Genomic DNA, 54,859 nt, shown 5'->3' with positions numbered 1-54,859 from the left:
TGCGGCGCACCGCGATTCGCGGCGCGACGCTCGAGGCGGTTGCGGGGAAAGCAGGCATCGACGTGGTCGGCTTGCTGGCGACGGTGGACGCGCACAACGCCGCGATCGCGGACGGCACGCCTGATCCGGTCGGCAAGCCTGCGGAGTTCACCAAACCGCTGCGCACCGGGCCGTTCTGGCTGTTGGATGTCGGCATCACACCGAGCTTGACCAATCCATGCCCCATGCTCACCCTCGGCGGCGTCGTCGTGGACGAGCGCACCGGCGCGGTCAAATCGACTGCCGGAACGGATATTCCGGGACTCTTCGCGGCGGGCCGGACCGCCGTCGGCATCTGCTCGGAGTCCTACGTCAGCGGCCTCTCGCTGGCCGACTGTATCTTCTCCGGCCGCCGGGCAGGCCGCAGCGCGGCAGGTGACGAAGTCCCGGCACTCGATCAAGCAACAGCGGAAGGAAACTAGCGTGCTGTCCGACGCGGTACGAACCGAACTGGCCGACGAACTCGAGCGCGCCGAGCGCGACCGGGTGCCGATCGATCCGCTGGTCGCCCGGTATCCGGACATCGATGTGGTCGATGCCTACGAGATCCAGCTGCGCAACATCCGGCGCAGGCTCCACACCGGTGCGAGGGTGGTCGGCCACAAGGTCGGCCTGTCCTCCAAGGCGATGCAGCAGATGATGGGTGTGGATGAACCCGACTACGGTCACCTGCTCGCGGAAATGGAAGTCTACGAAGACGTTCCGGTCGAGGCAGAGCGCTACCTGTTCCCCAGAGTCGAGGTCGAGGTCGGCTTCGTGCTCGGCGCCGACCTGCCCGGCGCGGACTGCACCGAAGACGACGTGCTCGCCGCCACCGTGGCATTCGCGCCCGCGATCGAGCTGATCGATTCGCGGATCAAGGACTGGAAGATCGGCCTCGCCGACACCATCTCCGACAACGCGTCGTCCGCCGGATACGTGCTCGGCCCGCAGCGGGTCGCGCCGAAAGACATCGACATCAAGAAGATCGACGCGGTGCTCACCCGCAACGGCGAGGTGGTGGCCGAGGGCCGCAGCGACGCCGTGCTCGGTGACCCGGTCATCGCGGTGGCCTGGCTGGCCCGCAAGGTCGCGAGCTTCGGCGTGCGGTTGAAGGCGGGCGACATCGTGCTGCCCGGCTCGTGCACGCGCGCCATCGACGCAAGGCCTGGCGACGCATTCCTCGCCGAGTTCGCTGGACTCGGCTCTGTCCGTTTGCAATTCACGTAGGAGGCTAGTGGTGTCCGAGAACGGGACCGTCACCGCCGCGATCGTCGGGTCCGGCAACATCAGTACCGATCTGCTGTACAAGCTGCTGCGCTCCACCACGGTGGAACCGCGGTGGATGATCGGGATCGACCCCGACAGTGAGGGTTTGAAGCGGGCCCGCGGGCTCGGGCTGGAGACCTCCGCCGAAGGGGTCGATTGGCTGCTCGGCCGATCGGAGCTGCCCGAGCTGATTTTCGAGGCCACGTCCGCGTATGTGCATCGCGCGGCCGCACCGAAGTACGCCGAAGCGGGCATCCGCGCGGTCGATCTCACCCCTGCGGCCGTCGGTCCTGCGGTGGTGCCGCCGGTGAACCTCGGCGCGAATCTCGAAGCGCCGAACGTCAACATGATCACCTGCGGTGGCCAGGCCACCATTCCGATCGTCGCCGCGGTCTCGCGGGTCGTCCCGGTCGCCTACGCGGAGATCGTCGCCTCGGTGTCGTCGGTCTCCGCGGGTCCGGGCACCAGGGCCAACATCGACGAATTCACCAAGACCACTAGCCGTGGTGTGGAAACCATCGGCGGTGCGCAGCGCGGCAAGGCGATCATCATCCTGAACCCGGCGGAACCGCCGATGATCATGCGCGACACCATCTTCTGCGCCATCCCCGAAGACGCGGACACCGACGCCATCACCGATTCCATCCACCGCATGGTCGCCGACATCCAGCAGTACGTGCCCGGCTACCGGCTGCTCAACGATCCGCAGTTCGACCCGCCCTCGGTGATATCCGGTGGGATGGCCAAGGTTTCGGTGTTCGTCGAGGTGGAAGGCGCGGGCGACTTCCTGCCGCCGTATGCGGGCAACCTCGACATCATGACCGCCGCCGCCACCAAGGTCGGCGAGGTCATCGCAGGCCAGATCCTGACGGCACGGGTGTAAGGAGCGAAACCATGTCTTACTCAGCAGATCTCGACATCCGCGTCACCGACACCTCGCTGCGCGACGGATCCCATCACAAGCGCCACCAGTTCACCGCCACCGAGGTGCGCGATATCGTCGCCGCCCTCGACGGCGCGGGAGTTCCGGTCATCGAGGTGACCCACGGCGACGGGCTCGGTGGGTCGTCGTTCAACTACGGCTTCTCCAAAACCCCTGAGCAGGAACTGATCACGATCGCCGCCGAGACGGCGAAGCAGGCCAAGATCGCGGTCTTGATGCTGCCGGGCGTCGGTGTCAAGGAAGACATCAAGATCTCCCAGGACAACGGCGCCTCGATCTGCCGCATCGCCACGCACTGCACCGAGGCGGACGTGTCGATCCAGCACTTCGGGCTGGCGCGCGAACTCGGACTGGAAACCGTCGGCTTCCTGATGATGTCGCACTCGCAGCCGCCGGAGGTGCTGGCCAAGCAGGCCAGGATCATGGCCGACGCGGGCTGCCAGTGTGTCTACGTCGTAGATTCGGCAGGAGCGCTCGTCCTCGACCAGGTCACCGACCGGGTCGCCGCGCTTGTCGCCGAACTCGGCAACGACGCCCAGGTCGGCTTCCACGGCCACGAGAACCTCGACCTCGCTGTTGCCAACTCCGTCTACGCGATCCGTGCCGGGGCCACCCAAATCGACGGCAGCGCACGCCGTTTCGGTGCGGGCGCGGGCAACACCCCCGTCGAAGCCCTCGTCGGAGTCTGCGACAAGCTCGGGATCAGCACCGGCATCGACTTTTTCGCGATCGCCGACGCCGCCGAAGACGTCGTCCGGCCCGCCATGCCGCAGGAATGCCTGCTCGACCGCTCGTCGCTGATGATGGGCTACGCGGGCGTCTACTCCAGCTTCCTCAAGCACGCCGAACGCCAAGCCGAGCGCTACGGCGTCTCGGCCGCCGAAATGCTGGTCCGCGCGGGCAAACGCAAACTGGTCGGCGGCCAGGAAGACCAACTGATCGACATCGCACTCGAACTGCAACGCGAAGCTGCCGTCCCGGCCGGCTGACCCCTCGAACGGCTGATGTCGCGGTCCACCCACCGCGACATCAGCCATCGTTGTATTCGGACCACCCGCCCCCACGGACTGGTCCCACTTCCTACCCTGGCCACCGCCCATCGGCCTTCGCCGCGGCGACAGCAGCAAGACCCGCAGGACGCATACGCCCCGCAACGACAAGCGCTTCCACCTTGCCGACATTGATCCGCGACCACGGACTCCGCGCCCGCCGCGGCGAATACCGCTGCAAATAGTGCCCCGCATCGAGCCCCCGCCGAACGCTGTCGATCCACCCATAGCAGAGGGCGCCATCGAGCGTCTCGGTGATGCTCACCGATTTCTCGCCGGACCCCTTCTTGGCAATCTTCACCCAAACTTCCTCGGCCCGATCATGATTGGCCGCCAGCCAAGCCTCCCACTCACCCGCGTCAGCACACGTAATGACCTCAATGCTGTCGACCTGCCCCATGCCATCTCCTCGAGCGTCGGAATCTCCTGAACCCCATCCTCCGCCCTTAAGCGCTCACCAAATGAGCACTTAAAACCGCAACTGTTCCTCGACTTGCGTCAGCTCATACCGCGACGATCTCGACCATGCTTTCCAGGCCGCGGAAGTCATCGCTGTTGCGGGTGAACAACGCGAGTCCACGCGACGAGGCAACGGCAGCGATCATTAGGTCCAGTCGCCGTGGCCGGGGGTCGCGCTTCGACGCGAGGGTGAGCGCGACCAGCGTTCCGTATCGAGTCGCCGCGTCCTCGTCGAAGGGAATCGGATCGAACTCCACGATGGCGATGCCAAGACGCTCGGACCGCTGCGCGCGGGCGACTGGGTCCTTGGCCATCGCGATGCCTTGATGGAGCTCGGCGAGGGTAATGGTGGTGATCTCGGGCATTTTCGGCAGTGACTCCGGTTCGAGCTCGTACAGGTCGATGTACGTGCAGGTGTCCAGAATTCCGCTGGCTCGCCGCGCGCTCACCACCGTGACCCCCACGTATCGGCGTCGTCGCCGATGCGATCCTCGGTGCCGAAGAATTCCTCTGCTTCCCGGCGCATCTCGGCGTAGTTCAAGCGGGGCAGTTTCCGGTGTCGTTCGACCAGCTCTTCGGCTGTCAGCCGCCGCCGCCGGTTGACCGGCCGTAATTCCGCGACCTCGACGCCATTGCGGGTCACGCGAAATGTCTCGCCTGCTTCGACGGCATCCATGACCGCCGCGGAGTTGTTGCGGAACTCCCGTTGCGTGATCACCTTCATGCCGCCAGTGTAGCCAGCTGTAGCACGGCAGGCTACGTGCACTTCAGGGCCAGGTTACGGCTGCTACTTCGGGCTGTGCAGGCGCTGGTCCATGGCGATTACTGCTTCGGTGATGGGGATGGGGTGGGTGAAGGGGAGTTTGTGGGTGGCGTCGAGGGTGCGGACGGTGATGTCGGGGTGGGTTTGGTGGAGGTGGTGGGCGCCTGCGCGCCAGGTTTCGTTGACGTGGGTGGCGTGGGTGGCGTGGCCGCCGGAGGTGTTGGTGGCGACGAGGAGGGTGGTGGGGCAGGTGAGGGTGGCGTAGGTGTCGAGCAGGTGCTGGCGGCGTTCGTCGACGTCGAGGGTGAGGTCGGCGATCGCATTCGGGGGGAGGTGGTAGCCGTAGGGGGTGGCGCGGATCAACCACATGGCGAACTTGGTGCCGAAGCTGTTGAGGCCGTTGCGCATTGCGGCTTCGTCCTGGACGAGCGGCGCCTGGATCGGGACCGCACCGTCGACCAGGACGAGCGCGCCGACCCGCTTCGGATGCTTGGCGGCGTAGGCGACGGCGAGGTCGGCGCCGAGGGACCAGCCGACGATGATCGGACGCTCGACGAGGACGTTGTCCATGACCGTCTCGGCATCGGACAGGAAATCACCGAAGGTGTAGCTGCCCGCGGACGTCGCTTTCCCGTGCCCGCGGAAGTCGAAGGTGATCGTCTCGAACCGGTCGGTCAGGCCGGCGACGACCTTCTTCCACGACGCCTGGGTCGCGCCGACGCCGTTGAAGAACACGACGGCCTGACCGGCTCCGGACCGGGTGATCGGCAAGGCGACCGACCCGTTGCGCACTGACTTCTTCTCGTTGGCCACCCATCGATCATCCTGGTGGCGCGTCGGCGCCTACAACCAGGTGTCGAGTGTGGTCGTGGTGAGGAAGTGTTCGAGGTCGGCGCGCCAGGGAGCCGGGGTGGTCTTGTCGGGTTCGATGGCGGTGTACTGCCCTCGATAGAAGAGCAGGGGGCGGCCGGTGGCGGTGGATTCGGACAGCGCCTGCACCCGGCCGATGACGATGTAGTGGTCGCCGCCGTCGACGACGCTGTCCACCGTGCATTCGATGGTGGCGAGGGCGTCGTCGAGCAGCGGGAGGTTCAGGTCGGAGGTGCGCCACGGGGTGCCCGCGAACTTGTCGGTTTCGCGGGACCCGAAGCGGGCGCACACGTCGCGCTGCTCCTCGGCAAGCACGTTCACGCAGAAGCGGCCGGACTGTTCGATGGCCGCCCAGGACCGCGACGTCTTGGTGGGGCAGAACAGGATCAGGGGCGGGGCGAGGGAGAGGGCGGCGAACGATTGGCACGCGAAACCCAGTGGCGCGCCTGCCATGTCGAAGGTGGTGATGACGGTGATGCCGGTGCAGAACTGGCCGAGCACGTTCCGGAACTGCCTGGCATCGATCTCCGGGTCGGTCATCGGCTCGCTCGCCCTCTGCTTACCCACCCCGCCGGCTTCGCCGGCTGCCGTCCCCGTGCCACTCACTGCTGGCGCTGCCCGACGGTGAAGTCGTGGCCCCACAGGCTCACTGCGGTGGATTCCCTGGCAATCCAGTCATCGTCGTCGACTTCTAGTCCCTCGCAGCCGAATTCGACGTCGAAGCCGCCCGGCGTCTTCATGTAGAAGGACAGCATCTTGTCGTTGACGTGCCTGCCGAGGGTCGCGGACATGCGCACCTTCTTGCGCAGCGCGCGGTCGAGGCACAGCCCGACGTCGTCGGCTTCTTCCACCTCGAGCATCAAGTGCACGATGCCGCTCGGTGTCGGCATGGGCAGGAACGCCAGCGAGTGGTGCCGCGGATTGCAGCCGAAGAAGCGCAGCCAGGCAGGCTCGCCGTCGGCCGGGCGCCCGACCATCTGCGGTGGCAGCCGCATCGAGTCCCGCAGCCGGAAGCCGAGCACGTCGCGGTAGAACTCGAGCGCAGCTTTGTCGTCTTTGGTGCTGAGCACTACGTGCCCGAGTCCCTGTTCCTCGGTGACGAACCGATGCCCGTACGGGCTCACCACGCGCCGATGTTCCAGTGCCGCACCGTGAAACGCCTCTAGGGTGTTGCCGGACGGATCGTCGAACCGGATCAGCTCGTGCACCCGCCGGTCGGCCAGTTCCGCAGCGGTGCCCTCCTTGTAGGGCACGCCGGCGCCGTCGAGCCGATTCCGGATATCTTGCAGTTCTTCGGCATTGGCGGTCTCCCACCCCGAGATCTGCAGTGCGTCCTTGTCGCCGGGCGAGATGACCAGCCTGGCCGGGAATTCGTCCATCCGCAGATACAGCGCGTCCGGATTTCCCCCTTTGCCTTCGACCATGCCGAGCACTTTGAGCCCGTACTCGCGCCACGCGGCCATATCGGTCGCTTCGATGCGCAAATAGGCGAGTGATCGAATCCCCATCACATCTCCTGTATCTCGCGGGACGGCCGCGCCGTGTCGGCCGTTATGCGATTGTCATTCACCGCGTTTCCTTGGCGCCAGCCAGGAAATCCATGGCCAGTCGGTTGAATTCGTGGAACTTCTCCAACTGTGCCCAGTGTCCGCAGCCGCCGAACACGTGCAACTGTGCCCGCGGAATCACCTTGGTGGCGACCAGTGCGCCGTCGAGCGGGTTGACCCGGTCCTCGCGCCCCCAGATCAGCAGCACCGGCTGCCGCAGTGTGAAGGCGTCGCGCCAGAGCATGCCCTTCTCGAAATCCGCACCGGCGAAGGACTTTCCCATCGCACGGGTGGCGGCCAGCGATTCCGGCGTGCTTGCCGCGGCGAACCGCTCGTCGATCAGCTCGTCGGTGATCAGCGACTGGTCGAAGACCATGATGCGCAGGAACGCCTCCAGGTTTTCCCTGGTCGGCTCGTAGCTGAACTTGCCGAGCAGCTTCACGCCCTCGGTGGGGTCCGGCGCGAACAGGTTGGTGCTCAACCCACCTGGACCCATCAGCACCAGCTTGCCCGCTCGATCCGGGTAGTCGAGCGCGAACCGCACGGCCGCGCCGCCACCGAGCGAGTTGCCGAGCAGGTGCACCCGAGTGGTGATTTCCAGATGATCGAGCAGATCCTTCAGCGCCGAGGCGCTGTGCACGAAGTACTGCGGGTGTTCGGTCGGCTTGTCCGAGCGGCCGTATCCCGGCTGGTCGACGGCGAGCACATGGAAGTGCTCGGCCAGCACCGGAATGTTGCGCGCGAAATTGGACCAGGACGACGCGCCTGGCCCGCCGCCGTGCAGCAGCACGATCGTCGGCCCGTTGCCGACGCCTGCCTCGTGGTAGTGCAGTCGCAGGTCGGGTCGGACCTGTGCGTAGCGCGAGGTCGATTCGGCAGTGAGTGTCACAGTTGAGGTCACGACTCCACCTCGCTGCCGCTCGGTTCCGTCGCGCCGTCTACGGCGCTGTAATTTCGGTTCACTCGCTTGCGCTCGTTCACGACAGGCCCCTACACCATCCCGTCGGTGACCGGCAGCCCGAACTCGTGCGTGCCGTACATGACGTAGGCGCGCTCGGGATCGTTGGCGGCGTGCACCCGGCCCGCGTGTGCGTCGCGCCAGAAGCGTTGCAGCGGAGTGCCGTTCGACAACGCCGTGGCGCCGGAGCTCTCGAAGAGCTTGTCGATGGCCGCGATCGAACGCCCGGTGGCCCGCACCTGGTCGCGCCGCGCGGCCACGCGCAGGTCGAAGGGAACGTCCTTGCCCGCCACCAGCAGTGCGTATTCGTCGGCGACGTTGCCGGACAGCTGCCGCCATGCCGCGTCGATATCGCTGGACGCTTCCGCGATGCGCACCTTGGCGAACGGGTCGTCCTTCGCTTTTTCGCCCGCGTACGCGGCGCGGATCCGCTTGCCCTGATGCTCGACGTGCGCCGCGTACGCGCCGTAGGCCATGCCGACGATCGGCGCGGAGATGGTGGTGGGATGGATAGTGCCCCAAGGCATCTTGTACACCGGATCGGTGTTCTGCTCCAGGCCGGGCGATTTCATCTCGCTCATCGTGCGGAAGCTGAGGAACCGGTGCGTCGGCACGAAAATGTCTTTCACCACAACGGTATTGGATCCGGTGCCGCGCAAGCCGACCACGTTCCAGACGTCGTCGATGCGGTAGTCGTCGCGCGGGATCAGGAAGCTGCCGAAGTCGACGGGCTTGCCGTCCTTGATCACCGGTCCGCCGAGCACCGCCCAGGTGGCGTGGTCGCAGCCCGAGGACCAGGCCCATGCGCCGTTGACGAGGTAGCCGCCGTCGACGACCTGACCGGCGCCCATCGGCGCGTACGACGAGGAGATCCGCACCTCGGTGTCCTCGCCCCAGACGTCCTGCTGCGCCTGCTGATCGAACAGCGCCAGGTGCCAATTGTGTACGCCGACAATGCCTGCCACCCAGCCGGTGGACCCGCATGCGCTCGCGATCTTGCGCACCGTGTCGTAGAAGGTCACCGGGTCGGCCGCGTGACCGCCCCACTGCTTGGGCTGCAGCAACCGGAAGAAGCCGGTCTCCTGCAACGCCTTCATGGATTCGTCGGGGATGCGCCGCAGGTCCTCGGCCTCCTGCGCGCGCTCGCGCAGTGTCGGCAACAGCGCGTCGACCCGTTCGGTCACTTCTTGCGTCATCTCGGGACCTGCTCCTGCCTGGTCGATTGATAACCGGTACTCATTTGCCTCTGAGACTAGAACAGGTTCTTATTTATGTCGAGAACCGGGTCTGATCCCTGGTCATTGATGGACATGTGCAGGAAGTGGCGGGAATCGCTGGCATGGAACGCCACATTTTTGTAACGTGTTCTAGTACAGAAGGAGGAGGATTCGCGATGGCGGTTACCCCACAGGGGGGCGGTAAGGTCCGAGAGCTCGACGTCGGGACCACACCCACCCGGTATGCACGGGGATGGCATTGCCTCGGTCTGGCCAAGACGTTCCGCGACGGCAAGCCGCACGCGGTCCAGGTGTTCGGCACCAAGCTCGTCGTCTGGGTCGACAGCGACAATGAGCTGCGCGTGCTCGACGCCTACTGCAGGCACATGGGCGGCGACCTCAGCATGGGCGAGATCAAGGACGGCGACATCGCCTGCCCGTTCCACGACTGGCGCTGGTCCGGCACCACCGGCAAGTGCTCCGCGATTCCCTACGGCCGTCGGGTGCCGCCGCTGGCACGGACCCGCAAGTGGACCACCCTCGAACGCAACGGTCAGCTGTTCGTCTGGCACGACGTCGAGGGCAGCCAGCCACCGCCCGAGATCACCATCCCGTACATCAAGGGCCCCTACGCGGACACCGAAGGCAACGCCTCCGAGCAGCTCGACAGCGGCTGGACCGAGTGGACATGGAACTCGATGCTGATCGAGGGCGCCAACTGCCGCGAGATCATCGACAACGTGGTCGACATGGCGCACTTCTTCTACATCCACTTCGCGTTCCCCACCTACTTCAAGAACGTCTTCGAGGGCCACATCGCCACCCAGTTCCTGGAGACCAAGGGCAGGCCGGACATCGGCATGGCGTCCAAGTACGGCGGCGACACCCTGCTGCATTCGGAGGCGTCGTATTACGGTCCCTCCTACATGATCAACCCGTTGGTCAACTTCTACAGCGGCTTCGAGGTCAAGAGCGTCCTGATCAACTGCCACTACCCGGTGACCCAGGATTCGTTCGTCCTGCAGTGGGGCGTCACGCTGGAGAAGCCGCAGGGCGTCGACGGCGAGATGGCGGACCGGCTTGCCGCGAAGATGACCGAGGGCATCAGCGTCGGATTCCTGCAGGATGTGGAGATCTGGAAGCACAAGTCCAAGGTCGAGAATCCGCTGCTGTGTGAGGAAGACGGCCCGGTCTACCAGCTGCGCCGCTGGTACGACCAGTTCTACGTCGACCTGGCCGACGTCACCGACAAGATGACGCAGCGCTTCGAATTCGAGGTGGACACCACCAAGGCGAACGAGGCATGGGAGGCCGAGGTCGCCGAAAACCTGCGCCGCAAGCGGGAATCCGAGGCCGACGCGGCGGAGGCAGGCGTCTGATGGCCACCTGGGCGAAAGCACCCGACTTCGCCGATCAGCCCGCACGGCAGGCCGAGGTGCGCGCCCAGACGGTCGTCGACAAGCAGCGCTATCTCGAGCAGGGCCTGACACCGCTGCGGTGTCAGGCCTGCCAGAGCCAGGTCCTGGTGCGCAAGAGCAGTTCGCATCAGACGTCGGTCGAGTGGGTCGACAACCCGGCGGCGCACTGTCCGGTGTTCGCCGAGTTGAGCCGGAAGGGCAGTGCTCCTGGCCGCCCCGACACCTGCGGACAGCTGGAGAAGACCATCAAGTGGGCCGTCGACGAGGGCGTGCTCGAGGTCCCGGACTAGCCCGCGCGCACCAACTCGCCCAGAATGGCCGGAAGCCGACTTCGGCCATGAGTCGAGGGAAGGATGCTGTCGTGGTGGTGCGACATCTCGATTGCGCGACAATGTGCCCGTTCGGTGGGCGAGCGCTTATCGGCAGCGGTGGGCTGCTGAAGGGGGAGCTGGTCGCGCACTGCCTGCTCATCGAAACCGGCGACGGTCTGGTGCTGGTCGACTCCGGCATCGGCACCGGCGATATCGCGGAGCCGAGCAGGCTGGGGATCAGTTCGACGCTGCTGGTTCGGCCCGCGCTGCGCCTCGAACAGACTGCGCTGCACCAGATCCGGGCGCTCGGTTACCAGCCGTCGGATGTCCGGCACCTCGTGCTCACCCATCTCGATTTCGACCATGCCGGTGGCATCGGCGACTTTCCGGACGCCACGGTGCATGTGCTGGCCGACGAACTCGCGGCGGTGAGCAACCGCGGCACGCTGCTCCAGAAGGCGCGGTTCCGGCCGCAGCAGTGGGCGCACGGCCCGAAATGGCAGACGCACCAACCGGGTAGCGAATCCTGGTTCGATTTCACCGCGATCCCGCTGTTCGACGACATCGTGCTGGTCCCGTTGATCGGGCACACCGAAGGGCACACCGGTGTCGCCGTGCGACAGGACGACGGCTGGCTATTGCATTGCGGCGACGCCTATTTGCATCGCAGCGAGCTGCGTGGCGGTCGGCTGCCCGTCGGGTTGGCGGTGCATCAACGCCTCACCGACACCATCCGCCGGACCAGGGTGCACAACCTCGAGCGGCTGCGCGCCTTGCGCGCCGATCACGGTGCTCAGGTGCGTCTGTTCTGCGCGCACGACGAGCAGGAGTTCGCCGAGCTGCATACCGCGAATACGCAGTAAATCAACGTCATTCGCCGGAGGCCGCGCTGCCTCGACGACTAAACTGAGTCCGCGGGGCGTGGATTATGCCGACCGGCAGAAGTCAAGGCGGACTCTCGAGATCCCCTCGCGAAAAGTAGACGACGTGCCGTGTGTAGCGGTGTGTGGGCAGACGGCCGCTCGATCTTCGTTGAACTCATGCAGCAAGGGCGATCACTCATGTCTGTCAATCCCGAAGTTTCAGCGATCCGGCCATTCACCGTAGCGTTCCCCGATGCGGAACTCGAGGCGCTTCGTGCGCGCATCGCGGCCACCCGGTGGCCCGACAAGGAGACCGTCGACGATCTGACGCAAGGCGTCCAGCTCGCCACGATCAAGGAACTCGCGAGATATTGGCTCGCGGAGTACGACTGGCGCAAGTGCGAGGCCACACTGAACGCACTGCCGCAATTCCTGACCGAGATCGATGGTCTCGACATTCATTTCATTCATGTTCGTTCGAAGCACGAAGCGGCCATGCCGGTCATTCTCACGCACGGCTGGCCCGGCTCGATCCTCGAAATGCTGAAGGTGATCGAACCGCTGGCCGATCCCATGGCGCACGGCGGGAAGGCAACGGACGCTTTCCATCTGGTGATCCCGTCGATGCCGGGACATGGGTTCTCCGGGAAGCCGACCGCGGTCGGCTGGGGCCCCGGTCGCATCGCAGGCGCCTGGGCCGAGCTGATGAATCGGCTCGGGTACCGCGAGTACGTGGCGCAGGGCGGCGACTGGGGTGCGGTGATCACGGATCTGATGGCCGTGCAGGCACCGCCGGAACTGATCGGCATCCACACCAACATGCCCGGCGCGGTGCCGCAGGACATCGACGCGGCGCTGCTGTCGGGTAATCCGCTGCCCGAGGACCTTTCGGACGAGGAACGGCGCGCATGTGCGCAGCTGGCCTTCTCCTACAAGCACATTTACTACGCCCTGCTGATGGGGTCGCGGCCACAGACGCTCACCGGGTTCGCGGATTCGCCGGTCGGTATGGCGGCCTTCATGGCCGATCACGACGTGCCGAGCATGGCCCTCATCTCGGAGGCCTTTGCCGGCAAAGCGGTCGGTCTGACCCGAGACGACGTGCTCGACAACATGACGCTCTACTGGCTGACGAACACGGCGGTTTCCGCGTCCCGGCTGTATTGGGAAAACAAGTTCGCGTTTCTCGCGACCAAGGGGGTAACCATCCCGGCGGCCGTGAGCGCCTTCCCCGACGAGCTGTATCAAGCCCCGCGGAGTTGGGTGGAACGGGCCTATCCCAAACTCATTCATTACAACAAGCTCGACAAGGGTGGGCACTTCGCCGCCTGGGAACAGCCGGAACTGTTCGTCGAGGAGGTACGCGCAGGATTCCGATCGCTGCGGTAGCCCTTGATCAGAGTTCCTCGATGCGCCAGGTGATGTCGAATGGCGCCAGCGCGTCGAGGAATTCGGCTGCGTCGAATGCCTCGGCGGCCGCGAGCGCGCCCGGTTTCACGGTGCCGTTCGCCAGCCGGACGGCCACCTCGATCGCCATCAATGCCGAATCCCGGTACGAGTGAACGCCACTCACCACGCCGCGCACGCGGCGACCGTCGGTGCCGAAGGCGTCGACGACCAGGTCGTAACGTAGGTCGGCACTGGGGGATTCGGGAAGCGAGTCGATGACGTCCGCGGTGAAGCCGCTGAGAGTGTCGAGGATGGACCTGGCGAGCACACCCTCGACGTAGGAGACGTTCGAGTGGCGCGGGATCGTCAGCACCGGCGGCTGCGGGAATTTCGCGACCGTGGTCGGCACGGTCTGGCCGGGAAAGGTCAGCTCGGCGTGGCGAGCCGTTGCGCCGGTACGGAATTCGCCGTCCGCGTAGTGCCAGCCGCCGCTGCGGAACCAGTCGAGGCTGGCGAACACCGTCTTCGCGCTGCCCTTGGAACCGTTGCCGTTGCTCTTGCTCAGGTGGCTGATGACCACTTCGGCCGGGCCGTCGACCCGTCGGGTCGTCAGATAGCCGAGCAGGTCGCCTGGCAGATTGCTGTCGGTGATGCCGGAGACGAGCGTGACACCGGCCGCCTCCGCGTGCGGGCCGAACTCGTCGAATACGCGCTTCAGGAAAAGCTGCTCGCCTGCCATGTCGGTGTAGTGCGCGCCCGCCTCGATCGCGGCGGCGAGCACTGCGGGGCCGTGGTCCACATACGCGGGGAGGCTGCTGATCACCACGTCGGCGCCGGCGAAGGCGGCGACGAGCGCGGCGTGGTCGGCGAGATCGGCGACCCGGATCGTCGCGTCGGGCAGTCCGGCGGTGTCGGCGGCGGTGCGCATCCGATCTGCGTTGCGGCCCACCAGGATCGGTGCGATGCCGCGGCGCCGGAGCTCGGTGAGCAGGTAGCCGCCGGTGACACCGGTTGCGCCGTAGATCGCGATCGCCGGGGTGGTCTCGGTGGAGTTCGTCGTTGTCATGGTTATAAAGTTATGGCCGGATGGTGAGCAAATGAATGGCTGAATTGCTCGCAACTATGTCTGAAACACTCAAGTGGGAGCGGTAGGGTTGATGACATGGATGTCCTCAGTGAAACCATCGCGGCGATCCGCACCGGGAATCCGACCTCGGGGATGTTCGTGCGGCACGCGCCTTGGGGCCGCGACTACCCCGTGGTGCCCGGCGCGGGTTTCCATGTGGTGCTGCAGGGTTCGTGCTTCGCGGTGCGGTCCGGCGCGGAACCGATCGCACTCGGTGCAGGCGATGTCCTGTTCATGCCGCGCGGCGCCGACCATCATCTGGTGGATCGACTCGACAGCCCGGTCACCGAACGAGCGCAACCTGGCGAGCCGCGCGAGATTCCGGGAACCGGCGCGCGGACCGCACTGCTGTGCGGCGCCTACGAACTCGGCAGGCAGCGCAGTCACCCGCTGCTGGACGAGCTACCCGAATTCATCCATCTCCCAGCACATCCCGGCCGCCACCCAGCGCTGCGCGCCGCGGTCGACCTGCTCGCCGCCGAGGTCGCCGCGCCGAACCAGGGCAGCGACGCCGCGCTCCCCGCGATCCTGGACATCCTGCTGCTCTTCATGCTTCGCGCCTGGTTCGACGAGCAAGCCGCGCGCGCCGAGCCGGTCGGCGGCTGGGCAGGCGCCTTCGCCGACCCCGCGGTGGCCGCGGCCCTGCGTGCCGTCCACGAGGCGCCCGAACGCACCTGGACCGTCCCGCACATGAGCGACATAGCGGGCGTCTCTCGCGCCACCCTCGCCCGCCGGTTCGCCGCCACCGTCGGCGAACCGCCCCTCGCCTACGTCACCCGCTGGCGCATGCTCACCGCCGCCCGCCTCCTGCGCGAATCCAACGCCTCGTTGGACAGCATCGCCCGAAAGGTCGGCTACACCTCGGAGTTCGCCTTCGCCAAAGCCTTCAAACGCGAATACGGCACGGCCCCAGGTCAATACCGCCGCGCCGAGGACAAACCGCCCCTGGTCGCGGTCTAATCGCGTATCGCCGGGGATGCGGTGGTCAGCGGTCGGTATACGTCGACCGGGGAAGCGAAGCGCCCCCGGTCGAACAGCAGCTGCGGATCAATCCATCGTGAAGTCGGCGAAGTCGAAGCCGGGGGAGACGAAGCAGCTGACGAGCACGTACTCGTCGCCTGCGGGGCGCGCGGCTTGGCTGACGCCGCCGGGCACCACCGCCTGCAGCACCTGACCGTGCTCGACATCGGGGCCGAGCACGATTTCTTCGCCGCCGATGTTCAGCACCAGCGGACCACCCCGATGCCAGAGCCACAGCTCGTCGGAGCGCACCGTGTGCGGCGCGGACTGTTCGCCCGGCATCAGCAGGAAATGGATCGCCGTCCCGCTCGACCGGCTGCCTTCGTACCCTTCCGGGGTGAATTCCACGGCACTGCGCCAGGTTTCACGGAACCAGCCGCCTTCCGGATGCGGGGACAGGTCGAGGGCGGCGGCGAGCGCGGGTCGGTTGTCGATCATGATTCGACTATGCCCGATCCGAGGGCGCGGCCGCCGGACGCGCGGGCGAAATTCAGGAGACCGGAACCGAACCGCCGGGTTACCCTCGCTGCACATGGTGGGTGTAGCTCAGCTGGCAGAGCGCCTGGTTGTGGTCCAGGAGGTCGCGGGTTCAAGTCCGGTCACTCACCCCAATAATGCGACATCGACCGTTGGCGGGTAGGTATCCAGGCATGGAAACGGCAGCTGCGCGCGGGGTGATCGAGGCGCACCGGGAGTTGCTCGGTCGGCTGCTGCCCGGCGCGACGTCGGCTGAGCTCACCGTGCACGAGGGCCAGTTCCATTACGTGGTGCTCGGATCGGCGCGGGTGGTGCGGCTGGCGCGCACCGAGGCAGCGGCGGCGCGACTACCTGCCTGTGCCGGTGTGCTGCGGGCACTGGCCGACATCGCCCTCGGCGTCGCGGTTCCGGAACCGCTCGCCGTCGCCGGGCCTGGTGAGCGGGTGCCGTATCTCGTCTTGACGCGGATCCACGGCGCGCCACTGGACTACGCCGTGACGCAGCGGCAGACGATCGCGGAAGCCGTTGCCCGGCAATGCCATGCGCTGCTCGTCAGGCTGTCGGTGGCAGGCCGCAACGACGCACTACGCGCGTTACTTCCGTCGACCACTGCCTGTCGCTGGCGCGAATTCGCTGACGGTGTTCGCGCCGAGCTGTATCCACTGATGGACACCGCAGGGCGGGAACGAGCCGAACGTGAGCTGGCCGCACTCGACTCGCTGCCACACCTGACCCGCACGATCGTCCACGGCGACCTCGGCGGCGCAAACCTCCTGTGGGACAACACAACCGGCCGACCCCAACTGCGCGGCGTTGTCGACTGGGACGATGCCGCCCTCGGCGACCCCGCCGAGGACTATGCCGCGCTCGGCGCAGGCTACGGCACACCGGTGCTGCGTGCCCTGCTCGAACTGGCGCACCCGGCCGACGGCGACCTCGCCGACCGAATCGCCGTCATCCAAGGAACTTTCGCACTCCAGCAGGCGCTGGCGGCCCACCGGGACGGCGACCAAGCCGAGCTGGCGGACGGCCTCGCCGGCTACCGGCTCAGCTGAACGGACTGTGCGGCCGCTCCAGCAGCTCGCCGTCGAGATAGATATCGACCTTCTCGTTGTAGAAGCAGACCAGCCCGGCGACCTTCTGGCTCTCCGGCAGCGGTGTCCGGTAGCCCCACACGTAGTCCTGGTAGTCCTTGTCGCCGACGCGGATGGTCCAGTAGTCGGCGGTGCCCTTGTACGGGCAGCTGGTGTGGGTGTCCGTCGGCCGCAGCAGATCCATCCGCACGTCGGTCATCGGCAGGTAATACCGTGCGGGCAGCCCGGTTTCGAACAGAATGTGCGGCGAGTGCGAGTCGGCGACGGTGACGCCGTCGATCTCGACGCGCACATGCCGCGAGCTGCCGAGGATGTCCACCCTGGTGTACGGATCGCGCGGATGGACGTACACCGGCTCGTCCTCCTCGAACCATTCGTCCATCTTGTTCCAGTCGAGCCGCACCAGATCGTTCAGCTCGGTCAACGGTGAATCGTGATAGCACAGTGCCGCGCCCGCCGCGGTGGCGCCATCGATGACCACGTCGTATTCGAGCGCGTCGCCACGGCTCGGGGACCGACGGCTGTTCCCGGTCGGCTCCAGTTTCGCGTGCAGATCCGCGACCGGCAGGTAGTACGTCGGATAGTGCGGACTTTCCCATACCAGCACCGGCCGCGTCGTATCGGCCACGAGCTGCCCGCCGAGATAGACCCGCACGCGCTTGTGACCGGCCTCGATCTTTACCCGCCCTCGCTGTACTTCGCCCATACCTCTCGACGGTACTCCCGGCAGGGCCGTCGCCTCACTCGCCGACGGTGACCGCTTCGGGCTCGGTCACGCTGTGCGGCTGTCGCGTAGCCGTTTTCAGCGCATCCAGCAGTTCGTTGAGATCGGTGTCGAGTTGGGCGAGCCGCGCGGTGTCGAAGCTGTCCAGCCGGGTGGTGAGTGCGGCGGCGAAGGCCTTGCGGGCCTGGGTGAGCCGGTTGCGTCCGGCCTGGGTCAGTTCGACGACGACGGCCCTGGAATCCTCGGTGTCCTTGCGTCTGGTCGCGAAGCCGTCCGCGACCAGCCTGCCGATCAGCGTCGTTGCGGCGGGCTGGGAGCAGCGGTCGATCCTGGCGAACTCGCTCACCCGCACGGCGCCGTGTTCGTCGAGCACCGCGAGTGCCCGCAGGACGGCGCGCGGCAGGTCGTCGCGACTGATCACCCCGGCCAGCCGGGTGAGCCTGCCCGCGGTGACGAGAAGATCGACGATGAGGTCATCTGCTGTGGTTACCTGAGCGTGCTGCACCGGTATATTATTACATAAGCTAACTATCAATGTGACGAATCCGGCCACGGCCGGAGACCCAGCGAGCGGGCTCGCTGGGTCTCGAGATAGTACTCAGGCGGTCTGCGGCAGCGGACGACGCGGCGTGCCGAAGAGCTGGGCAGTGCCATGGGCTCGTTTGAAGTACAGGTGCGCGTCGTGCTCCCACGTGATGGCGATGCCGCCGTGTAACTGGACCGTCTCGGCGACGATCGCGGTGAACGCCTCCGAGCAGTGCACGCGGGCGGCCCAGACGTCCTCGGCGACACTCGGGCTCTGCTCGGCGACCGCGAGCGTGGCCGCTGCCGAGGCGGACTTGGCCGATTCCAGCAGCACGTACATGTCGGCCATCCGGTGCTTGAGCGCCTGGAAGCTACCGATCGCCCGGCCGAACTGCACCCGGGACTTGCTGTACTCGACGGTCATCTCCAGACACCGCTCGGCGGCGCCGACCTGCTCGGCAGCCACTGCGGCCCAAGCGATCTCGCGCAACCGTGCCAGGGCAGGCGCGGCATCGGCAGTGCCGAGGCGCTTGGCGGCGACCGACTCGAACGCGACGGTGGTCAGCTTGCGGGTCGGGTCCATGGTCGGCGCTGCGGTCCGCGTCACCCCGGACGCGGCCGAGTCGACCTCGAAGAAGCCGCCGGGGGTGACCACGATCAGCATGTCCGCGCCGATGCCGTCGAGCACGTAATGTGCTGTGCCGGTGAGTGTTCCGTCGGATTCGGCGACTCCTGGCCGGTCCCAGCCGCTTTCGCCTGCCCAGCACACCGCGAGGGTGCGAGTGCCCTCGGCGACCTCGGGCAGCAACCTGGCGCACGCCTGCGCATCGCCGGACAGCAGCACCGCCTGCGCGCCGAGCACGGCCGACCCGAGCATCGGAACCCCGGCCAGCGTGCGGCCGAGTTCGCCGACCACCAGCAAGGATTCGACCAGGCTCGCCCCGAACCCGCCGTACTCCTCCGGCACAGCCAGCGCCGCCACCCCGATCTGTTCGCACAACAGCCGCCACAGCGCCGGGTCATAGCCCAGATCCGTCTGCGCCGCAGCACGCACGGCGGCAGGCCCGGCGTGCTTGGTGAGCAGCCCGCGCACCGAGGCGGCGAACTCCTGATGCTCAGTGCTCATGACTGCGCCTCGCTTGCGCTCGGCTCCGTCATGCGCACGGCGCGCTGGCACATGATTCGCTCACTTCGTTCGCTCATGACTGCGCCTCGCTGAGCGCGTCGGCGATCCTGGACCGATGCAGATCGGCTGTGCCCCAGGCGGATCGGAGCGCGGTGACCTTGGTCAGCCACAGCGACAAGTCGTATTCGGCGGTGTAGCCGATCGCGCCGTGCACCTGCAGCGCGGCCCTGGCCGCACGGTAGGCCGCGTTGCCGCAGGCGATCACGGCGGCGGACACATCGCGAGCGCGAGTGGCGGTGCCGAGGGTGAGCGCAGCACGGTAGAGCAGCGGCTCGGCCAGCTCCAGCCCGATCAGCACATCGGCGAGTTTCTGTTTGACGGCCTGGAACTCGCCGATCGGCTTGCCGAACTGCTTGCGCTGCTTGGCATATCCGGTGGTGGCGTCGAGCAGGGCCCGCCCTGCGCCGAGCAGCTGGGCGGCGCACGCCAGTGCGCCGGTGTCGAACGCGAGGGCAACGGCGTCGCGCACCGCATCGCCCTCGGCCACCGCCGCGTCGGCGGTCACGTCGAACAGGCGGCGGGCCGGATCGATCGACCGGACTATTCCGGCCTGCTGCCCGGCGGACAGCTTTGCGCCCTCCGCGAGCAGGATCACCTCCGCGGCATCGGCATCCACCGCGACGCCGTGCCGATCGGGCGTGGCGAAGGCGATGGTGCCGAGCGCGGCGCCCTCGGCGAAGCCGGGCAGCCAGCGTGCGGCCGGTGCCTGATCCGGAAGTGCTTGCAGCAGTGCGGGTAGCACGGCCGCGGTCTCGATCAGCGGGCCTGGCACCGCGGCGCGGCCGAGCTCGACGAACGCGACGACCAGATCGATCGGTTCGGCGCCGACGCCACCGTGTTGTTCGTCGATCGCCAGGCCGAGCACGCCCGCACCCGCCAACTGCTGGATCAGCGCGCGCCCCGGCCGCGGATCGCCGACCGCCCAACTGCGCACGGCCGATGGCGTGCGGCCCGCGTCGAGCAGCTTGCGCACGCTGGTGCCGAAGTCGAGTTGTTCGGGACTGAGCGCGAATCTCATCGGCTGCTTCCTCTCGGTAGTCCGAGCAGCCGCTCGGCGATGATATTGCGCTGAATCTCGTTGGTGCCCGCATAGATCGGCCCGGACAGCGAGAACAGATAGCCGTCGGTCCACGGTCCGGTTCGCTCGGCGTCGGCGCCGAGCACGTCGAGCGCGGTCTCGTGCATCGCGATATCGAGCTCGGACCAGAACACCTTGGTGATCGACGATTCCGCGCCGAGCTTGCCGCCTTCGTTGAGCCTGGTCACCGTGCCGAAGGTGTGCAGCCGGTACGCCTCGCTGCCGATCCAGGCGTCCACCACCGCATCGCGCTGCGCGGTGTTGGTCCGGTCCCCGGTGTCGAGCCAGAGATCGATCAGCCGCTGCGCCGTCGCGCTGAACCGGCCGGGGCTGCGCAGCGAGAGACCACGTTCGTTGCTCGACGTGCTCATCGCCACCCGCCAGCCCTCGCCCGGCGCGCCGATCACGTCGCGATCGGGCACGAACACCTCGTCGAGGAAGATCTCGGCGAATCCTGGCTCACCGTCCAGCTGCGGAATGGGCCGCACCGAGACGCCGTCCGCGGTGAGCGGGAACATGACGTAGGTCAGCCCCTTGTGCCGCTCGGCCTCGGGGTCGCTGCGGAACAGGCCGAAGGCCCAATCCGCGTAGGACGCACGCGAACTCCAGGTCTTCTGCCCGCTCAGCAGCCAGCCGCCGGTGGTGCGCCGTGCCGTCGAGCGAATGCCTGCGAGGTCGCTGCCCGCTTCCGGCTCCGACCAGGCCTGGGCCCAGATGTCGTCGCCGCGCGCCATTCTCGGCATGATTCTGGCCAGCTGTTCGGGCGTGCCGTGTTCGAACAGTGTTGGTGCAAGGAGGAATATCCCGTTCTGGCTCACCCGGCCAGGGGCGCCCGCGGCGTAGTACTCCTGCTCGAACAGCACCCACTCCAGCAGCGAGGCGTCCCGGCCGCCGTACTCCCGCGGCCAGGCAACCACGGACAGGCCGGCGTCGGCGAGGGTGCGTTCCCAGGCGCGGTGCGCCTCGAAGCCCGCCTTGGTGTCCATCGAGGCCAGCGGCTGCTCGGGCTTGTTCGCCGCGAGGAACTCGCGGACCTCCGCCTGGAATTCCTGTGTCGCCGTGTCGAAGTCGAGATCCACCTACGAAGCCCCGTTCTGTGCCGCGTCGCCGGTCGCTGTCGCCTTCATCGTTTTGGCGTTCATGCCGCCCAGCGAGTCGGCGCCGACTTCGGCGTTGTGCGCATGCGCGAAATGATGCAGCCCGAACACCGAGTCCATGCCTGCGCGCATGCCCATCAGGTCCTCGGCCTGGTTCACCGCCTTCTTCGTCAGCGCCAAACCGAATTGCGGCATCGCGCCGATCTTTTCGGCGAGTGCCAGCGTCTCGGCTTCCAGGTCGGCACGCGGTACCACCCGGTTGACCATGCCCCATTCCTTGGCCTGTGCCGCGCCGAATCGGTCACCGGTGAACAGGAATTCCTTGGCGGCGCGCGGACCCATCACCCACGGGTGCGCGAAGTATTCGACACCAGGAATGCCCATGCGCACCACAGGATCGGAGAAGAACGCGTCGTCCGAGGCGATGATCAGATCGCACACCCAGGCCAGCATCAACCCGCCCGCGATGCAGGCACCCTGCACCATGGCGATGGTCGGCTTGGGAATCTCGCGCCAGCGCCTGCACATGCCGAGATACACCTCGAGCTCGCGGGCGAAGCGCTGATCGCCGCCGACCTTGTCCACATGGTCCCACCACAGCGCCGCCTTGTTCGGATAGCGGATGTGGTGATCGCGGCCGGGGGTGCCGATGTCGTGCCCGGCGCTGAAGTGTTTGCCGTTGCCCGCCAACACGATCACGCCGACCTCGGGGTCCTCGACGGCACGTTCGAAGGCAGCGTCGAGCGCGTAGGTCATCACCGAGTTCTGCGCGTTGCGGTAGTCGGGCCGGTTCAGGGTGACGATCGCCGTGCGGCCGCGCACCTCGTACGTGACGACCTCACCCTCGTCCGGGATCGGTTCCGACATCACGAATTCTCCTCACGTAGTTGACGCTTGAGCACTTTCCCGGCGGCGCTGTAGGGCAGCTGATCGCGGAATTCGATGAACCGGGGCACCTTGAAGTTGGCGAGCACCGTGGTGGCGTGCGCGAGCACCTGGTCCTCGGTGAGCTGTGTGCCGGGCTTGCGGACCACGAAAGCCTTGCCCACCTCGCCCATTCGGGCATCCGCCACCCCGACGACCGCGGATTCGGCGACGCCGTCCAGCCGGGCCAGCGCCTGTTCCACCTCGGCCGGGTACACGTTGAAGCCGCCGGAGATGTACATGTCCTTGAGCCGGTCGGTGATCTTCAGATAGCCGCGCTCGTCGAGCGTGCCGACGTCGCCGGTGTGCAGCCAGCCGTCGGAATCGATGGTGGCCGCGGTACTTTCGGGATCGTCGAGGTAGCCGAGCATCACGTTGGGGCCGCGCAGCAGCACCTCGCCGTTGGCGGCGAGCCGCAGTTCGAAGTCGGCGATCGGGCGGCCGCAGGTGTTCGCGATGGTCTCCGCGTCGTCGTCGGCGCGGCACATGGTGCCGAACCCTGCGGCCTCGGACAGGCCGTAACCGGTGATGACAACGTCGAACTTCAGCTCGGATCGCATCCGTTCGACGAGTACCACCGGCACCGTCGCGGCGCCGGTGACCGCAACGCGCAAGCTGCTGAGGTCGAACGCGTCGCGGTCGGTGAAGTCGAGGATCGTCTGATAGATGGTCGGCGGGCCGGGCAGCACGGTGATCTTCTCCTCGCTCACCGCGCGCATGGTGGCAGGCACGTCGAAGGTCGCCTGCGGCACCAGGGTCGCGCCGGTGACCAGGCAGGCGAGGATGCCCGCCTTGTACCCGAAGTTGTGGAAGAACGGGCTCACCACCAGGTACCGATCGCTGCTGTTCAGCGTGGTGCACTCCGCCCAGGCACGCACCACCGCGAGCGCTTGCCGGTGCGCGACCAGGGTGCCCTTGCTGCGCCCGGTGGTGCCGGAGGTGAACAGGATGTCGGCGACGTCGTCGGGCCCGACGTCGGCAGCGCGCTGCCGAGCCGCGGCGAGCGTGACCGGCTCGGCGACGGTGGCCAGCTCGGACCAGTCCAGCGCGGCGATATCGGTGTTCTCGCCACCTTCGACGGGGATGACGACGATGGTGTCGATGGCGAGATCGGGTGCGGCCTCGTGCAATTCGACGAGCCGGTCCCTGCCGAGGAAGCTGCCAGCGATGAATAGTGCCTTCGCGTCGACTCTTCGCAGCACGTCGGCGGCCTCGTCGGCGACGTAGCGAGTGTTCAGCGGCACCAGCGCGGCACCCGCGTAGTGCGCGGCCAGCGCGGCGACCACCCAGTGATGGGTGTTCGGCGCCCACATCGCGACCCGATCGCCCGCCTGCACGCCGCGCGCGATCAGCGCCCTTGCCACCTCCTCGACCGCGGCGAGCAGCTGCGTCCAGTCCAGCCGGACCTCACCGTCGGCCAGCGCGGGGGCGGCGCCGAAGGTGCGCGCGGCATGCTGCAGTGCCTGCGGTGTCGTTTGAGCAGGGGTTGTCACGGTTGTCCTTACCTTCCGCGGCGGGCACTTAGGCAAGCGCCCTACAAAGCAAGTGCTTGGTAGGTTATCCTACCGGCGTGGGTGCGATCCAGACCTCAGAATCCGACACGGCCGCGCAGGGCGGGCGGTTTTCCGCGACGCAGGACGCGCAATTCGCGGCCGAGGTGCGCGAGTGGCTCGCCGAGAACCTGAACGGAGAGTTCCGCGAGCTGCGCGGGCTCGGCGGGCCAGGCCGGGAGCACGAGGCGTTCGATGAGCGCCTCGCGTGGGACCGGCACCTGGCCGCCGCGGGGTGGACCTGCCTCGGCTGGCCAACGGAGCACGGCGGCCGCGCGGCGAGCGTGCGACAGCAGGTGATCTTCCACGAGGAGTACGCGAAAGCGAATGCGCCCGCCCGGGTTTCGCACGTCGGCGAGGAACTGCTCGGCCCGACACTGCTCGCCTTCGGCACCGCCGCGCAGCAGGATCGCTTCCTACCAGGCATCCGCACGGTGAGTGAGCTGTGGTGCCAAGGCTATTCGGAGCCGGGCGCGGGCTCGGACCTGGCCGCCATCACTACTGCGGCGCAGCTCGACGGCGACGAATGGTCGATCAACGGCCAGAAGATCTGGACCTCGCTTGCCCATGTCGCCGACTGGTGCTTCGTGGTCGCGCGGACCGAGCGCGGTTCTGTTCGGCACAAAGGACTTTCCTACCTGCTGGTTCCGCTGCGGCAGCCCGGCATCGACGTGCGCCCGATCATCCAGCTGACCGGGACATCGGAATTCAACGAGGTCTTCTTCGACAATGCGCGCACGGCAGCGGATCTGGTGGTCGGCGCGCCTGGCGACGGTTGGCGCATCGCCATGGGCACACTGACCTTCGAGCGCGGCATCTCCACGCTCGGCCAGCAGATCAGGTTCGCCAGGGAGCTCGCCGACATCGAGGCGCTGGCCCGCCGCACCGGCGCCGCCGACGACCCGCTGATCGCGGATCGGATCGACCGGGCCTGGGTCGGGCTTCGGGTGTTGCGCGCCCACGCCATGCGCACCATGGAGGGCGTCGGCGTCGGCGTCGACGACGGCGGACAGGCCTCGGTCGCGAAACTGTTGTGGGCCAACTGGCATCGCGGCCTCGGCGAACTCGCCATGGCCGTGCTCGGTCCGGCGGGCCTGGTGGCCGACGAGCACGATCTCACCGAATGGCAGCGGCTGTACCTGTTCACCCGCGCCGACACCATCTACGGAGGTTCGAACGAAGTGCAGCGCAACATCATTGCCGAGCGGGTGCTCGGACTGCCGCGGGAGGCCCGCCCATGACCGGCCTTTCCGTTGCGCCGCAACCGGTTCCCGGGCACGGCCTGCTGACCGGGCGCGTCGCCGTCGTCACCGCCGCCGCTGGCACCGGGATCGGCTCCGCAACGGCGCGCAGGCTGCTCGCCGAGGGTGCCGACGTGGTCGTTTCCGATTGGCACGAGCGGCGTTTGGCCGAGACGGCGGCCGAGCTGACCGCCGAGTTCCCGGCGCGCAAGGTCGCCGCGATCGCCTGCGACGTGCAGAGCACCGAACAGGTGAACGCGCTCGTGCACGGCGCCGCCGAGGCGCGCGGCCGGATCGACATCATGGTCAACAATGCCGGACTCGGCGGCGAGACACCGGTGGTCGACATGACTGACGAGCAGTGGGACCGCGTTCTCGACATCACCCTGAACGGCACCTTCCGCTGCACCCGTGCCGCACTCGGCTACTTCCGCACGGCGGGCCACGGCGGCGTGATCGTCAACAACGCCAGCGTGCTCGGCTGGCGCGCGCAGCACGGTCAGGCCCATTACGCCGCGGCCAAGGCCGGCGTGATGGCGCTGACCCGGTGCAGTGCCATCGAGGCCGCCGCACTCGGCGTGCGGATCAACGCGGTCGCGCCGAGCATCGCCAGGCATGCCTTCCTGGACAAGGTCAGCTCGACCGAACTGCTCGATCAGCTGTCGGAGCGCGAAGCGTTCGGCCGGGCCGCCGAGCCGTGGGAAGTGGCCGCCACCATCGCGATGCTGGCGAGCGACTACACCTCGTATCTCACCGGCGAGGTCGTCTCGGTCAGTAGCCAGCGCGCCTGAGCGTCCCGCTGAAGGTCTGTTCGGACGGTCGCGACAGACCGGACGAGTGGCTGCGCACGCCTGAGTGCGAACGCCTTACGGCGTCCAGCGCACTGCGGGCAAATGGGCGGCTGATCAGGTAGAAAAGGCGGCGCCAGATGCCGTCGGGGTGTGCCATGCTGGGTGAATCGGATCCCGCACTCTCCAAAGGGGCGATGGCTATGGGCCTGGATAGCCCAGCTGCCCGCGAACAACTGGAACTCGACTTGGTGTGTGAAGTGGTGCTTGCCCGGCGCCGCTCGGACAGTATGGTGCTGGCCGCGCTCACGCTCGGCGCGGAGCTGATGGACCACGATTCCGAATGTGCGACCGCGATGCGGGCCGCGCAGATTCTCGAGCAGTTCGCGATCGACGAGGGTGCGGTCGTGCGCGATCCACGCGGCGCGTTGCGCGCCGATCTGGCGCGAGATCGCGAGCGCGCCAAACGACTCGGGCTCGGCCCCGACTATCGGGAGATCCAGGAGACCGATCAGGACCGGCGCAGGCATCGGCAGACCGCGGTGCTGTGCGAGGTGCGCGCGGATCTGCTCGATGTGGTGGCGAAGTGCCGCAAGTTTCGGTTCGACCGGGTCGCCTTCGACGAGGAGATCGCGCAGGGGCTCTGCGCCGCCACCGACAAGCTGGTGACCGGCGCCGACATGGAGACCTATCGGGCATGGCAGCGCGGCATGGTGCTCAAGTTGATCGAGGAGCCCGTGCCGCACGGCCCGCCGCGGGTGATGGCCACCGTGGACGCCGGGCCGGGTCGCGGGCAGCTCACCGTCGAATGGGACAGCTGCGAAAGACGACTCGCGCTGGTCGCGCGCATGGCGCGGGCAGGCATCTCGCCCGTGGTCATCTGCGACCGGCTCCTAGCCGATCTATCCGTATCCTCCCCGCTGCGTTATTCGGTGCGCTGAACCTGCTGGTGTCCGACACTCGTGCTCGCCACTCTGTACCAAGCAAACGCTTGGTTGTATTATGGCGGTTGTGACCGCACCCGACGCATCGAAATCAGCACGGCGCAATGAACTGCTCACGCTCGCGGCGCAGCTGTTCGCCGAGCGTGGACTGCGCGCCACCACCGTGCGCGACATCGCCGACGCGGCCGGGATTCTATCGGGCAGTCTCTACCACCACTTCGATTCCAAGGAGTCGATGGTCGACGAGATCCTGCGCGGCTTCCTCGACGACCTGTTCGGGCACTACCGCGAGATCGTCGCCGCCGGGCTCAGCTCGCGAGACACGTTGGAAGCCTTGGTACTCGCGTCCTACCAATCGTTCGACCGGCATCACGCCGCGGTGGCGATCTACCAGGCCGAGGCCAAGCGGCTGCGCACCGCCGAGCGGTTCACCTACATCGCCGAATACAACCGCGAGTTCCGCGAGCTCTGGCACCGGGTGCTGACCAACGGCGTGCAGGACGGCAGCTTCCGGCCCGAGATCGATGTCGAACTGGCCTACCGATTCCTGCGCGACACCGTGTGGGTCGCGGTGCGGTGGTATCAGCCAGGCGGCCCCATCACCGTCGACAACCTCGCCAAGCAGTACCTGACCATCGTGTTGGACGGGCTCACGGCGACCTAATCCGCGCGACGCGGCCCGTCGCGCTGTTCGCAAGCACACCACGTAGGAGTTCTCAGATGTCAGCACCAGCCGCCCGCCGCCCCTACGCCCCGCTGCGGGACGCCTACGTGATCGACGCCGTGCGCACCCCGGTCGGCAAGCGCGGCGGCGCGCTGGCCGCCGTGCACCCGGCCGATCTCGGCGCGGCCGCGCTGCGAGGTCTGTTGGACCGCAACCCGATCGACCCTGGCGCCGTCGACGACGTGATCGTCGGCTGCGTCGACAACGTCGGCCCGCAGGCCGGAAACGTCGGCCGCACCGCATGGTTGGCGGCCGGATACCCGGAGGAAGTCCCCGGCGTCACCGTCGACCGGCAATGCGGATCCAGCCAGCAGGCCATCAATTTCGGCGCGCAAGCCATCATGAGCGGCACCGCCGAGGTGATCGTCGCGGGCGGGCTGCAGAACATGAGCGCCATCCCGATCTCCGCGGCCATGTACGCGGGCAAGGAATACGGATTCGAGACGCCCTTCGCCGGCTCCGAAGGATGGGACCACCGCTACGGCAGCGCCGAGGTCACCCAGTTCCACGCCGCGCAGCTGATCGCCGAAAAGTGGGGCATCAGCCGAGAAGACATGGAGCACTGGGCATTGCGCAGCCACGAGCGGGCGCGCGATGCCATCAAGAACGGCCGCTTCGACAACGAGATCGTTCCGGTCGGCGACTTCTGGATCGACCAGGGACCACGCGAGACCAGCCTGGCGAAGATGGCCTCGCTGCCGCCGCTCGCCGAGGGCAGCCCGCTCACAGCCGCGGTGGCGAGCCAGATTTCCGACGGCGCCAGCGCGACACTGCTCGCCTCCGACTGGGCGGTACAGGAATACGGTCTGCGGCCGCGGGCCCGCATCCACCATGTCAGCGCGCGCGGCGCCGACCCGATCTTCATGCTCACCGCGCCCATCCCGGCCACCAAGTGGGCGCTCGAAAAGACCGGCCTCACCATCGACGACATCGACCTGATCGAAATCAACGAGGCCTTCGCGCCGGTGGTGCTCGCCTGGTTGCAGGAGACCGGCGCCGACCCGGACCGGGTCAACGTCAACGGCGGCGCCATCGCGCTCGGCCATCCCCTCGGGGCAACCGGCGCAAAGCTTTTCGCCACCCTGCTCAATGAGCTGGAGCGGATCAACGGCCGTTACGGACTGCTCACCATTTGTGAAGGCGGCGGCACCGCCAACGCGACCATCATCGAGCGGCTCGACCGCTGATCGGTGCTACCACTGCGAGCCGATGGACCGGTCGTGGTCGCGGTCCTCGCGGAAGAAGCGCTGGGTGCGGGCTAGGAGACGGTTGATCTCGGCGGTCATCGTCGCGGCGTCGAGCGGTCTGGCGACGATCGGATCGCCGGTCTTGACGAAGTAGCGGCCGTCTTCGTAGTCCATCCACCAGAAGCCGCGGCCGAAGGCGGGACGGGCGTCCACGGCCGACCCGGCGAAGACGGTGATCTCGCCGAGGCCGAGCCTGCGGCGCTTGAAGATCCGGTCCAGCTGCTGGGCCATGCTCACCTCGTAAGGTCGGCGGACGTGGCGTTCGCGGTCGGCGGCGACCTCTTCGCGGCGGACCTCGATCGGCGGATGGGTGCCGGGCGGCGTGCGCGGCAGGGCGGCGACCGCCCGCTTGGCGACCTGTGTTGCGGGACACCAGCTTACGATCACGTCCGCGCCATTGTCCGCGGCGTGGCCGGGAAGTTGGACGAGGGTCGCGCCGAGCCCGCCGCGTATTCCGGCGTGGAATCGGAAGACGTTCGACGGGGTTTCGCCGAAACCCTTCGATTCGATGCGGGCCTCCGGCTCCAGGAGCACGTCGAGTGCGCGCTCCAAATCCTCGGCATACCGGTTCATCAGCGCGTCGGCGGCGGCTTCGCGCTGCTGCTTGAGATCGCTGAAATCGACTGCCTCAGCGCGGTATTGCAGCGGGTACGGTAGTCGGTCACGGCCGTAGGCCGACCAGAGCAGCTCGAACTCGAGACCGGTGAAGCGCCAGTCAGCCATGCGTCAGTCGCTACCGAGGACCGGTGGCACCGCCTTCGGCAACGCATCCAGGCCGGTGACCTCGTTGCCGTTCGCCTGGGTGATCAGGTAGTCCTTCGTGCCGGACTTCTCCTGCTCGTCGTCCTTGCCCTTGCCTGTCATGCCCGGAGCCATGCCGGTTCCGGCTGCGCCGGGGCGGGCGGGTGTGCCGTCGGTACGGGTGACCGCGGCGGCTGGGGCGGCCGCGGGTTGGGGTGATCCCGGGATGCTGCGGCCTGGGTTTGGTGTGCCCGGGGTTCCCGAAGTTCCTGGTGTGCCAGGGATATTCGGGCGGCCGGGTGTTCCGGGGGAAGTGCGGAGGGGGCGCGACGGAGTAGGGGTTGCGGTGGTGAGATTCGAGTTGCCGGTGTTGGCGGTGCTTGGGCTGCCGGTGTTGGTGGTGTTCGGGGACGTGGTCGTCGGGATGTTCGACGGTGTCCCGGACTCCGTGCCCGCGGTGGTTGTGGAGGGAGATCCTGACGTCGACGGATCGGTTCCTGAGGCTTGTGTCGGATCGGTGGTCTGCTGGTCGGATGCCTTGGATTCCTGCTCCGTCGAGCCAGGTTCGCCGGTGGAGTTCTCCTGTGCCCCGGGAGAATTCGTGGTGCCTGGCGAATTCGTCTGGCCGGGTGCGGAGTTGGGCTTCGGCGAGTCCTCGACGATGCTCGGGGCGGCAGGCAACACCGGCACACCCTGATCGGTCTGGTTAGCGACCTGACCGTAGACCGTGCGCAAAATGCGCCGCGCCTCCTGCGTCGCTTCCTCTTCGGAATAGTCACCGGCTTTCATCGCACCGCTTTGCGGCAGCGTCTTGCCCATCAGATCCGGGCGCTGGGTCGCCTGCGGCATCAATGCCTGCGTCTGATTCAGCCCGGTATGCAGTTCCGACAGTTTGAAACTCACCAATCCCGTTGCGCTGGCCAGCGCTTTGGACTTCTCGCTGTAGTCGTTGACCGCCTTGGTCGCCGCCGCACCGGACTTGCCGGTCCACGCGCCGGAGATCGTGCGGGCGAACTCCCTGTTGAACGCCTCGGTGGCGCCGGTGAGATTCATGCTGATGTTCAGCCATGCTTGTGATGCTGCGTGCGCGACGCCGGGACGCATGGAATTCACGGCGTCGACCATCTGTGTCAGTGTCATCGAGTCGTAGTTGTCCGGGCCCGGAATCCTCGGCGGTTCGAACTCGCCGTCGAAGGTCTCATCGATCCGGCGGGTGAAGTCGTAGATGTTCTGCCGCTCGCGATTCCACTGCTCTTGGGCCGCGATGATGCGGGCACGGTAGTCGTCGTATGTCATTGCGGCACATCCAATCCGGTGAATTGGTCGGCCCTGGATTGATCTTGTTCTTGGAAGTTCGAAATTGCCTTGGCGACAACTTGTTTCGCAATTTTGACGGCGTCGATGTGCTGCTTCAGCACCGCGTCTATTGCTTGATCACTTCCGGTGGCTTTCAGCGAGAATTTCTCTTGCAGTGCAAAACTGGACGGGAAAGTCCCGAAGCCGGAGAGGTCTTTGACGTCGTCGACCGTCACCAGGATGCCGCCAAGTCGGTCTAGGTAGTCGTCGCATGCCTTGTCCAGACCACTGCCGACTTCCGGGTCCAGAGAAATTTCGCCGGCATCGGCTTGATCGAGAACCTTTTGCCATTCCGCGGGATCGACGCCAAACTTCATGCTTCCCCTCCGTCAGCTGCCAGGTAGATATTTGGCCAGGTCGTCGACGTGGTGCCGCACCTGAACGCACGGGTCTCCCTGCTTACCGATCTCATACCGGGTAATCACCTTGAACATGGCCGAGCCCTGAGGCAGTTCCACACCGATGTAGCACTTCAGTCGGTCACCGTCGCCGACGTCGAAGAACTGCACCGCGCGGCGCGAACCAACGGTCGCAGGTGTGAACGCCTCGTAGTCGGTCCGATGCTGAATGTCTTGGAGTGTGGGAGTCCCAGAGAAGACCGTCAGCTCGTACCACCGGGCAGTGGCACGCCATCCACAAACTTTCCAGCCATCGAATTTCACGCCCCCGGCGTCTTTCCGCTTGGTCGCGGGATCCAACCCGGTAGCCGAAACGGCCGAATCCGGAAGTCCACACGGATCCCACAGTCCAGCGTCAGCGTCTGCCGATTTCGACGGGGCAGTCGTGACAGCCGTGGTCCCGCTCGCAGTCGGCTTTCCCTCGGTGGGATCTCCACACCCCGCCGAAACCACCATCACACCGACCGCGACGACTAGACCACGCAGCACATTCCCCCTGCTAGTCATCCGTTCCTCACCGTCGCCGTTGTGCGCAATACAGACAGGTCCGGGCCGATTTCCGTGCCCCCTTGCAACTCCGATTGACGGTACGTTCCAGTTCACAACGTTGCAAGCACGCCAAGTGGGGAGCCGCCATGCCCTGGCGGCTCCCCACGGCGACGAGGTGAACGCCGTCAATCGGTCATCCGGCGGCCGGTTCCAGGATCTCGACCGGCTCCGGTTCCAGCTCCGTCGGCTTGCGATCCGGCCGAATGGTGAGGATCAGCACGGCCGCCCCGGTCAGCGCGATCAGCATGGTCCATACGGTGCCGACGTGCATCGCGTGGATGAACGCGTTGTCGGCGGCGTGCGCGAGGTCAGGCCGATTGATCGTGCCTGCCACATGCCTGGCCAGTTCGGCGGAGGCGCGCGCCTGATCCTGCGCCGGGCTCGGAATATCGGACAGCGATCCTTCGATCCCGCGCCGGTAGGCGATCGACATGATGGTGCCGCCGACCGCGATCCCGAGCACACTGCCGGTTTGGCGCACGGTGTTGGTGACGGCCGATCCGGCGCCGGCGCGCTCCAGCGGAAGGGTGTTCATCAGCGCTGCCGTGACCGGGCTGATGACCATGCCGATCGAGAGCCCCTGCACCAGCAGCACGACTTCGTTCCAGATGATCGGGGTGTGCAGGTCGAAGAGCCCGAAGCTGCCCATCGCGAGCCCGGCCACGACCAGTGCCGTTCCGGCGACGGGGCGCAGCGACCAGCGGCGGACCAGCCGCACGCCGAGCGGCCCGCCGATCATCACGCCGATCGCGGCCGCGGAACTCGCCAGGCCTGCCTCGAGCGCCGAAAAGCCGCGTGCCCCTTGCAAATAGAACGCACCGTAGAAGCCGACGGCGGTCATCGCGAAGAACAGCAGGCCGAGTGCGGCGTTACCGCCGCCGAAGGTGCGCTCGGCAAGGAGCCGTGGATCGAAACTCGGCTGCCGGATCCGCAATTCGACGAGCACGAAGGCGGCGAGCAGGATCAGCCCCGCGGTGATCGGTGCCCACACATCGAGTCGGCTCCACGAGGCCACCTGCCCGGCCCGGATCAGCCCGTAGGCCAGCGCCGCGAGCCCGCTGATCGACAGCAGTAGCCCGGCCGGGTCCAGTGGGCGCGGTGTCGGGCTGCGGAAGTTCGGGACCAGTGCGGCGATCCCGATCAGGCCGAGGACGACCACCGGCACGTTGACGAGGAACACCGAGCCCCACCAGAAGTGCTGGAGCAGCACCCCGGCCAGCAGCGGCCCGGCCGCCAATCCGACGCCGGCGGAGGCGGAGAAGAGCCCGATCGCGTTGGCCCGGGCAGGCCCGGTGAACGTCCAGGTGAGGATGGCCATGGTGGCGGGCATGATCAGCGCGCTGCCCGCACCCATCACGGCCCGTGCGGCGATCAATTGGCTTGCGTCGCTTGCGTATGCGGCCCAGACGGAGGCAGCGCCGAAGATCGCCATGCCTGCGATGAGCACGGTCCGGTGGCCGAAGCGGTCGCCCAGTGCGCCCGCGGTGAACATCAAGGTGGCGAAGACCAGCGTGTATGAGCCGGTGGCCCATTGCAATTGGGCCGGATCGGCGCCGAGTCCGCGGACCGGGTCGGCGAGGGTTTCGAACGTGGTGCTGAGGATGGTGTTGTCCAGCCAGATCAGCAGGGAGGACACCAGGAGTACGGCGAGGATCAACTGTTGCCGGGATTTAGGCAAGGTCGGAGGCGTGGTCATGAAAACCTTCGATACGATCGACAAGAACCTGACGACCGAAGTCTGAACGATCGTCAGGAACCTGTCAATCTCTGAGGAGGCTTCTGCCGTGGGCGGCAACCGGAACAAGCCTGGATCGCTGACCTTCATGGTCCGCAAGGTGTGGCTCGACATGCGCGCGGCAATCGGCGCCGAGCTCAAGGAATTCGGGCTGTCGACCTCGCAATACGCCACCCTGATGATGACGCAGGCGCATCCGGGCATGTCGGTCGCCGACATCGCCCGCGAGGTGTCGAGCACCCGTCAGGCCGCCAACGAAATGCTCGGCGGCCTCGAGGCCGAGGGTCTGATCGAACGCCGCCCCAACCCCACCGACCGCCGCGTCCACCAGATCCACATCACCGAGGCGGGCCGAGCCCGCTTCACGGAAGCCCGCAAAGCGGTGGTCCGCCGCGAAGCCGAGCTCGAATCCGCCTTCACCCCCGAGCAACGCGAGACCGTCCGCGACTGGATGGAAGGCATGTCGGAGGCCTGCCGCTTCGGCTGACCCCGGTGGCGGTATCTACTTCTCGGGCTCCAGAAGCACGGCGGTGCCGTAGGCGGCTACCTCGCTCATGGTCTGGGCGATCTCGTTGCAGTCGAAGCGCATGGCGAGGATGCCGTTGGCGCCGAAGGACATGGCGTGCTGGCACATCCGCATGATCGCTTCGTGGCGGGAGTGGTAGAGGAGCTGGGTGTACTCGGTGATCTCACCGCCGCCGAGCGAGCGAAAGCCTGCGGCGATGTTCGAGCCGAGGCCGCGGCTGCGCACGGTCAGGCCTGCGACCTCGCCGAACACCCGGACGACCCGGTGGCCAGGCACGTCGTTCATCGTCGAGACGAGGATCGGGAACTGCGGTCCCGGCTGCTGCTGCGGTGGCTGCTGGTACCCGGGCTGCGGTGGCGGGGCGTATCCGGGCTGCTGCTGCGGAAAGTTCTGCTGCTGCGGTTGCGGCGGCATCGGCTGGTTCATGAGCGGGATCGTACGGCCACGGCCGCACCGCGGCGAGTCACCGGGCTTGCCACCCGCGAATGCCCCGCTTCCCTGGTCGGGGCATTCGCGTCGGCCAGGTCAGAGCGTCTTGTGCAGTTCTTCGATCCGGGTGACCGCGTCGGCGACGATCCGGTCGATGAGCTCCCGGCAGGTGGGCAGGTCCTCGATGATGCCGGTGACCTGTCCCGCGGCGAGCACGCCCGCCTGGGTGTTGCCCTCGACCAGGCCCGCGCGCAGCAGCATCGGCGTATTGGCGGCCATGACGACCTGAGACCAAGTGAGGTCCTTGGTCTTTCGCATCGCCAGTCCATCGCGGACCAGGGTGGACCACTTCATGCCGGTCATGCTCTTGAACTTGGCGGCGTTGGCCACCGCGGCGGCGAGGCCGCGGGTGCGGCCCGAATGTTCCAGGCGCTGCACCAGTTCGGTGTTCAGCACACGATGTGGCATGCCGTCGACCTTCGTCGAGACCACGGTGTCCTGCAGCTGCCTGCGCAGGTACTCCTGCTTGACCGCCTCGGGCACGGTGCTCTCCTGGGTGAGCAGGAAACGGGTGCCCATCGCGACACCTGCCGCGCCGTAGGCCAATGCGGCGGCCAGGCCGCGGCCGTCGAAGAAGCCGCCCGCCGCGACCACCGGGATATCCACCGCGTCCAGCACCGACGGCAGCAGCAGCGTGGTGGCCACCGGGCCGGTGTGCCCGCCGCCTTCACCGCCCTGCACGATGACGGCGTCGGCGCCCCACGACGCCACCTTCACCGCGTGCTTGGCGGCGCCGATCGACGGAATCACCACCACGCCTGCGTCTTTGAGCTTGGCGATGAGGTCCTGCTTCGGTGCGAGCGCGAACGACGCGACGGCCACCTTTTCCCGGATCAGCAGATCGATGCGTTCGGGTGCGTCCGAGGCGTCGGCGCGGATGTTCACGCCGAACGGTTTCGCGGTGTGCGCCTTGGTCTTCGCGATCGCGGCCGCGAGCTCGGGGTAGGTCATGGTTGCGGAGGCGAGGATGCCGAGCCCGCCCGCCTCTGCGGTGGCGGAGACGAGGCTAGGGCCTGCCACCCAGCCCATGCCGGTCTGCACGACGGGATGCTCGATGCCGACCAGGTCGGTCAGCGCGGTCCGCAGCCTGCCGGTCATGACGGCACCTCGGTGTCGCGAATCGTCTTGGGGTCGAGCACATCCCGGATCAGCCGCAGCTCCTCGGCGGTCGGCAGCCTTGTCTCGCCCGCGTCGGCGAGACCATGGATCTCGAACGACGTGTTCGCCGCGACCTCGGCGGCGCTGACGCCGGGATGCAGGCTGCGCGCCCGCATCGTGTGGTCGGGGCCCTCGAAATCGAAGACGCCCAGATTGCTTACCACCCGGTGCAGGTGATGGAAGCGGAATGCCGGGTTGGCCGGATCGAGCTTGTCGTAGCCGACACCGGACACGATGTCGACGCGGTCGGTGAACACCCGAGCGGTGTGCCGCGAAACCCAGTAGCTGGTGGCGTGATTGATCGTATTACCCGGTGCTCCGCGCACTCCGAACATCTGCCTGGTCGGCTGCTGTAGCGCGCCGAACGCGGACAGGTTCTGATTGCCGTATCGATCGATCTGGTTGGCGCCCATCACCACATGCCGTCGGCCGGAGGCGACTACGTCGAACACCTTGCGGAACGGAATCCAGCCTTCGATCGGAGCCTTGCCGCCCAGCGGGGGAGTGTCGGCGAAAAACAATGCCTCACCGTCGGAGAGCAGCAGGTCGGGCTCGGTGGTCAGCTTCGCGAGTCGCGCCCCGATGATCGACATCGGCGACATCGGGCTCGCCATGATTTCCCCTGCACCACTGAAGATCTCCGCGCAGGCAACCGCGCAGACTTCGGCGCGGGTGATTGTCTCCGTGCTCATCGAGAACCCTCCTGTGCAAATTCGCGGACGGCCGCCTGGTACTCGTCTTCGGAGACAGCCAGATACTTCTCGACGAACTGCTGCCACGCCTCGGGCGTCTTCGCCGACTGCACATAGTGCTTCTGGAACTTCTCGTCTCGTCCGTAGCTGTCCCCGGCCAGCGTGAAATGCGCACCGCCGGGTGCCTCGACCACACCGTCCACCATCATCCGATTGAGCAGCAGCGACTGCAGCGGAACGGCTTTCACCAGCTCGTCGGTCTCGACGACCCGCTCCACCGACACATACCTGCGCTCGGCGGCCAGGCAGTACAGATCATCGAAGTACGGGTCGACGCCTGTATAGGCGGCATTGCCGTGTCGGTCGCCGATGTTCAGATGCACCAGCGCCGCATCGAGATTCAGCGCAGGCATCGCGATCAACGTCTCGGCGTGCCCCGCGTTATCCGGATACGGCGAAGTGACCGTGCGCAATTCGCCGTCCCAGAAGTTCGGCACATCGGACCCGAGCCCGGCGCGGATCGGCAGGAACGGCAGCCGGGCCGCGGCCGCCTCCAGTCCGCACTTGAGCATGCCCTCGTCCATTTCGCGCGCCACCAGCGCGCCGGAGGTGCGGGCGTGCGCGAACCACGGATCGTAGAAGGGCGCCGAATCCAGCGACACGAACCCGTAGTACGCCTTGCGCACCTTCCCGGCCGAGCACAACAGCCCGAGGTCGGGCCCGCCGTAGCTGACCACGGTCAGGTCAGTGATCGGTGACCGCAGGATGGCCCGCACCAGCGCCATCGGCTTGCGCCGTGACCCCCAGCCGCCGATGCCGATGGTCATTCCACTGCGCAACTCGCCGACGACCTCGTCGAGCGACATTCGCTTGTCTCGCATGACTTTCTGATCCCTGTCTGCTTGGCGGCGTTCCGGATTACTTGTCGGCCTTGCGCGCCGCCAGGTCGTCGTCGAACCGGGCGCGGATCTCGTCGGCGACACCGGCGAGGTTGAGTTCGAAGGTGAAGCCCTGCTCGTACCGGTAGCTGCGGTGCACGTCCTGCGGGTCGATGCCGTTGAGCGCCCGCTTCGCCGCCCGGATCACCCTGCCGTCCTTGGCCGCGATGTTCTTGGCGACTTCCATTGCCGCGGCATCGAGTTCGGCGCGTGGCACCACCTGGTACACCGACCCGTAGTGCTGCAGCTGCTGCGCGGTGATGGTGCTCGCGGTGTAGAACAGCGCCCGCATCAGGTGCTGCGGCACCAGCCGGGACAGGTGCGTCGCGGCGCCGAGCGCGCCACGATCGACCTCGGGCAGCCCGAAAGTGGCGTCGTCCGAGGCGATCACCACGTCGGCGTTGCCGACCAGCCCGATGCCGCCGCCGAGGCAGAAGCCGTGCACCACCGCGATGACCGGCACCGGGCAGTCGTAGACCGCCGCAAATGCCTCGAAGCAGCCATGATTCGCGTCGATCAGCGCCTGATGGCCCGGCTTGCTCTGGATTTCCTTGATGTCGACGCCCGCGTTGAATCCGCGATTCTCGGCGCGCAGCACCACGACTCGCGTTTCCCGGTCGCGCCCTGCCTCCCTGATCGCGTCGGCGATATCGAACCAGCCGTCGGTCGGTATCGCATTGACCGGCGGGTAGTCGACCGTGACCACGGTGATGCCGGTTGATTCGGAGTGACGGTTGATCCCCATCGCATGTCCCATCGTGTTTGGCCCGGCTTGTTCCTCGACGCAGCGCCCGATGGTGGTGAGCCCGGTGGCGAATACACCCAGCGCATTGGCAAAGCAAGCAGTTGCTTGGTAGGTTAGCACGGTGGCACTCGAAATCGACCTGGCCGACCGCATCGTTCTGGTGACCGGCGGCGTCCGCGGCGTCGGCGCGGGTGTGAGCAGGGTTTTTCTGGCGGCAGGCGCGACGGTGATCGCCTGTGCGAGGCGGCCCGCCGAGGCGCCGATCGAGGCCGACGGCCGTGCCATCGACTTCCTGTCCTGTGATATTCGCGACGCCGATTCCGTAGGTGTGTTGATCGATACAGTCCGCGAGCGCTACGGGCGCCTCGATTGCCTGGTCAACAACGCGGGCGGGGCCCCGTTCGCGCTGGCCGCCGACGCGAGCAAGAACTTCCACGCCAAGATCGTCGAGCTGAACCTGCTTGCGCCACTGCTGGTTTCCCAGGCCGCCAACGAGGTGATGCAGCAGCAGCCGGACGGCGGCTCGATCGTGAACATCTCCAGCGTCAGCGGCCACCGGCCGTCGCCGGGCACCGCCGCCTACGGCGCGGCCAAAGCGGGCATCGACAGCCTGACCGCGTCGCTCGCCGTCGAGTGGGCGCCCAAGGTGCGGCTCAACTCCCTGATCGTCGGCCCGGTCGACACCGAGCAGAGCCGGCTGCACTACGGCGACCAGGACGGCGTCGACGCGGTCGGCCGGACCATCCCGCTCGGCCGGATGGCGACGCCCGACGACGTCGGCCGCTGTGCGGCCTTCCTTGCCTCCCCGCTGGCCGCCTACGTCAGCGGCGCCGCCCTGCTGGTGCACGGCGGTGGTGAGCGCCCCGCCTTCCTGGCCGCGTCCACTGCGGCCGTCGGTCGGCAGTCCTGAAGACACAGAGATAAGAGGACAGATGGATACCGAGCAGATCTGCGCAGGCCGCACCGTCATCGTCACCGGCGCGGGCCGTGGCATCGGTCGTGCGCACGCGCTGGCCTTCGCCGCGGCGGGGGCCAGCGTGGTGGTCAACGACCTCGGCTCGGCGCTCGACGGCGCCGCGACCGGCGAGACGCCCGCCGAGCAGGTGGTCGCGGAGATCGTGGCGCTCGGCGGCAGCGCCGTGGCGAACGGCGACGACATCGCGGACTGGGACGGCGCCCGGCGGCTGGTCCGGCAGGCCGTCGACACCTTCGGCGGGCTGCACGTGCTGGTCAACAATGCCGGCTTCGTCCGCGATCGGATGCTGGTCAACCTCGGCGAGGACGAATGGGATGCGGTGATCCGCGTCCACCTCAAGGGACATTTCGTGACCATGCGGCACGCCATCGAGTACTGGCGCGGGGAAGCCAAGGCAGGCCGCCCTGTCGACGGCCGCATCATCAACACCAGCTCGGGCGCGGGGCTGCAAGGCAGCGTCGGTCAGGGCAATTACGGTGCCGCGAAGGCCGGTATTGCGGGACTTACGCTGACGGCCGCCGCAGAGTTCGCTCGCTACGGTGTCACAGTAAACGCGATCGCCCCCGCCGCACGCACCAGGATGACCGAGGGCGTCTTCGCGGAGACGATGGCCAAGCCGGACGAGGGCTTCGACGCGATGGCTCCGGAGAACGTCTCGCCGCTCGTCGTCTGGCTCGGCAGCCCACAATCGGCGGGCGTGACCGGACGCATGTTCGAGGTGGAGGGCGGCAGGGTGGCGCTGGCCGACGGATGGCGGCACGGCGTCGCGGTCGATCGGGGCGCGCGGTGGGCACCCGAGGAGCTCGGCCCGGTGGTTGCTGGCCTGATAGCCAAGGCGATGCTGCCGGAGGCAGTATACGGGGCCTGATCGGGCATCCGCCCTTCTTCCTCCGGGCGTAACAGTAGGGGTTTATCATGGGCCCCGATCCGTTAAAAGTCCCGTGTGAGAGTCGCGACCGGGCAAGATCTGCGCTTTATCACTGAGGGGAAGGCTCGGCGCATGACCATAGGTCGCACACTCCGTGTAGTGGCAGTAGCTGGGATTGTGGCCGGCTTTGCGCTGCTGGGGCCGGTCGCGGCCGAGGCACAGCCGTCGGGCAAGTGCCCGCAGTGCGCCGCTGACCCCGCTCCGCCGCCCTACGACACCGGGGGTTGGCAATCGCTGTCCGTTCCTGGACAGCCGTCCCAAGTGAGCGCGGTACCCACCAATCCCGCTATCGGCTCCGGCTCGGCCGCTGGCTCCGCCGCCGGTTCGGCGGCGGCAGGTGGCTCGGCGGCGGCCGGTTCGGCAGGTGCTGCCGCAAGCTCGGCCGGACTCGCCGCGGTCCTCGCCACCGGCTCCACTGGTCTCGGTGTGACTCTTGGCACAGGTTCGGCCGGACTCGGTGTGATCCTCGGCACCGGGTCGGCCGCGCTCGGCGCGACAGGTTCCGCCGGGGCAGCGGCCCTCGCCGCGACAGGTTCCGCCGGTGTCGGCGCATTGGCCGCGACCGGTTCTGCGGGCGCCGCTGCGCTCGGCGCCACCGGTTCTGCGGCCGCCGGCGCGCTGGCGACTGGCTCCGCCGCCGTCGGTTCCGCCGGAATCGGTATCGGCACAACAGGTTCGGCCGCACTCGGTTCCGCAGGCGTTGGCTCGGCCGGCGTCGGTTCTGCCGCAACCGGTTCTGCCGCAGTGGGTTCCGCCGCGGTCGGCTCGGCGGCCGTCGGTTCCGCGACCCCGCTGCTGCTCCTACTGATCCCTATCCCGCCACCGCCGGTGGTTCCCGTGCCGCCGCCCGTCGTTGTCCCGCCGGTACCGGTTCCCGCCGTGCCCGCGATCCCGGCGCTGCCGGTGGTCGCACCGCCGGTTCCCGCCGCGGCGCCTGCCCCGCCGCCCGCGCCACCTGCGCCGCCGCCGGTGCTTGCCGCACCCGCCGCGCCGAACCCGGCCGTGCGTCCGACGAGCGCGAGCGACCTGCTCCCCGAACCGAAACTGCTGTCCGTCATCGGCGGCCTGCTCGCGCTCGGACTTGCCGGAATCGGTTCCGGCGTAGTCAGTTTCCAGGGCGCCGCGGCCGCACAGGCCAGAGTCGACGCCGCCCGTGCCATGTTCTTCCCGAGGCCGTGAGGGGTAGGTCATGACTGAGCGACGGATGCCGGAACCGAGCGCCAGCGAGGTGCAGGCATGAGTGAGAGCAAGACGCAGAGCACGTCACGGTCCTACCGCCGGGTCGCGGCCGCGGTCGACGCCGTGTGTGCGGTCGCCGCCGACTCCGACGCCACCACCTTGGACGAGGTGGTGCTGGCGATCGCGAGCGAGCGGCACCGCGAAATCGAAATCGCCAGTGCGCAATTGGGGCCAGGCGTGTGCGGCCAGCGCAGGCTCTACCCGGATCGGGACGTGATCGTGCTCGCGCAGCGGCTGCCGAGCCGGGAGCACACGCTGGCACATGAGTTGGGGCACATCGTGTTCGACCACGAGGGCGCGCCGGCGCCCGAGGTGACGCTTGAGGCCAGCGACGATCTGATCGCCTACATGCTGAGCCAGCGGGCGCACCAGCAGATCCTCGACGATGGCGCGGACGAGCTCGCCGAGTGGGAGGCCGAGACCTTCGCCGCCATGCTGATGACCCGACTCCGCGTGTTCAACAGCCGAGGCGCAGGCGTCTCGGTCCTTCGATTCGATGAGGCGCTGGGATGACCTTGTGGTTGACCGCTCTTCTGGTATGGATGGCTGCCGGGGCGCGGGTGGGACGCGTGCTGGTGAAACCCGCGACGACGGCCCGGGTGGCCATTGTCGTAGCGGTCGCCGCCGTTGCGCTCGCCGCGACCGTCGCGGTTCCCGAGATCGCGGTGGCCGTCGACAACCTGCTGCCGCACGGCGTGCACGCGGGCTGGCTCTCCGACGGCGTGGTGGTCTCGGCCTGGATCGCGTTCGTCACCGCCACCTCGGTGGTGGCGTCGGCGGCCTGGCCGGTGGTCTCCCGGCGGAACCTGCGCCAGGTGGCCCTGGTGATCTACAGCGTCGGTCTCGCGGCGGTCGCCGCGACCATCGCGTGGTCGTTCACCTTCGGCTGGGAGGTTGTCACCGTCGGCGCGGTGTTCGTGGTGATCACCGGCCTGCGCAACCTCGACTGGACCACCCTCGGTCGCGGCATCGCGATCTACACCGCGGGCACCGCGGTGGTCGCGGTCCTCGCGTTCCTGCAGGTGCGGCGCGAGTTCACCGACGCGACCAGGGTGCCGCCGGGCAATCCGACGTGGGCTTGGCCGGCCTGGGAGGTGGCCAGCCTGCTCATCGCGTTCGGTGCGGTGTGGATCGTGGTGGAGCTGTGGGTGCGGGCGCGGGTGCTGCTGCGCCAGATTCGGCCGTTGCACCGCATGATGGTCGGTCGCTTCCCCGAGGTGGTCGCGCACGATCAGACCGGCAGCTCGACGCAGCTGAGGGCGTCCGACCAAGTGGCGCAAATCATGGACGCGCTCTATCTCCAGTCCGGCGGGGGCGTGGTGCTCGCCGCGGTCGGGCCGCCGCCGCGGTCGATCACCGACCGCGCGGACACGGTGGCGCAGTGGGCGAGAAACCCGTTGGGTGATGTGGCGCTGGATGCTCGGTGGATTGCTCCGCCGGAGGGGATTAGTCCGCGCGGTTGGGTTCAGGCCATCGCTCGGGCCTATGACACGACAACCGCAGAGCCGGTCCGGAATTGATCAACGGGCCGGTCGGTGATCAACAACACCGGGCTGTGATCAACTCGACGGAAAACTCGTAGGGCGCTTCAGTATTCAATCAGTTCGACGCAGCACGAAAATCCGGTTCGGCGCGAAGGCCGGACTCCGTGCTGCGTCGAATACGCTTATCCTGGTGGATGTTCCACTAGTCGTCGCAACCCGCTCGGTGCGAGCCCCCATTTTTCCGGGCACGGCTGTAGAGCCGCCGTGCCGATCTCCCGCCTGGCGTGCGCATAACACAGCACAGTGCGACCCTGCGGGGCCGCACTGTGCTTCCGTGCACCTGAGCCTATTCGGTGCCATCCGGAGGAATTTCGGGCAAGCCTTCACTTGCCCGCAACTTCTCCGCCATGGAGGTGAGTAGGTTCTGAGATTCTTCGGACAGGTCGAACGCTCTACTCGACAGCCGTCGCAGTCCGTAGCCCTGCAGCTGGGACAGCAACTCCAGATCGTGGTCGATCTTGGCGGCATAGATGTCGTTGAAGAAGTAGTCCGGCTTGACCTTGAAGAACTTCGCCAGGGCGGCCACCGTCTCATCGGACGGGTTCGTCCGTTGTCCCGACCGCAACTGCGACAGGTACGGTTTCGAGATCGGATGTCCGGAGGCCGTCAACGCAGCCGCAACCTCCGCGTTGGTGTGCGGCTTACGCCCCGGGGGATGCACGGTTTCGAACAGCTTGTTCAGCCGCGCCGCGAAATCAGCCATTGTGAGCCGCCCAATTCCCTTCGCTGTACTAACAGTCGTTATCTCGGATACGTATCATTGATATTAGCGGCTCAGTAACTGAAAACCTACGCCTGATTCCGGATTTCCTTGAAGCTTCTAGGTGCCGGTCGGGCGAAGGTACTGGGACCGTCGCGTTTGCGGGTCACCCCAACGGCTCTCGAGAAGCCGAGGTACGGCCCAGTTCTGGCCCGTCCTGGAGGTCTTGCCCGCGCCACCTATGATAGCGGAAAGATAGCTGACAAGTCATCTAGTTCATCGACCTCGGCAATGTGTGGCGTACGACACGTTTTTGGGCCTGGGGGATGAACGTTCAACAAGCCGGTTTCGGGCGGTTGAACGCTCTATAGCCGTTCGATGATGGTCCCTGTCGCCATTGCGCCACCGGCACACATCAGCACCATCGCGGTGCTGCGGCCCGTTCGCTCCAGTTCGTGCAAAGCCGTTGTGATGAGCCGGGATCCAGTCGAGCCCACTGGATGGCCGAGCGCGATCGCGCCGCCGTTGACGTTGACCCGATCCATGTCCGGCTGATGCACCGAAGCCCACGACAGCGCCACCGACGCGAAGGCTTCGTTGATCTCGAACAGGTCGATGTCTCCGATGGTCATCCCCGATCGCTCCAACAGGCGGCTGCAGGCCTGCACCGGGCCGTCGAGATGGAACTCGGGCTCACCGCCGACCAGGGCCTGGGTCACGATCCGTGCCCTCGGCCGCAGGCCCGCGCGCTGCGCGGCGGCCTCGTCCATCAGCAGCACGGCGGCGGCGCCGTCGGAAATCTGCGAGGAGCTGCCCGCGGTGTGGATGCCGCCCTCTAGCACCGGCTTCAGCTTGGCGAGACCTTCGACGGTGGTCTCCCGCAGGCCCTGATCCCGTGATACATCAAGCTTTTCGCCGGTCAAGGCGCCTGCTTTGTCGACGGCAGGCGCGGTGACCGTGAGCACCTCGCGATCGAAGCGTCCCTCGGCCCAGGCCTGCCCGGCCAGGCGCTGCGAGCGCGCGCCGAACTCGTCGACGTCGGCGCGAGTGATGCCGCGGCGCTTGGCAATCCGTTCGGCCGCCTCGAACTGGTTCGGCAGGTCGATGTTCCAGGACGCAGGCCTGCGCGGCCCGGCGTTCTCGCCGACGTTGGCGCCGAGGGGAACCCGGCTCATCGCCTCGATGCCGCAGGCCATGCCGATGTCGATGGCGCCGGTCGCGATCAGCCCGGCGATGAGATGGTTCGCCTGCTGCGCGGAGCCGCACTGCGCGTCGATGGTGGTCGCGCCGACCTGCCACGGCAGTCCGGCGTGCAGCCACGCGACGCGGGTCACGTTGTTGGACTGCTCACCCGCCTGGGTGACGCAGCCGCCGATGACCTGTTCGACCAGTGCTGGATCCAGGTGCGCCCGTTCGAGCAGTCCGCGCTGGGCCACGCCGAGCAGTTCGGCGGCGTGCAGGCCGGCGAGCCAGCCGCCGCGCTTGCCGATGGGGGTGCGAGCGGCCTCGACGATGACGGGTGTGCCCATGTCCAACCTTTCATCTGGGACAGAAAACTGAAACGAGTTCATGAGGGTGATCGAAGGCGGTTCTGTCCGGTTTCTTTCCTCATACTGCCGCCTATGCTTCAATGATTATAGAACGTGTTTCAGTTTGTCGAAGGAGACATCTGGTGGTAGATCCTCGGAATATCCGGCCGAATCTGCCGGACGGATTCGACGTCACGGACCCGGACATCTATGCCGAGCGTGTTCCGGTCGAAGAGTTCGCCGAGCTACGTCGCACCGCCCCGATCTGGTGGAACCCGCAGCCGCCCGAGGTCAGTGGCTTCCATGACGAAGGCTTCTGGGTCGTCAGCAAGCACGCCGATGTCAAAGAGGTGTCCCGGCGCAGCGAGGTGTTCTCCACCTACGAGAACACCGCCATCCCGCGCTTCAACGACGACATCACCCGCGAGCAGATCGAACTGCAGCGGTTCGTCCTGATCAACAAGGACGCCCCCGAGCACACGAAACTGCGCAAGATCATTTCCCGTGGCTTCACCCCGCGTGCGATCAACGGTCTGCGCGCCGAACTTTCGGCACGCGCCGAGCAGATCGTCAAAGCCGCCGCCGAGTCGGGGACCGGCGACTTCGTCGCTCAGGTCGCCTGTGAACTGCCGCTGCAGGCCATCGCCGAGCTGATCGGTGTCCCGCAGGAAGATCGGATGAAGGTCTTCACCTGGTCCAACGACATGACCGGCTACGACGACCCGGACAACGACGCCGATCCGGTCATGGCCTCGGCCGAAATCCTCGGCTACGCATACCAAATGGCCGCCGCGCGCAAGGAGAATCCGGCCAACGACCTCGTCACCACGCTGATCGAGGCCGACGTCGACGGCGACAAGCTCAGCGAGGAAGAGTTCGGCTTCTTCGTGATCATGCTGGCCGTCGCGGGCAACGAGACGACCCGCAACGCCATCACGCACGGCATGAACGCCTTCATGGAGCACCCGGAGCAGTGGGAGCTCTTCAAGAAGGAGCGCCCGGCCACCGCCGCCGACGAGATCATCCGCTGGGCCACCCCGGTCACCTCGTTCCAGCGGACCGCGCTGGAGGACACCGAGCTCGGCGGCGTGCCGATCAAGAAGGGCGAGCGGCTGGTCATGCTGTACCGGTCGGCCAACTTCGACGAGGACGTGTTCGAGCACCCGGAGCAGTTCGACATCATGCGAAAGGACAACCAGCACTTGTCCTTCGGCGGCACCGGCGCGCACTTCTGTGTCGGCGCGAACCTGGCCAGGCTCGAGGTCGATCTGATCTTCAATGCGATCGCCGATCACCTGCCCGACATCAGCAAGGTCGGCGACCCGAAGCGGCTGCGTTCCGGCTGGCTCAACGGCATCAAGGAATTTCCGGTCGACTACAAGACCGTCGCGGGCTGAGCACGCGACAAGGGCCCTCGCTCCGGTAGTCCCAGCCGGATCGAGGGCCCTTCGCCTGCAGGTCTGTTCAGCCGATCTTCTTCGCGGTGGCCATCGCGCGGTCCACTTCCCAGAAGGCGCGCAGCGCGGCGATCTTGCCGGAATCGTCGACCCGGTAAGTGAATACGCCGTCGGCGTCGATCTGATGACCGCCGAGCGTGCTGCGGATGGTGCCGGTGAAGGCGATCTCGTTGCCGCATGCGAACGAGTCGGTGAACAGGAATTCGATCAACTCGGTCTGTGCTATCGCCTTGTCCCAGAAGGCGGCGATCGCCGCCTTGCCGCGATGGCCCTTACCTTCCGGGTCGAAACCTGAAGGGCCGATGGGATCTTCGACGATGCCGTCCTCGGCGAACAACGCGACCCACGCGTCCTTGTCCCTGGCCCGGACCGCGGCCTGCGAGGCGAGCCCTGCCGTCCTGGCCGGATGATCGGTGGTCGTGGTCACTTCGATACCTCCGCGACAATGGGATCGTCGATGTGCGCCGCGGCGAATCGGCGCAGCGAGTCCTGTTTGGCGGCAAGCTCGCCGTCGAAGCCGATGCCTTCGGCGAGCCAAGGAATGACGATCGCGTCTGTCACGCCCGCGTCGGCCAGGTCCTGGTAACCCGCGCGTCCGAACCGGTCGACGCACACCGCCTGGATCTCGAACGGGTCGGTGCCACGGCCGAATTCGGCGCGCAGCGCGTCGAGCTTGCCGATGGTGCGGCACAGCTCGTCGTAGGTCATCATCGCCGAGGCCCAGCCGTCGCCGACCCGGGCGGCCCGGCGCAGCGCCACCTCGGTGTGGCCGCCGATGTAGAACGGCACCTGCTCGGTCGGCGCCGGGCTGACCTGCAACGGATCGAAGTCGAAGAACTCGCCGTGGTATTCGACCATGCCGCCGTCGAGCACCAGCTTGATGACCTCGATCATCTCGTCGACCCGGGCGCCGCGCCTGGCGTAAGGCACCCCGCACCACTCGAATTCCTCCGGTGCCCAGCCGATTCCGACGCCGAACCCGAAGCGGTTCCCCGACATCGCGGCGACCGACCCGACCTGCCTGGCCAGCAGCAACGGATTGCGCGACCCGAGCTTGAGCACGTTGGTGTAGAATCGAATCCGACTGGTCGCCACCGCCATCGCCGTGGCCCCGATCAGCGGATCGACCCACGGCGTCTCCGGGCCCCAAAACCGGCTGCCGTCAGCGGTGTACGGATACTTCGCCGCCGCGGACTGCATGTAGAACAACGAATCGGGCAGTGCGATCGACGAGAACCCGCACTCTTCTGCGGTCTTCGCCAACTCGGTCAGCTGATCCAGCGGGCTGAGCGCGATCCCCAGCGTGAACTTCAGTGGACTCATGACGGCGCCTCAGCTCGGCTTCGTCGAGCCGACAACCCACAGGGAGAAGTACTGGGAGCCGCCACCATAGGCGTGTCCGAGTGCCTTCTGCGCGCCGTCGACCTGGTACGCGCCCGCCCGGCCCATCACCTGCTTGGCCGCCTCGGCGAACCGAATGAGCCCGGACGCCCCGATCGGATTCGAGGACAACACCCCGCCTGACGGGTTGACCGGCAGAATGCCGCCGATCTCGGTCTCACCCTTGTCGGTCAGCTTCCAGCCGTCACCCTGCGGCACGAAGCCGAGGTTCTCCAGCCACATCGGCTCGAACCAGGAAAACGGCACGTAGATCTCGGCGACGTCGATCTCGGTGAGCGGGTCGGAGATTCCGGCCGCCTGCCACAGCGCGGCGGCCGCGTCGCGCCCGGCCTGCGGATTGACCTGGTCGCGTCCGGCGAAGGTGGTCGGCTCGGTCCGCATCGCGGTGCCGTGCACCCACGCGACCTTCTTGCCGGTCGCCTCGACCGCGGCGGCCGCGTCTTCGTCGCCGAGCACGATGGCGCACGCGCCGTCGGAGGAGGGGCAGGTTTCGTCGAAACGGATAGGGTCCCAAAGCATCTGGGAGGCCAGCACCGATTCCAGCGTGATGTCGGGCTGCTTCAGGTGCGCGTGCGGGTTCTTCGCGCCGTTGCGGCGATCCTTGACCGCGACCATCGCGCCGATGTGGCTCGGTGCGTTCGAGCGTCGGATGTAGGAGCGCACGTGCGGTGCGAAGTAACCGCCGGCGCCCGCGCCGACCGGCATGGTGAAGGGAACCGGAATCGACAACGCCCACATGGCATTCGACTCCGACTGCTTTTCCCAGGCGATCGCGAGCACGCGCTTGTGTACCCCGGCCTGCACCAGGTTGGCCGCGACCACGCCGGTCGAGCCGCCGACGGAACCGGCGGTGTGCACGCGCAAGAGCGGTTTTCCGCTGGCGCCCAACGCATCTGCCATATACAGCTCGGGCATCATGACGCCCTCGAACAGGTCGGGCGCCTTGCCGACCACGACCGCGTCGATATCGGCGATGGTGAGGCCTGCGTCGTCGAGCGCACGATCGATCGCCTCGCGACACATGCCCGCCATCGATACGTCGGCACGTTTCGTCACGTGATGGGTTTGTCCGGTGCCGAGCACCGCGGCCGGGACACTCATCGGGTCGCCTCCGATTCCAAGACGGTCACAAGGTTCTGCTGCAGCGCAGGGCCGCTGGTGGCATGGGCCAGTGCGCGATTCGCGTCGCCGGCAATGATCGCCGTCGCCGCGAAGCCGATGCGTTCGAGGCCAGCGGCGAACATCGGATTGGCCGCGAGCGCGCCGCCCGACGGGTTGACCCTGGTGCCGTTCGTCAGGCCGATCGCCTCCGCGAGGATCAGCTGCTGATGGCTGAACGGCGCGTGCAGTTCGGCGATGTCGAATCCGCTCGCATCGCCGCCGGTAATCGCCTGTGCGGCAGCGGAAGTGGAGGGGGAGACGGTGAGATCGCGGGCGCCGAGCACCGGGGTGTCCACCCGATGGGCCATGCCGGTGATCCACGCGGGACGCTCGCAGAGTTCGCGGGCGCGATCGCCCACCGCGAGCACCACCGCGGCGGCACCGTCGGTGATCGGTGCGACATCGTGCGCGCGTAGTGGATCAGCGACATAGGGTGTGCCGAGCAGACTTTCGACGTCGCCGTCGGCACCCGCGGCCACCGCCGCCATATCGCGTTCGGTCCAGCGGCCCGCGTCGAGCCCGGCCCTGGCCTGCAGACCGGCGATGGACAGCGCGTCCGGCCACAGCGGGGTCACCAGGTACGGATCGAGCTGCATGGTGAGGACCTGGCGCAGCGTGCCCGCCGACGATTTACCGAAGCCGTAGACCAGCGCGGTCTTCGCCTGTCCCGAGCGGAGCTTCACCCACGCCTCGTACAGCGCCCATGCGGCGTCCATCTCCACGTGCGATTCGTTGATCGGCGGCACCGCGCCGATCGCGTCGATCGCGCTGATGAACGAAAAAGCGCGTCCGGCAAGATAATCCGAGGATCCGGAGCACCAGAAGTCGATATCGGACTTGGTGATGCCCAACTGGCTGTACAGCTGCTGGAAGCAGGGCACCAGCATCTCCACACCGTTGGTGGTGCCGAAGGTTTCCGGCACGTGCGGTGCGTGGGCGAATCCCACGACCGCGATGTCGGTGGCGTTGTCAGTCAACGGTCGCCTCTCTCAGAGGTGGTGCTTGTAGGTCTCGTAGTCGGCATCCGGTTCGCCGGACGGGCGGAAGTGGTCGACGTTCTCCAGGCCGAAGCCCCACTCCTCGCGCGGCTTCCACACCGCTTCCACTCGCATGCCCATCCGGACTTCGCTTGCCTCGCAACCGAGTACGAGATGCAGCACCGGAATGTCCGCGCCGTCGAGCAGCACGTAGGCGGCCACGTACGGTGGCTTGATCCGCTGGCCGAGGAACGGCACGTTCACGATGCAGAATGTGGTGACCGTGCCGCGGTCGGGCAGTTCGACGACCTCGTCGGTCGGCCTGCCGTCGGTCGGGTTGGCGCCGCGCGGCGGGAAATAGACCTTGCCTGCGGCGTCGGTGCGGCCGCCGAGCAGCTTGCCCTCGGCCAGTCCGCGCAGGTAAACGGTCTCCTGCGGGGACGCGGTGTGCTTGTATGCGAGGTCGACCGGCGTGGTGATCATGGTGACCGGTTCATCGGTGCTCGCAGCGGATGCTGTTGGCGTGGAAGGCTTTTCGCCTGGTTCGAAGCAGGCGATGTCGTGGATGCTTCCGGTGGTCTCCGCGGCCCACCGGACGACCACCCGCATGCCGGTCTGGATGTCTTCGGGCCCAGCGACATCGACGGCATGCAGCAGTGCGGTGTCCGCGCCGTCCAGTTTGATCAGCGCCCAGGCGAACGGTCGATCGAAAGGCTGGCCGGCCAGCGGCTCGCGCACCCAGGTCCACGATTGGACGGTGCCGGTCTCGGCGACATCGACGAACTCGGTCAGCGCGGCGGACGTCACCGGGTCGTACTCCGGCGGCGGCACCAGCACCCGCCCGTCGGACCCGCGCACGCCAACGAGCTTCCTGGCGCGCAGGTTGGTCAGAAAGTGCCCGATCGTCGGCCCCACGGACCGCGTGTAGTCGAATCGCACCCGCAGAGGCGCGCTGAGTACATCAGGTGCGGTGTTCAAATCCGACCCTCTCTCATCCGCGATTACGCCGGATGCGGTATTCCCCTGAGTCACAATGTCGAGTAGAACAGGTTCTTATTCTGCTGGCAAGGTGCGGCATCGGTGACAGGCTGGGAGAGCGCCGCAAAATCAGGCACGGATGGTTGGAAAGAGGTCACGCATGAAGTTCGGATTGCAACTCGGGTACTGGATGGCGCAGCCCCCGCACAATGCGGGTGAGTTGGTGGTCGCGGCCGAGGCGGCCGGGTTCGACGCCGTGTTCGCCGCGGAGTCCTGGGGCTCGGACGCGTTCGGCCCACTGACCTGGTGGGGGTCGTCGACAGAGCGAGTACGGCTCGGCACCTCCGTCGTGCAGATGTCGGCCCGCACGCCCGCCGCGACCGCCATGCACGCGCTCACGCTTGATCACCTCAGCGGCGGCAGGGCCATCCTCGGCCTGGGAGTTTCCGGGCCGCAGGTGGTCGAGGGCTGGTACGGCCAGCCGTTCGCCAAGCCGTTGCAGCGGACCCGCGAATACGTGGGGATCATCCGGCGCATCCTCGAACGCGAGGCGCCGGTCACCAACGACGGGCCGAGCTACCCGCTGCCCTATCAGGGGCCGGGCTCGACCGGACTCGGCAAGCCGCTCAAGCCGATCGTGCACCCACTACGTGCGGATTTGCCGATCTGGCTGGGCGCGGAGGGCCCGAAGAACGTGGCGCTCACCGCGGAGATCGCCGACGGCTGGCTCGCCATCTACTACGCGCCACGCCTGGCGAACATGTACAACGATTGGCTCGACGAGGGCTTCGCCAGGGCAGGTGCGCGCCGGTCGCGCGAGGACTTCGAGATTGCCGCGAGTTGCCAGGTGGTGATCACCGACGATCCGAAGAGCGAACTCGAGAAAATGCGCTGGATCATGTCGCTCTACATCGGCGGCATGGGTGCCCCGGAGCAGAACTTCCACGCCCAGGTCTACCGGCGCATGGGTTACGAGCGTGAGGTCGACGAGATCAGCAGGCTGTTCCTGTCCGGCAAGAAGGCCGAGGCCGCCGCGGTGGTGCCGGATGAGCTGATTTTGGATACGGCAATCATCGGCGACGAGGAACATGTCCGTAAGCAACTCGGCGTCTGGTCGGCGGCAGGCGTCACGATGTTGCTCGTGTCCGTTCCCGATGTCGCACAATTACATCGCCTCGCGCCCCTTGTCGATATGTAGAACACGTTCTAGATTCAAAGCTATGACGGCGCAGGAGTCAGTGCAAATTCTCGGTCTGTGGAACATCGCCGAAGCCGAACCCGATCGGATCGCCATGGTCGATCCGGCGGGCCGGGAGGTGTCGTATCGCGAATTGGCCACGTTGGCCAACCGCTACGCCACCGGCCTGCGCGGTCTCGGCCTGGAAACCGGCGACGTGCTGGTCAGCATGGTGCACAACTGCGTGGAGGCGATCGCCGCCTACTTCGCGGCGTACCAGGCCGGGCTCTACATCGTCGCGGTCAACTGGCACCTCACCGGCCCCGAGGTCGCCTACATCCTGCAGGACAGCGAGGCGAAGGCCTTCCTGGCCAGCGACCGCTTCGCCGCCACCGCGACCGCAGCCGCCGACGAGGCGAAACTGCCTGCGGCGGCGCGCTTTTCGGTCGGCGAGATCGACGGCTTCAAATCGGTCGCCTGGCTCGGCGCCGCCGACACCGGACGCCCCTCCGACCGCAGCACCGGCGCCCCGATGCTCTACACCTCCGGAACCACCGGTCGCCCCAAGGGTGTTCGCCGCCCGCTCACCGGCGCGAACCCGGATGTCGTTCCGCTGCACACGATGGCGTTCTTCGGCCTGTTCGACCTGGCGCCGTACGACAATCACGTGCACATCTGCGGCTCACCGCTGTATCACACCGCGGTGCTGAACTACGCCACCATCTCGATTCAGCTGGCGCACAAGCTTATTCTGATGGACCGCTGGGATGCCGAGGACATGCTCCGGCTGATCGACAAGTACCGCGTGACGCACAGCCACATGGTCCCCACTCAGTTCCATCGCCTGCTCGCACTGCCCGAGGAAGTGCGCGCCAAATACGACATGTCCTCCCTGCGCAGCATGATTCACGGCGCCGCACCCTGCCCGCCGGAAACCAAGCGCAGGATGCTCGAATGGTGGGGACCGACCGTCACCGAGTACTACGCCGCCACCGAGGGCGGCGGCACCGTCATCAACGGCACCGAATGGCTGCAGAAGCCCGGCTCTGTCGGCAAGGCCTGGCCCTGGTCGGTGATCAAAGTCCTCAGCGAGGAAGACGGCTCCGAGCTGCCCGCAGGCGAAGCCGGCCTGGTCTACATGCAAATGGGTGGTTCCAGTTTCGAATACCACCACGACAAGGCCAAGACCGAGGACGCGCGCGTCGGCAACCTCTTCACCGTCGGCGACATCGGCCACCTGGACGAGGACGGCTACCTCTACCTGCATGACCGCCGCTCCGACCTGATCCTCTCCGGCGGGGTCAACATCTACCCGGCCGAAATCGAAAATGTCCTGGTCACCCACCCGAAGGTGGCCGACGTCGCCGTCTTCGGCATCCCCCACCCCGATTGGGGCGCCGAGGTGAAGGCCGTAGTCCAGCCCGCCCCCGGCATCGAAGGCACCGACGCCCTCACCACCGAGCTCCTGGCCTTCGCCGCAACCCAATTGGCGAAGTACAAGATGCCCAAGTCGGTCGACTACCTCCCCGAACTCCCACGCGACCCCAACGGCAAGCTCTACAAGCGCAAACTCCGCGACCGCTACGTCCCCTCCCAATAGCTCCAAGATCAACGGAACAAGATCATGGGGACCTGGTGGCGGCATTTCGCGACCCCCGCCACCAGTTCCCCCTCGATCGCTGGCACGCGGCGCCGCGTGCTACTTCAAGATCAAAGACCCAAATCCGCACCCCCTCTGTGGATCCGCACTGCTTCTAGCAGCCCAGAACGAGTGCGGATCCACAGAAGGGGTGCGGACTCATAGGTTCAAGGTCGAGAAGTGGACCCTTTCCTCGACGGTGTCCCATTGGCGCTGGCCACGATTCGCGAACGGGACATGGTCGAGGCGACACGCCGGTCTCGCCTCCACCATGTCCCGCTCGCCGCGGGCGTAGCCACCGAGCGGGACATGGTTGCGGTTAGCGGGTTGCCATTCGGCCATCTCGCCCGCACGCCCCGTCCGCACTTGCCACCCACAGCCGCGCTTCGACAGCGGCACGGCTGTTCGTTTGGTTGTTAGACGACCTCCGGAGCCGGGAAGTGATCTCGAGAATGTTGACGGGAGTCAAATGGTGCCTGTCGTGACGCATGCTGCAACCATGCGACTACCGCCAACGGGACGCGGCAACCATTTGACTACCGCCAACGAGACGCAGCAACCATTCGACCCCCGTTGATGGAGGTCGGCCAACCAGGGGACTCCCGCCGAATGCAGTGCCCGGCAGTCCATGTTGTGCAAAGACGTGGGCCCGACGATCTGGCGGCGTCCAGCCCAGCTCATGCTAGCTACGTCCCGCCCTGAGCGCCGTAGCACCCGAAACCAGCGCCGATCCCGAAAGCCACTGCTGACCTTCAGGTTTGCCCCAGACAATCCCTCCAGCCAGGCCAATCCGCACAGCTTGCAGCAGCCCAGAACGAGTGCAGATCCACAGGACGAGTACGGATTCCGAGAAGGGCTACGGATACTCGGGCTTGCCGCCAGGCAAGCCCGAGTGACGCCCGCCCGATCAGTGACGCCCGCCCGATCAGTGACGCCCGCCCGATCAGTGACGCCCGCCCGATCAGTGACGCCCGCCCGATCAGTGACGCCCGCCCGATCAGTGACGC

At 67.0% G+C, this 54,859-nt stretch carries 58 protein-coding genes and 1 tRNA gene (1 of these 59 running past the window's edge); 25 read left to right on the top strand and 34 right to left on the bottom strand.

Going from position 1 to position 54,859, the window contains the following annotated elements; all coding sequences use genetic code 11:
• The 4 genes in view from ACGFNJ_RS36130 to dmpG are tightly spaced (at most 11 nt apart) and all read left to right on the top strand, a layout consistent with a single transcriptional unit that may run on beyond the window.
• A protein-coding gene (locus tag ACGFNJ_RS36130) for an FAD-binding protein (protein WP_393458977.1) crosses the window boundary here: on the top strand, window positions 1-461 show its final stretch. The gene continues 1,165 nt to the left of window position 1, outside the view; the window shows 461 of its 1,626 coding nt (coding positions 1,166-1,626); its start codon lies off the left edge, out of view; it ends in the stop codon at window positions 459-461.
• A gap of 1 nt (window position 462) precedes the next feature.
• Entirely contained in the window at window positions 463-1,248 is a 786-nt protein-coding gene (locus tag ACGFNJ_RS36125) for a 2-keto-4-pentenoate hydratase (RefSeq protein WP_393458974.1), read from the top strand.
• A gap of 10 nt (window positions 1,249-1,258) precedes the next feature.
• Complete coding sequence (locus ACGFNJ_RS36120) at window positions 1,259-2,170, top strand: acetaldehyde dehydrogenase (acetylating) (RefSeq protein ID WP_393458971.1); 912 nt, start codon at window positions 1,259-1,261, stop codon at window positions 2,168-2,170.
• An 11-nt stretch (window positions 2,171-2,181) separates the two neighbouring features.
• Complete coding sequence (gene dmpG / locus ACGFNJ_RS36115; RefSeq protein ID WP_393458968.1) at window positions 2,182-3,219, top strand: 4-hydroxy-2-oxovalerate aldolase; 1,038 nt, start codon at window positions 2,182-2,184, stop codon at window positions 3,217-3,219.
• Between the two features lie 91 nt (window positions 3,220-3,310).
• Here dmpG and ACGFNJ_RS36110 read toward each other — a convergent pair whose 3' ends face one another.
• The 8 genes from ACGFNJ_RS36110 to hsaA all read right to left on the bottom strand — a co-directional run bounded on the left by ACGFNJ_RS36110 (window position 3,311) and on the right by hsaA (window position 9,072).
• Entirely contained in the window at window positions 3,311-3,679 is a 369-nt protein-coding gene (locus ACGFNJ_RS36110) for a YdeI family protein (RefSeq protein WP_393458965.1), read from the bottom strand.
• A gap of 103 nt (window positions 3,680-3,782) precedes the next feature.
• Window positions 3,783-4,187 carry a type II toxin-antitoxin system VapC family toxin gene (locus ACGFNJ_RS36105; RefSeq protein ID WP_393458962.1) on the bottom strand — a complete coding sequence of 135 codons (405 nt, stop codon included), beginning with the start codon at window positions 4,185-4,187 and terminating at the stop codon, window positions 3,783-3,785.
• A complete protein-coding gene (locus ACGFNJ_RS36100; RefSeq protein WP_393458959.1) occupies window positions 4,184-4,462 on the bottom strand; it encodes a type II toxin-antitoxin system Phd/YefM family antitoxin in 279 nt (92 codons plus the stop codon). Before ACGFNJ_RS36100 ends, ACGFNJ_RS36105 begins: the two co-directional genes overlap by 4 nt.
• Window positions 4,463-4,525: 63 nt before the next feature.
• The gene (locus tag ACGFNJ_RS36095; RefSeq protein ID WP_393458957.1) at window positions 4,526-5,314 is read right to left on the bottom strand and encodes an alpha/beta fold hydrolase; all 789 of its coding nucleotides are present in this window, start codon (window positions 5,312-5,314) and stop codon (window positions 4,526-4,528) included.
• A 30-nt stretch (window positions 5,315-5,344) separates the two neighbouring features.
• Window positions 5,345-5,911 (bottom strand): 3-hydroxy-9,10-secoandrosta-1,3,5(10)-triene-9,17-dione monooxygenase reductase subunit, encoded by a 567-nt coding sequence (gene hsaB, locus ACGFNJ_RS36090; protein WP_393458954.1) that lies wholly within the window; start codon window positions 5,909-5,911, stop codon window positions 5,345-5,347.
• Between the two features lie 62 nt (window positions 5,912-5,973).
• A complete protein-coding gene (gene hsaC / locus ACGFNJ_RS36085; protein WP_393458951.1) occupies window positions 5,974-6,879 on the bottom strand; it encodes an iron-dependent extradiol dioxygenase HsaC in 906 nt (301 codons plus the stop codon).
• Window positions 6,880-6,937: 58 nt separating this feature from the next.
• On the bottom strand, window positions 6,938-7,819 hold the full coding sequence (gene hsaD / locus ACGFNJ_RS36080) for a 4,5:9,10-diseco-3-hydroxy-5,9,17-trioxoandrosta-1(10),2-diene-4-oate hydrolase (protein WP_393458948.1): 882 nt from the start codon (window positions 7,817-7,819) through the stop codon (window positions 6,938-6,940).
• 89 nt (window positions 7,820-7,908) lie between these two features.
• The gene (gene hsaA, locus ACGFNJ_RS36075) at window positions 7,909-9,072 is read right to left on the bottom strand and encodes a 3-hydroxy-9,10-secoandrosta-1,3,5(10)-triene-9,17-dione monooxygenase oxygenase subunit (protein WP_393458945.1); all 1,164 of its coding nucleotides are present in this window, start codon (window positions 9,070-9,072) and stop codon (window positions 7,909-7,911) included.
• Between the two features lie 197 nt (window positions 9,073-9,269).
• Between hsaA and ACGFNJ_RS36070 the strand changes: the two genes are divergently transcribed.
• From ACGFNJ_RS36070 to ACGFNJ_RS36055, 4 genes are all read left to right on the top strand, one after another.
• A complete protein-coding gene (locus tag ACGFNJ_RS36070; protein WP_393458942.1) occupies window positions 9,270-10,472 on the top strand; it encodes a Rieske 2Fe-2S domain-containing protein in 1,203 nt (400 codons plus the stop codon).
• Window positions 10,472-10,801 carry a hypothetical protein gene (locus ACGFNJ_RS36065; protein ID WP_393458939.1) on the top strand — a complete coding sequence of 110 codons (330 nt, stop codon included), beginning with the start codon at window positions 10,472-10,474 and terminating at the stop codon, window positions 10,799-10,801. Before ACGFNJ_RS36070 ends, ACGFNJ_RS36065 begins: the two co-directional genes overlap by 1 nt.
• Before the next feature lie 71 nt (window positions 10,802-10,872).
• Entirely contained in the window at window positions 10,873-11,685 is an 813-nt protein-coding gene (locus ACGFNJ_RS36060; RefSeq protein WP_393458936.1) for an MBL fold metallo-hydrolase, read from the top strand.
• Between the two features lie 198 nt (window positions 11,686-11,883).
• On the top strand, window positions 11,884-13,074 hold the full coding sequence (locus ACGFNJ_RS36055) for an epoxide hydrolase family protein (protein ID WP_393458933.1): 1,191 nt from the start codon (window positions 11,884-11,886) through the stop codon (window positions 13,072-13,074).
• 7 nt (window positions 13,075-13,081) lie between these two features.
• Here ACGFNJ_RS36055 and ACGFNJ_RS36050 read toward each other — a convergent pair whose 3' ends face one another.
• Window positions 13,082-14,140: a saccharopine dehydrogenase NADP-binding domain-containing protein gene (locus ACGFNJ_RS36050; RefSeq protein WP_393458930.1), complete on the bottom strand. Its 1,059-nt coding sequence runs from the start codon at window positions 14,138-14,140 to the stop codon at window positions 13,082-13,084.
• Between the two features lie 96 nt (window positions 14,141-14,236).
• Here ACGFNJ_RS36050 and ACGFNJ_RS36045 point away from each other — a divergent pair, with 96 nt between their 5' ends.
• Entirely contained in the window at window positions 14,237-15,160 is a 924-nt protein-coding gene (locus tag ACGFNJ_RS36045; RefSeq protein WP_393458927.1) for an AraC family transcriptional regulator, read from the top strand.
• 87 nt (window positions 15,161-15,247) lie between these two features.
• Here the strand turns inward: ACGFNJ_RS36045 and ACGFNJ_RS36040 are convergent, their stop codons facing one another.
• Complete coding sequence (locus ACGFNJ_RS36040; protein WP_393458924.1) at window positions 15,248-15,658, bottom strand: cupin domain-containing protein; 411 nt, start codon at window positions 15,656-15,658, stop codon at window positions 15,248-15,250.
• Window positions 15,659-15,755: 97 nt separating this feature from the next.
• On the opposite strand from ACGFNJ_RS36040, the gene ACGFNJ_RS36035 reads away from it, so the two are divergent.
• Together ACGFNJ_RS36035 and ACGFNJ_RS36030 are read left to right on the top strand one after the other, a co-directional pair.
• Window positions 15,756-15,831 (top strand) — tRNA-His (locus tag ACGFNJ_RS36035).
• A gap of 39 nt (window positions 15,832-15,870) precedes the next feature.
• On the top strand, window positions 15,871-16,752 hold the full coding sequence (locus ACGFNJ_RS36030) for a phosphotransferase family protein (protein ID WP_393458921.1): 882 nt from the start codon (window positions 15,871-15,873) through the stop codon (window positions 16,750-16,752).
• On the opposite strand, the gene ACGFNJ_RS36025 is transcribed toward ACGFNJ_RS36030, so the two are convergent.
• The 7 genes from ACGFNJ_RS36025 to ACGFNJ_RS35995 all read right to left on the bottom strand — a co-directional run bounded on the left by ACGFNJ_RS36025 (window position 16,745) and on the right by ACGFNJ_RS35995 (window position 23,818).
• A complete protein-coding gene (locus ACGFNJ_RS36025; protein WP_393458918.1) occupies window positions 16,745-17,497 on the bottom strand; it encodes a DUF427 domain-containing protein in 753 nt (250 codons plus the stop codon). The genes ACGFNJ_RS36030 and ACGFNJ_RS36025 overlap by 8 nt on opposite strands.
• Before the next feature lie 34 nt (window positions 17,498-17,531).
• Entirely contained in the window at window positions 17,532-18,020 is a 489-nt protein-coding gene (locus ACGFNJ_RS36020) for a MarR family winged helix-turn-helix transcriptional regulator (RefSeq protein WP_393458915.1), read from the bottom strand.
• 93 nt (window positions 18,021-18,113) lie between these two features.
• Window positions 18,114-19,166, bottom strand: a complete 1,053-nt coding sequence (locus tag ACGFNJ_RS36015) for an acyl-CoA dehydrogenase family protein (RefSeq protein ID WP_393458912.1) — start codon at window positions 19,164-19,166, stop codon at window positions 18,114-18,116.
• A gap of 73 nt (window positions 19,167-19,239) precedes the next feature.
• On the bottom strand, window positions 19,240-20,244 hold the full coding sequence (locus tag ACGFNJ_RS36010) for an acyl-CoA dehydrogenase family protein (RefSeq protein WP_393458909.1): 1,005 nt from the start codon (window positions 20,242-20,244) through the stop codon (window positions 19,240-19,242).
• Window positions 20,241-21,383 (bottom strand): acyl-CoA dehydrogenase family protein, encoded by a 1,143-nt coding sequence (locus ACGFNJ_RS36005; RefSeq protein WP_393458906.1) that lies wholly within the window; start codon window positions 21,381-21,383, stop codon window positions 20,241-20,243. Before ACGFNJ_RS36005 ends, ACGFNJ_RS36010 begins: the two co-directional genes overlap by 4 nt.
• On the bottom strand, window positions 21,384-22,268 hold the full coding sequence (locus tag ACGFNJ_RS36000) for an enoyl-CoA hydratase (RefSeq protein ID WP_393458903.1): 885 nt from the start codon (window positions 22,266-22,268) through the stop codon (window positions 21,384-21,386).
• Complete coding sequence (locus tag ACGFNJ_RS35995; RefSeq protein ID WP_393458900.1) at window positions 22,268-23,818, bottom strand: FadD3 family acyl-CoA ligase; 1,551 nt, start codon at window positions 23,816-23,818, stop codon at window positions 22,268-22,270. The genes ACGFNJ_RS36000 and ACGFNJ_RS35995 overlap by 1 nt, the downstream gene beginning before the upstream one ends.
• Before the next feature lie 86 nt (window positions 23,819-23,904).
• On the opposite strand from ACGFNJ_RS35995, the gene ACGFNJ_RS35990 reads away from it, so the two are divergent.
• From ACGFNJ_RS35990 to ACGFNJ_RS35970, 5 genes are all read left to right on the top strand, one after another.
• Entirely contained in the window at window positions 23,905-25,116 is a 1,212-nt protein-coding gene (locus tag ACGFNJ_RS35990) for an acyl-CoA dehydrogenase family protein (RefSeq protein WP_393459263.1), read from the top strand.
• Window positions 25,113-25,907, top strand: coding sequence for an SDR family oxidoreductase (locus ACGFNJ_RS35985; protein WP_393458897.1), 795 nt, complete (start codon window positions 25,113-25,115; stop codon window positions 25,905-25,907). Before ACGFNJ_RS35990 ends, ACGFNJ_RS35985 begins: the two co-directional genes overlap by 4 nt.
• 155 nt (window positions 25,908-26,062) lie before the next feature.
• Window positions 26,063-26,845 (top strand): hypothetical protein, encoded by a 783-nt coding sequence (locus tag ACGFNJ_RS35980; protein WP_393458894.1) that lies wholly within the window; start codon window positions 26,063-26,065, stop codon window positions 26,843-26,845.
• Between the two features lie 61 nt (window positions 26,846-26,906).
• A complete protein-coding gene (locus tag ACGFNJ_RS35975; protein WP_069165400.1) occupies window positions 26,907-27,512 on the top strand; it encodes a TetR/AcrR family transcriptional regulator in 606 nt (201 codons plus the stop codon).
• Between the two features lie 56 nt (window positions 27,513-27,568).
• Window positions 27,569-28,759: an acetyl-CoA C-acetyltransferase gene (locus tag ACGFNJ_RS35970; protein WP_393458891.1), complete on the top strand. Its 1,191-nt coding sequence runs from the start codon at window positions 27,569-27,571 to the stop codon at window positions 28,757-28,759.
• Between the two features lie 6 nt (window positions 28,760-28,765).
• Here ACGFNJ_RS35970 and ACGFNJ_RS35965 read toward each other — a convergent pair whose 3' ends face one another.
• From ACGFNJ_RS35965 to ACGFNJ_RS35945, 5 genes are all read right to left on the bottom strand, one after another.
• Window positions 28,766-29,542 (bottom strand): ESX secretion-associated protein EspG, encoded by a 777-nt coding sequence (locus tag ACGFNJ_RS35965; protein ID WP_393458888.1) that lies wholly within the window; start codon window positions 29,540-29,542, stop codon window positions 28,766-28,768.
• A 3-nt stretch (window positions 29,543-29,545) separates the two neighbouring features.
• Window positions 29,546-30,856: a hypothetical protein gene (locus ACGFNJ_RS35960; protein WP_393458885.1), complete on the bottom strand. Its 1,311-nt coding sequence runs from the start codon at window positions 30,854-30,856 to the stop codon at window positions 29,546-29,548.
• On the bottom strand, window positions 30,853-31,233 hold the full coding sequence (locus ACGFNJ_RS35955) for a hypothetical protein (RefSeq protein ID WP_393458882.1): 381 nt from the start codon (window positions 31,231-31,233) through the stop codon (window positions 30,853-30,855). The genes ACGFNJ_RS35960 and ACGFNJ_RS35955 overlap by 4 nt, the downstream gene beginning before the upstream one ends.
• 12 nt (window positions 31,234-31,245) lie before the next feature.
• Window positions 31,246-31,770: a DUF3558 domain-containing protein gene (locus ACGFNJ_RS35950; protein ID WP_393459260.1), complete on the bottom strand. Its 525-nt coding sequence runs from the start codon at window positions 31,768-31,770 to the stop codon at window positions 31,246-31,248.
• A 226-nt stretch (window positions 31,771-31,996) separates the two neighbouring features.
• On the bottom strand, window positions 31,997-33,559 hold the full coding sequence (locus tag ACGFNJ_RS35945) for an MFS transporter (RefSeq protein WP_393458879.1): 1,563 nt from the start codon (window positions 33,557-33,559) through the stop codon (window positions 31,997-31,999).
• Window positions 33,560-33,647: 88 nt separating this feature from the next.
• On the opposite strand from ACGFNJ_RS35945, the gene ACGFNJ_RS35940 reads away from it, so the two are divergent.
• Window positions 33,648-34,085, top strand: a complete 438-nt coding sequence (locus ACGFNJ_RS35940) for a MarR family winged helix-turn-helix transcriptional regulator (protein ID WP_393458876.1) — start codon at window positions 33,648-33,650, stop codon at window positions 34,083-34,085.
• A 15-nt stretch (window positions 34,086-34,100) separates the two neighbouring features.
• On the opposite strand, the gene ACGFNJ_RS35935 is transcribed toward ACGFNJ_RS35940, so the two are convergent.
• From ACGFNJ_RS35935 to ACGFNJ_RS35915, 5 genes are all read right to left on the bottom strand, one after another.
• Window positions 34,101-34,424 carry a heavy metal-binding domain-containing protein gene (locus ACGFNJ_RS35935; RefSeq protein WP_218023404.1) on the bottom strand — a complete coding sequence of 108 codons (324 nt, stop codon included), beginning with the start codon at window positions 34,422-34,424 and terminating at the stop codon, window positions 34,101-34,103.
• Between the two features lie 225 nt (window positions 34,425-34,649).
• Window positions 34,650-35,711: an NAD(P)H-dependent flavin oxidoreductase gene (locus tag ACGFNJ_RS35930; protein WP_393458872.1), complete on the bottom strand. Its 1,062-nt coding sequence runs from the start codon at window positions 35,709-35,711 to the stop codon at window positions 34,650-34,652.
• Window positions 35,708-36,463: a CoA-transferase subunit beta gene (locus tag ACGFNJ_RS35925; protein ID WP_393458869.1), complete on the bottom strand. Its 756-nt coding sequence runs from the start codon at window positions 36,461-36,463 to the stop codon at window positions 35,708-35,710. Before ACGFNJ_RS35925 ends, ACGFNJ_RS35930 begins: the two co-directional genes overlap by 4 nt.
• Window positions 36,460-37,344 carry a CoA transferase subunit A gene (locus ACGFNJ_RS35920; RefSeq protein ID WP_393458866.1) on the bottom strand — a complete coding sequence of 295 codons (885 nt, stop codon included), beginning with the start codon at window positions 37,342-37,344 and terminating at the stop codon, window positions 36,460-36,462. The genes ACGFNJ_RS35925 and ACGFNJ_RS35920 overlap by 4 nt, the downstream gene beginning before the upstream one ends.
• 37 nt (window positions 37,345-37,381) lie before the next feature.
• Entirely contained in the window at window positions 37,382-38,146 is a 765-nt protein-coding gene (locus ACGFNJ_RS35915) for an enoyl-CoA hydratase family protein (protein WP_069165391.1), read from the bottom strand.
• Between the two features lie 121 nt (window positions 38,147-38,267).
• On the opposite strand from ACGFNJ_RS35915, the gene ACGFNJ_RS35910 reads away from it, so the two are divergent.
• The 5 genes from ACGFNJ_RS35910 (at window position 38,268) to ACGFNJ_RS35890 (ending at window position 42,809) form a co-directional block, all read left to right on the top strand.
• Entirely contained in the window at window positions 38,268-39,056 is a 789-nt protein-coding gene (locus ACGFNJ_RS35910; RefSeq protein WP_393458863.1) for an SDR family oxidoreductase, read from the top strand.
• 22 nt (window positions 39,057-39,078) lie between these two features.
• On the top strand, window positions 39,079-39,990 hold the full coding sequence (locus ACGFNJ_RS35905) for an SDR family oxidoreductase (RefSeq protein WP_393458860.1): 912 nt from the start codon (window positions 39,079-39,081) through the stop codon (window positions 39,988-39,990).
• A 159-nt stretch (window positions 39,991-40,149) separates the two neighbouring features.
• Window positions 40,150-41,229 (top strand): hypothetical protein, encoded by a 1,080-nt coding sequence (locus tag ACGFNJ_RS35900; RefSeq protein ID WP_393458857.1) that lies wholly within the window; start codon window positions 40,150-40,152, stop codon window positions 41,227-41,229.
• A gap of 57 nt (window positions 41,230-41,286) precedes the next feature.
• Complete coding sequence (locus tag ACGFNJ_RS35895; protein WP_069167337.1) at window positions 41,287-41,802, top strand: ImmA/IrrE family metallo-endopeptidase; 516 nt, start codon at window positions 41,287-41,289, stop codon at window positions 41,800-41,802.
• Entirely contained in the window at window positions 41,799-42,809 is a 1,011-nt protein-coding gene (locus ACGFNJ_RS35890) for a hypothetical protein (protein ID WP_393458854.1), read from the top strand. The genes ACGFNJ_RS35895 and ACGFNJ_RS35890 overlap by 4 nt, the downstream gene beginning before the upstream one ends.
• A gap of 310 nt (window positions 42,810-43,119) precedes the next feature.
• Here ACGFNJ_RS35890 and ACGFNJ_RS35885 read toward each other — a convergent pair whose 3' ends face one another.
• Together ACGFNJ_RS35885 and ACGFNJ_RS35880 are read right to left on the bottom strand one after the other, a co-directional pair.
• Window positions 43,120-43,536 (bottom strand): helix-turn-helix domain-containing protein, encoded by a 417-nt coding sequence (locus ACGFNJ_RS35885; RefSeq protein WP_011207048.1) that lies wholly within the window; start codon window positions 43,534-43,536, stop codon window positions 43,120-43,122.
• A 362-nt stretch (window positions 43,537-43,898) separates the two neighbouring features.
• Window positions 43,899-45,062 (bottom strand): steroid 3-ketoacyl-CoA thiolase, encoded by a 1,164-nt coding sequence (locus ACGFNJ_RS35880; RefSeq protein WP_393458851.1) that lies wholly within the window; start codon window positions 45,060-45,062, stop codon window positions 43,899-43,901.
• 143 nt (window positions 45,063-45,205) lie between these two features.
• Here ACGFNJ_RS35880 and ACGFNJ_RS35875 point away from each other — a divergent pair, with 143 nt between their 5' ends.
• Window positions 45,206-46,459, top strand: a complete 1,254-nt coding sequence (locus ACGFNJ_RS35875; RefSeq protein ID WP_393458848.1) for a cytochrome P450 — start codon at window positions 45,206-45,208, stop codon at window positions 46,457-46,459.
• Window positions 46,460-46,526: 67 nt separating this feature from the next.
• Here ACGFNJ_RS35875 and ACGFNJ_RS35870 read toward each other — a convergent pair whose 3' ends face one another.
• The 5 genes from ACGFNJ_RS35870 to ACGFNJ_RS35850 are packed head-to-tail and all read right to left on the bottom strand — an operon-like array spanning window position 46,527 to window position 51,036.
• Window positions 46,527-46,946: a nuclear transport factor 2 family protein gene (locus ACGFNJ_RS35870; RefSeq protein ID WP_393458845.1), complete on the bottom strand. Its 420-nt coding sequence runs from the start codon at window positions 46,944-46,946 to the stop codon at window positions 46,527-46,529.
• On the bottom strand, window positions 46,943-47,833 hold the full coding sequence (locus ACGFNJ_RS35865; RefSeq protein WP_393459257.1) for a TIGR03619 family F420-dependent LLM class oxidoreductase: 891 nt from the start codon (window positions 47,831-47,833) through the stop codon (window positions 46,943-46,945). The genes ACGFNJ_RS35870 and ACGFNJ_RS35865 overlap by 4 nt, the downstream gene beginning before the upstream one ends.
• A gap of 18 nt (window positions 47,834-47,851) precedes the next feature.
• The gene (locus ACGFNJ_RS35860) at window positions 47,852-49,021 is read right to left on the bottom strand and encodes a thiolase domain-containing protein (protein ID WP_393458842.1); all 1,170 of its coding nucleotides are present in this window, start codon (window positions 49,019-49,021) and stop codon (window positions 47,852-47,854) included.
• Window positions 49,018-50,058 (bottom strand): thiolase domain-containing protein, encoded by a 1,041-nt coding sequence (locus tag ACGFNJ_RS35855; protein WP_393458839.1) that lies wholly within the window; start codon window positions 50,056-50,058, stop codon window positions 49,018-49,020. Before ACGFNJ_RS35855 ends, ACGFNJ_RS35860 begins: the two co-directional genes overlap by 4 nt.
• Window positions 50,059-50,070: 12 nt before the next feature.
• Window positions 50,071-51,036, bottom strand: coding sequence for a Zn-ribbon domain-containing OB-fold protein (locus ACGFNJ_RS35850; RefSeq protein ID WP_393458836.1), 966 nt, complete (start codon window positions 51,034-51,036; stop codon window positions 50,071-50,073).
• 160 nt (window positions 51,037-51,196) lie between these two features.
• On the opposite strand from ACGFNJ_RS35850, the gene ACGFNJ_RS35845 reads away from it, so the two are divergent.
• Entirely contained in the window at window positions 51,197-52,234 is a 1,038-nt protein-coding gene (locus ACGFNJ_RS35845; RefSeq protein WP_393458833.1) for an LLM class F420-dependent oxidoreductase, read from the top strand.
• Between the two features lie 22 nt (window positions 52,235-52,256).
• On the top strand, window positions 52,257-53,813 hold the full coding sequence (locus tag ACGFNJ_RS35840; RefSeq protein ID WP_393458830.1) for an acyl-CoA synthetase: 1,557 nt from the start codon (window positions 52,257-52,259) through the stop codon (window positions 53,811-53,813).
• Window positions 53,814-54,859: the final 1,046 nt, after the last annotated feature.

Source organism: Nocardia sp. NPDC049149, assembly GCF_043197455.1.
GTDB lineage: Bacteria > Actinomycetota > Actinomycetes > Mycobacteriales > Mycobacteriaceae > Nocardia.
This window is presented reverse-complemented; position numbering and strand designations above follow the sequence as displayed.

What these genes read in the sequence shown, in the direction of transcription:
- dmpG (WP_393458968.1), top strand. Translation starts at nt 2,182, where the DNA reads ATGTCTTACTCAGCAGATCTCGACATCCGCGTCACCGACACCTCGCTG.
- ACGFNJ_RS36110 (WP_393458965.1), bottom strand. Translation starts at nt 3,679, where the DNA reads ATGGGGCAGGTCGACAGCATTGAGGTCATTACGTGTGCTGACGCGGGT.
- ACGFNJ_RS36100 (WP_393458959.1), bottom strand. Translation starts at nt 4,462, where the DNA reads ATGAAGGTGATCACGCAACGGGAGTTCCGCAACAACTCCGCGGCGGTC.
- hsaB (WP_393458954.1), bottom strand. Translation starts at nt 5,911, where the DNA reads ATGACCGACCCGGAGATCGATGCCAGGCAGTTCCGGAACGTGCTCGGC.
- hsaC (WP_393458951.1), bottom strand. Translation starts at nt 6,879, where the DNA reads ATGGGGATTCGATCACTCGCCTATTTGCGCATCGAAGCGACCGATATG.
- hsaA (WP_393458945.1), bottom strand. Translation starts at nt 9,072, where the DNA reads ATGACGCAAGAAGTGACCGAACGGGTCGACGCGCTGTTGCCGACACTG.
- ACGFNJ_RS36070 (WP_393458942.1), top strand. Translation starts at nt 9,270, where the DNA reads ATGGCGGTTACCCCACAGGGGGGCGGTAAGGTCCGAGAGCTCGACGTC.
- ACGFNJ_RS36065 (WP_393458939.1), top strand. Translation starts at nt 10,472, where the DNA reads ATGGCCACCTGGGCGAAAGCACCCGACTTCGCCGATCAGCCCGCACGG.
- ACGFNJ_RS36055 (WP_393458933.1), top strand. Translation starts at nt 11,884, where the DNA reads ATGTCTGTCAATCCCGAAGTTTCAGCGATCCGGCCATTCACCGTAGCG.
- ACGFNJ_RS36050 (WP_393458930.1), bottom strand. Translation starts at nt 14,140, where the DNA reads ATGACAACGACGAACTCCACCGAGACCACCCCGGCGATCGCGATCTAC.
- ACGFNJ_RS36045 (WP_393458927.1), top strand. Translation starts at nt 14,237, where the DNA reads ATGGATGTCCTCAGTGAAACCATCGCGGCGATCCGCACCGGGAATCCG.
- ACGFNJ_RS36040 (WP_393458924.1), bottom strand. Translation starts at nt 15,658, where the DNA reads ATGATCGACAACCGACCCGCGCTCGCCGCCGCCCTCGACCTGTCCCCG.
- ACGFNJ_RS36030 (WP_393458921.1), top strand. Translation starts at nt 15,871, where the DNA reads ATGGAAACGGCAGCTGCGCGCGGGGTGATCGAGGCGCACCGGGAGTTG.
- ACGFNJ_RS36025 (WP_393458918.1), bottom strand. Translation starts at nt 17,497, where the DNA reads ATGGGCGAAGTACAGCGAGGGCGGGTAAAGATCGAGGCCGGTCACAAG.
- ACGFNJ_RS36015 (WP_393458912.1), bottom strand. Translation starts at nt 19,166, where the DNA reads ATGAGCACTGAGCATCAGGAGTTCGCCGCCTCGGTGCGCGGGCTGCTC.
- ACGFNJ_RS36010 (WP_393458909.1), bottom strand. Translation starts at nt 20,244, where the DNA reads ATGAGATTCGCGCTCAGTCCCGAACAACTCGACTTCGGCACCAGCGTG.
- ACGFNJ_RS36000 (WP_393458903.1), bottom strand. Translation starts at nt 22,268, where the DNA reads ATGTCGGAACCGATCCCGGACGAGGGTGAGGTCGTCACGTACGAGGTG.
- ACGFNJ_RS35985 (WP_393458897.1), top strand. Translation starts at nt 25,113, where the DNA reads ATGACCGGCCTTTCCGTTGCGCCGCAACCGGTTCCCGGGCACGGCCTG.
- ACGFNJ_RS35980 (WP_393458894.1), top strand. Translation starts at nt 26,063, where the DNA reads ATGCTGGGTGAATCGGATCCCGCACTCTCCAAAGGGGCGATGGCTATG.
- ACGFNJ_RS35975 (WP_069165400.1), top strand. Translation starts at nt 26,907, where the DNA reads ATGGCGGTTGTGACCGCACCCGACGCATCGAAATCAGCACGGCGCAAT.
- ACGFNJ_RS35970 (WP_393458891.1), top strand. Translation starts at nt 27,569, where the DNA reads ATGTCAGCACCAGCCGCCCGCCGCCCCTACGCCCCGCTGCGGGACGCC.
- ACGFNJ_RS35965 (WP_393458888.1), bottom strand. Translation starts at nt 29,542, where the DNA reads ATGGCTGACTGGCGCTTCACCGGTCTCGAGTTCGAGCTGCTCTGGTCG.
- ACGFNJ_RS35960 (WP_393458885.1), bottom strand. Translation starts at nt 30,856, where the DNA reads ATGACATACGACGACTACCGTGCCCGCATCATCGCGGCCCAAGAGCAG.
- ACGFNJ_RS35955 (WP_393458882.1), bottom strand. Translation starts at nt 31,233, where the DNA reads ATGAAGTTTGGCGTCGATCCCGCGGAATGGCAAAAGGTTCTCGATCAA.
- ACGFNJ_RS35950 (WP_393459260.1), bottom strand. Translation starts at nt 31,770, where the DNA reads ATGGTGGTTTCGGCGGGGTGTGGAGATCCCACCGAGGGAAAGCCGACT.
- ACGFNJ_RS35945 (WP_393458879.1), bottom strand. Translation starts at nt 33,559, where the DNA reads ATGACCACGCCTCCGACCTTGCCTAAATCCCGGCAACAGTTGATCCTC.
- ACGFNJ_RS35930 (WP_393458872.1), bottom strand. Translation starts at nt 35,711, where the DNA reads ATGACCGGCAGGCTGCGGACCGCGCTGACCGACCTGGTCGGCATCGAG.
- ACGFNJ_RS35925 (WP_393458869.1), bottom strand. Translation starts at nt 36,463, where the DNA reads ATGAGCACGGAGACAATCACCCGCGCCGAAGTCTGCGCGGTTGCCTGC.
- ACGFNJ_RS35920 (WP_393458866.1), bottom strand. Translation starts at nt 37,344, where the DNA reads ATGCGAGACAAGCGAATGTCGCTCGACGAGGTCGTCGGCGAGTTGCGC.
- ACGFNJ_RS35915 (WP_069165391.1), bottom strand. Translation starts at nt 38,146, where the DNA reads ATGGGGATCAACCGTCACTCCGAATCAACCGGCATCACCGTGGTCACG.
- ACGFNJ_RS35905 (WP_393458860.1), top strand. Translation starts at nt 39,079, where the DNA reads ATGGATACCGAGCAGATCTGCGCAGGCCGCACCGTCATCGTCACCGGC.
- ACGFNJ_RS35895 (WP_069167337.1), top strand. Translation starts at nt 41,287, where the DNA reads ATGAGTGAGAGCAAGACGCAGAGCACGTCACGGTCCTACCGCCGGGTC.
- ACGFNJ_RS35890 (WP_393458854.1), top strand. Translation starts at nt 41,799, where the DNA reads ATGACCTTGTGGTTGACCGCTCTTCTGGTATGGATGGCTGCCGGGGCG.
- ACGFNJ_RS35885 (WP_011207048.1), bottom strand. Translation starts at nt 43,536, where the DNA reads ATGGCTGATTTCGCGGCGCGGCTGAACAAGCTGTTCGAAACCGTGCAT.
- ACGFNJ_RS35880 (WP_393458851.1), bottom strand. Translation starts at nt 45,062, where the DNA reads ATGGGCACACCCGTCATCGTCGAGGCCGCTCGCACCCCCATCGGCAAG.
- ACGFNJ_RS35860 (WP_393458842.1), bottom strand. Translation starts at nt 49,021, where the DNA reads ATGAGTGTCCCGGCCGCGGTGCTCGGCACCGGACAAACCCATCACGTG.
- ACGFNJ_RS35845 (WP_393458833.1), top strand. Translation starts at nt 51,197, where the DNA reads ATGAAGTTCGGATTGCAACTCGGGTACTGGATGGCGCAGCCCCCGCAC.
- ACGFNJ_RS35840 (WP_393458830.1), top strand. Translation starts at nt 52,257, where the DNA reads ATGACGGCGCAGGAGTCAGTGCAAATTCTCGGTCTGTGGAACATCGCC.